Genomic DNA, 57671 nt, shown 5'->3' on the forward strand with positions numbered 1-57671 from the left:
CTCAATCAAGAGATTATTAAAACGGTTGCGAAAAAGCTAGTTGCCTTTGGATTTGGGAATGTGGTGGTTGATCCTGTGATGGTGTCACGAACTGGGGCGCAGTTAATCGATGACGATGCAGTAAAGACAATGCGAGATTTGTTAATTCCCCTTGCGGCGATCGCTACGCCCAATCGCTATGAAGCACAAATTCTCGCCGATATGGATATTCACTCTCTTGAAGATATGCAAACGGCTGCCCAAAACATTTACAAATTAGGAGCGCGATCAGTTTTGGTGAAAGGTGGCGGAATGACGGGCGATCTTAAAGCCGTTGATGTTTGGTTTGATGGCGATCGCCTTGAGGTTTTGCAGACTGAGGTAATTGATACAACCCACACTCATGGTACAGGTTGCACCCTCTCAGCCGCGATCGCTGCCAATCTAGCGCTCGGCAAATCACGGTTTCAAGCAGTACAAGAAGCCAAGAACTATGTGACGGAAGCTTTGAAATATGCCTTAGCGATCGGTAAAGGACAGGGACCAGTTGGACATTTCTTTCCATTGTTAAAGTAGGGGCAATCCCCCCGTGGTTGCCCAGATCCCTAGGGGTAGGCACGGGGGCGCTACCCCTACTGCTTTTAGGCGGCTCAAATTATTTTGCCAAGAATTACTAAACTTTGATCTTTCCCATCTAATTCGGCAACTTTAGGCAAAAATCCCCATTCTGTAAACCCAAAATTTTCAAATAACCTGCGGCTAGTGGCATTGTGAGCAAACACAAAGCCAATGAGCTTAGTAATATCGAGCTTGGGACATTGGTCGATCGCATGACCAAGCAATTTTTTGCCAATACCCTTGCCTTGATATCTAGGAGCTATGTAAACACTGACTTCGGCGGTTCTATGGTAGGCGGGACGACCATAGAACATCTGTAAACTGAGCCAACCTAGAATCTGCTCGTTTTGATCACTTTGAATATCGTGACTACCAATTGCCATTACCCAGACAGGATAGCGATCGCCATGCGATCGAAACCAAGCACGACGACTCTCGACAGAGATGGGTTCAAGATCGGCAGTGGCAAGACGACTGGGAATAGCGGCATTATAAATCTCAATAATTGTGGGTAAATCGGCTTCTACTGCCAACCGAATTTGCATAAAACACATACTCCCTAATGGTTTTGCCAAAACCGTTTTGTGTGTCGTGGTTTTACCGCGTCATACAAAATTGTGTTATTAAAAACCATACATTATCGTAATTTGCAACCAAGTAAAATACAGCATTTTTGTTAAAAGTGTTGCAAAGCAACACTTTTAACAAAAATGCTGGTCTCTATTTCTGTCCAAAATGCGACAAAAGCATTACCTAGTGCTGCTTTTAATTTTGGGGTTTTAGTCTATGATTGGAAAGGTAGTTATCTCCTTTTTATGGAATTATTTGCTGGCTTACTTACGACGGTTTTAGGTTTGGCAGGCTCACCAGGAATTGCAATTGATAAAATTGCGACGGATTTTTTGCGTGGGCAAATTGTACGAGCTGATGTCTTAGAAGTTCGCGTTGATAACGCTCCTAACTATCAAGTTCTTTTAGGTAACGTCGATCGCATCCGTGTAGCGGGTCGTGGTGTTTACATCTTAGAATTTCTGCGGATTGATCAGATTGACCTAGAAACCGATCCGATTAGCATTGATCCCAACGTGTTGCAATCGGGCAAAGTTATTTTGCGTCGTCCATTACAAGCGGCTGTGCGCGTTGTCATGCGCTCTGAAGATATTAATACCGCCCTGCGATCGCCTAATGTACAATCTTCCTTTAAAAATCTCAGCATTGACATTACAGGCAGTAATAAAAATCCCGAAATATTGGATTTGATCGATCCCGAAATAACTTTTTTAGAAGGCGATCGCCTTCGCCTTACCGCTTCACTACAGGCAAAACCTACTCCTGCTAAGCCTAATCCTAGTAAACTTGATGTCTCTATAAATGCAGAACTAAAAACTATCGGTGGCACAAGACTGCAAATTATCAATCCTAAAATTGAATTGTCAGGCACACCAGTACCTGAGCGAATTGCTAAAGCTTTTACTGAGGGATTGAATAAAGTTTTAGATTTGCGTCAGTTGGAAAGCAAAGGCATTACAGCGCGAGTGATCAGACTAGAACTTACGGAAGGAAAAATGCAAGTCATTGGTTTTGCCAAAATGGATTCTCTACCTGAACAATAATCGTAGCTAAAGCGATGTACGCTCTTGAAAAACCTAGAGAAATTTTTTAAAAGCCTGCTTGGCAAGCTTTTAAAAAATTTCTCCGTACTACCTAAAATCTAAACAGACTGTATGAGTCAATGCCTCAATCCTAACTGCAATTATCAAAATCCCGATCCTGCGCTGATTTTTTGTAGTCAATGTGGATCAAAACTGAAGATTGGCGATCGCTATCGGTCGATTAAAATTCTTGGTCAAGGTGGTTTTGGTAGAGCTTTTATCGGTATTGACGAAGCCCTTCCTTCTCATCCACACTGTGTAATTAAACAGTTCTTTCCTGCCGATCTTAGTAGTGCGGTAAAGGCAGCCGAACTGTTTCAACAGGAAGCAATTCGCCTTGATGATTTGGGAAAACATCCGCAAATACCGACCTTATTTGCCCATTTAGAGCATGATGGTCGCCAATATCTAATCCAAGAATTTATTGATGGACAGGATCTATTAAAGGAACTGCAAGAGCAAGGTGCTTTTAGTGAAGCTAAGATTCGGATGCTACTGGGGGATTTACTGCCAGTCTTGCAGTTTATTCATGAACGCAATGTCATTCATCGCGATATCAAACCTGAAAATATTATCCGTCGGCGATCGCTGAGTATATCTGGCTCTTTATCTGGCTCTACGGTAGCTGGGAGTCATGTGTTAGTTGATTTTGGTGCAGCAAAATTTGTGACGACAGCAGCACTAATGGAGACAGGAACTCGCATCGGAAGTGCGGTATATGTTGCACCTGAACAAGTGCGCGGAAAAGCCATATTTGCCAGTGACCTCTATAGTTTGGGTGTGACTTGTATTCATCTACTTACTAATGTTTCCCCATTTGAGCTAATGGATATGGATGGAACGTGGATATGGCGAGATTTTTTAGAAAATACTTCCGTTAGTCCTGTCCTTGGTCAGATTCTTGATCGCATGATCGCTTTGGCTCCCAGTCACCGCTATCAGACGGCTCAAGCAGTTTTAAATGATCTTAAAAATTTAACTGCTCCTTCCCATCAAGCCTATACTCCAAGATTTCAAAGATCTAGTTATGCCAAAGCCTCTGCCAAAACGCAGATTACGCCAATCTCCACACCTAAAGCACAACCAATTAAGGCGATCGCGCCGCCATTATCACAATTTTCCTTTGAGACAGCGATCGTAACAGTGCATCGTTTGGGGATTGGCAAACTCGCTAAACATCAATTGCAAATTAGTACAAGACAAAAAACAGGAAGAATCTATATTGAGACGCTAGGTCATGTCCAAGGCAAACCGATAGGCTTGGACATGGTATTCATTCCCGCAGGGAAATTTCAAATTGGTTCGCCTGTTAGTGAAGTAGAACGTAGCAATGAAGAAACTCCACGCCATATTGTGAACGTTCCTGCTTTCTTTATGTCACGCTTTCCCATTACTCAGAGACAATGGAAAGTATTAATGGATAATAATCCTGCGATGTTTATTGGGAATGGCGATCGCCCAGTGGAAATGGTGTCATGGGAAGATACACAAGTCTTTTGTCAGAAATTAGTGGAGAGAACTGGGAAACCCTATCGATTACCGAGTGAATCGGAATGGGAATATGCTTGTCGAGCGGGAACATTAACAGCTTTTGGCTTTGGCGAAACGATCGCTGCTAATTTGGCTAATTACAATGGTGCGAGTCCTTATAAATACGCGCCACAAGGAATCAGTAACTCGTCAACAACTGAAGTCGGTACTTATCCAGCCAATGCTTTTGGACTACATGATATGCATGGCAATGTGTGGGAATGGTGCGCAGATCATTGGCATGATGACTATGACCTTTTGCCTAGGGACGGTTCGGCATGGACACAGGGAGGTGACCGCAGTTGTCGGGTAGTGCGAGGCGGCTCATGGCGCGATCCTGCCCATTATTGTCGCTCAGCAAAGCGTTTTAAAAATGCAGCCAATCAAGGCGATCGCAGTACAGGCTTTCGCGTCGTTGTCACTTTAGCCACGCAATAATGCCTTCTCTAACTGAGCAAGGTTAATGGGCTTACTGATGCATGTATCAATACCTATAGCAGCATATTGCTCACGATCTTCTGTTGTTACATTCGCGGTCACCGCAATAATGTATGGACGAGAGTCGCGATCCCATTCTGCAACAATTCTTTTGGTGGTTTCGATTCCATCTAGTTCAGGCATGTGGATATCCATCAAAATGACATCGTAATCCTTTTCCCGTAGCTTTGTAAGCACCTCTAAACCATTTTGAGCCATATCAGGTTCATAACCTAATCTTTGTAAGAATTTTTGCAGTAGCAATTGATTATATTTAACATCCTCGGCAACAAGAATACTTAATGACCTTGCTGGTGATGATTTATCGTTATTAACGATCTCGCCAGTTTCAAGGAGATGCTCAATTTGTGTGGATTCGGTTGGATTTTGAGCAGATAGTAAGGCGATCGCTCCCCGTGATGGCATAATCAGCGATTGACCTTGATTTACCTTTAAGTCCAACTCAAAGCTGAAGGTGCTACCCACTCCAAGCTCACTCACCACCTTAATTTCACCACCCATCTTATTGACGATACTTTGGCTAATTGCTAAGCCTAAACCTGCCCCAACGGGCTTTATTTCGGCTTTACCGACCTGCTCAAAGGGTAAAAATATCTTCGTAAACTCTGATTGAGCTAACCCTATACCTGTGTCAGCGATCGCAAATTGAATGAGCTGATTAGAGCCTTTGGTAACTGAAAAAGTAATCGACCCTTCAGGATCGGTAAACTTGATGGCATTACTGAGCAGATTGAGAATGACCTGTCTTAATCTTTTTTCGTCTGCATAAATGGTTTCAGGAAGATCCGATGCAAACTCAGTATTTAAGGTGATGTTTTTCTGTTCAGCTTTAATGGACACCATGCTCATCGTAATATTCAGGAAATTAGATAGAGTCAATATGTTTGGCTCTATCTCCATTTTGTTAGCTTCAATTCTAGAGATATCGAGTAGATCTTCAATTAGCAAAAGCAGATGTTCACTTGACTGACTAATAATTCCCAGATATTCCTGAGACTCTAAATCTAGATGGGGAGTATCTTGGAGGATTTGTGTAAAACCCATAATTGAATTGAGCGGAGTGCGTAGTTCATGACTGATATTGCCCAGAAATACACTCTTAGCCTGATTTGCCCGCTCATAAGCAATCATTGTTTCTGACAAAGTTTGGTTTCTATTAACTAGTTGTTGCTTTTGGAGATTACGCTCAGTGATATCTTCGATCGCAACTAAAATCATCTTTCCAACATTGCCTTGATCAATCTGACAAGCATTTAGTAACATTGTGCGTCTGCCTAAATGAGCAAATTCCTGTGTGATTTCATAGTCTTGGACAGAAATATCTAAAAAGAGAAGATCATTTAAAAGCGATCGCAGTTTGGGAATATCCCAATCTCCATTACCTAACGTAAAAATTGATTGTTGTTCAGTGTGGTGAGGATGTATTTGAAAGATTTGATAAAAAGCTGAATTTGCCGTAATTACTTGCAGATCAGCATTTAGTACTACGAGAGGCTGACGTAAAGTCTCAATGATTGCTGTGGCATAATTGTGGGAAATTTCTAACTCAAGAGCACTGCGCTTAAGCTGATCGATATCAAATAGACTGATCACTACGCCATCAATGCGATTGTCCGTAGTTCGATAGGGTCGGATTCTCATACTAAACCAATGCCCTAAGTGATCCTGCACATCCTGTTCATAGGGAATCAGAGTGTCAATTACCGATGTCACCAAGTCTCTAAGATTCTGTACACTAAGGTTATTCTGAATGTCGCTAAATGGTCGCCCAACATCACTAGAAATCAGATTAAACGCTTGCTCAGCCATTGGTGTAAAGCGTCTAATCCGTAAATCACCTGATAACATCAAGATGGGGATATTCACACTGCTGAGTAAATTTTTCATGTCACTGTTGACTTGATGCAACTGAATATTACGACCACGTAACTCATCATTAATCGTACTTAATTCTTCATTAGTAGCTTGGATTTCCTCTTTAGCTGTTTCTAGTTCCTCATTAGCACTTTGTAATTCCTCATTACTAGACAGGATCTCTTCTCCAGCTACTTTGAGATCTTGATTATTCGCTTCTTGTGTTTCAATGATTGATTGCAAATATTCTTTGGTTTTTTCTAACTCATGGGTGAGCCGCACTACTTCTATATCGGCTCTAGTTGCTTTCTCTTTGCGAGACTTGACAATTGAGTTTGTGCCAGAAGTTAGCCAAATTGGTGTGGGACGGTTCTCAAATAACACCAAAAAATATTTATCGTCATTAGTCTTTAACGGAATTACATCCAGTTTCACAAAAACACCTTGCGATAGCTCAATACCATCTATAGTAATCGGCAAATCTTGCTCTTTGGCGCTATAAATCGCTGATCGCAACTCTAGCCGTAATTCTAAACGCGCCATTTTCAGTAAATTCAGACTAGCTTTACCAGGAGATGGCTCTAAATAAGGGCTAGTCTGTCCCCGAAACTGTAAAATTTCTAGATCAGAGTTGATCAGTACCCCCGCAGGCGCATATCGACTCAATATCACCTGATCGGCTAGCTGTTCTAAGTTTATTTCCGCAGGAATTTCATTGCGTTTTACCAGACTGGTAGACTCGCTCGCCTGTGTACTTTTGACAAAGTTAAAATTGAGCCGTGATGATGCGGATACTTTGCTCTTATAAATGCGATTCTTTTTATCAACGAGTGTAAATAAATCTCCCGCATTGCCAATTCCTTCCGAACTGCCCAACATTAAAAAACCAGTTGCCTTTAGTGCATAGTGCAAAATTGGCATCACCTTTTTTTGAAGCACTGGTTCGAGATAAATCAGTATATTGCGGCAGCTAATCAAATCTAATCTGGAAAATGGTGGATCGCTAGTCAAATTTTGACGCGCAAATATACATAATTCTCTGACGGACTTACCAATCTGATAGCCTCCTTCCACTGGTGTGAAAAAGCGTCGTAACCGCTCTGGTGAAACATCAATCAACAAATTCTGATGGTAAATTCCCAGTCTTGCCTTTTCGATGACATTTTCACTAATATCCGTAGCAAAAATCTGAATAGCGGGTTTGACAGGGTAATCATCTAGATATTCCAATAAACTAATGGCGAGCGAATAAACTTCTTCCCCTGTCGCACAGCCCGCTACCCAGATGCGAATTGGTAAATCCAATGTTTTATTCTGACTAATTACGGGAAATACCAACTTCTGTAAAGCTACGAAAGAATCAGGATCGCGAAAGAAACTAGTTACACTAATCAAAATATCATTGTATAGTCTTTCAACTTCAATAGGATGCTCTTGCAAGTAGGCTGTATATTCTTCTAAATTTTGGAGATTCAGTAAAGCCATTCGCCGCAAAATTCTCCGTCTGATCGTACCTTTCTTATAATTGCTAAAGTCTGTCCCCATCGCATTCTGCAAGAGATGGAAAATCATTGGTAAAGCTTCTTTCCTTTCGGCACTTTCTGTCAAAGTTAATGCAGACTGCTCCTCAGGTTCATAGAGAGTAATGGCAGTACTAACATCGGTTTCACGCCTATTGCCAGTGCTAATATTTACGAGTTCTGCGGCAATCTCTATGGGTGACAACACAAAATCTACATAACCCGATGCGATCGCAATCATTGGCATGGTAGGAAATTCTGCTGAGGCAAGATCTTGAGCGAAGGTAGTTCCACCCGCTGCTTTAATTGCTCTTAAACCTGCTGTGCCATCTTCATTGTTGCCCGATAAAATTACGGCGATCGCCTGATCGCCAAGATCATTCGCCATTGAGCTAAAAAATCCATCAATCACCATGTATTTGCCCTTGACCCGTCGTCGTGGTTCAAGCCTCAAAACACCTTGTTCCAAAGTCATCAAAGTATTCGGCGGAATGACGTAGACGTGATTTGGCAAGATTTTCATGCCTTCTCTAGCTTCATTGACAGGCATCTGCGTGGTATTTCGTAAAATCTCGCTTAACTGGCTATCATGTTGGGGAGCTAAATGCTGAATCAGCACAAAGCCCATACCTGTATTCGTTGGTAAGTTTTGGAGAATCTGGGTGAATACTTCTAACCCCCCCGCCGATGCACCAATTCCAACAATTTTCAAGCATTTCTGGGATGACTGCTCAGAAGGGGGCAATAAATCAGAAAAAAGAGTTTCATCTGGATTTGAGGCGGATTCAGAGTTCACTAGTTTTTATGTGTTTATTGTTCCTGCTAATCTTACCGCAGAAACCTCATAAGCTAAATTTTATCGTAGGCGCAATTCATGAATTACTCCTAAATCTTTTTATCCAAAAGCACAAAATGGATACGCCATTTTGTGCTTTTAAAACCCTTACTGGATTTGATTTTTAATTCGCAAAAGTGTTGTCGTACTTTCGTGAATTGGTATTTATAGATACCGTCGATTGTGTTAGGACAAAAGCAAAACCAAATAAGAGAATGGAGACACTTCGTGCCGCCATTCTCTTATTTGGTTTTATTTTCTCATACACTTGGCGGTAGCTATACTTCTAAAAGGTTCTTAATTTTTAATTTTAATTGATGTTATGTGGATAGAATTCCTACGATCATCTAAGTCTAGGGCTGGCACGGGGGCACAGCCCATACAAAAATCAAATTATTGGAGTAGGGGCAATCCCCCCGTGGTTGACCTGTCGTGCTAGCAATAAGAGATTCATCATCTGAGTTCCACGTAACATCAGTTTCAATTGAATCGATATTAGTGCATCGATAAAACAAGAGCATCTAGTTTTCTGATTCTTTCAACCATGATTTTCATCACGTTAAGTGCGAAGTTAGGAGTTTGTTGTACCAAAAAGGTAAATCGTTTGTGATCAACAGGTACTAGCTTACATTCAGTTTTAGCGATCGCCGTAGCGCTTCTTGGACTGGAGCTAATTAGAGCCATTTCCCCAACGATTCCACCAGCAGCAGTGGTATCTAGTAACTTCCCATCTATCGAAATTTCTACTTCCCCTTCAATGATCGCATACATGTGATCAGCGATTCCACCCTTTTCAAAGATCACTTGCCCTGCGGGGATGATCATAAAGTCTTTGGCGTTATTAAACAAGTCAATTGTAGTCAAGATTAAACTCCACTTTATATAAAAGTAAATCAAACAATAATTAAGAATATGTTCTTTATTGTAATTGCAAAGTGAGAAATTTTAGCCATTAGTTAAAATCTTGAAAATAATCAGCTATATCCTCTAACAAAGAGGATTTTGGGAATCAAATCAAACTTTGTAAATCCAATTTATAATTTAACTAATAAGGTTAAATCTACATTAACTTAAGATTAAATATTTGTAATAACTGTACAGTTAACACTGCGATCGCCGCTCCAATTGTTGTGTTAATACCATTGACGATTTCATTAGTTAGCCAGTCATACTTTTCTTGCAAAGTTGCACCGATCAGGCTTTCGATATTAGTGGCAATGAAAGCAGCGATCGCACACCAAAGCAGATCCCAAGGACTAGTTAGTAAACCCACTGCCCAACCAACTGCGGCGATAAATAGTGAACCAATAACTCCTGCGATCGTCCCTTCGAGACTGACAGCGCCCTCTGTACCTGCGGCAACAGGCTTGAGCGTGGTGATCAAAAATGTGCTTTTGCCATATGCCTTACCGATTTCGCTTGCTGTTGTATCCGCAAGCTTGGTGCTAAGACTAGCAACATAGGCTAATAACCATAGCGGATTGGGAGCGATCGCCTGACCAATCGCACAAACAGCCCCCGTAGCAGCCGATCCCCAAAGATTTTCGGGACCTCTTGCGCCATCTCGTTTCTCGGCAATACCCTTAGCTTCTTTGATGTCCTTGCCGATGCGAGTTACCCCCGAACCAACGATGAGATAGCTTAAAATAACAACATAACCTTGCCATCCCAGACAGCCCCAGACCGTTATCCCTAATGCCCATGCATGGAAAATACCTGCGGTGGTCAAGACTTTGCGAGGTAATAGTAAAGCGATCGCACCAAGAATTGTATTGAGAGTGATCGCGATCAGCCAACCCAGTGAAATTGGGAAACTATTTATCATAGAAGTTAATCTTAGGTAACTTAATCAACATACTACGCAGGAAAAAATAATGGCAGCAGCACTTGAGTTATTTTGGGAAAATCTTGAGCGGTTTATGGCTTGGAATCTTTTCTTAGCAATGATTCCCTGCGTACTTAGTTTTATGTTATTTGCCAAGCGATCGCCAAAGCGATTACCGATTAATCCTCTGTGGTGGTTTGGTCTAACAGTTTTTATATTATTTCTGCCCAATGCGCCCTATGTGATTACTGACATAATTCATTTTGTCAGAGATATGCGAGCCGATGTTTCAGATAATGGCATTATTTTCGTGTTGATTCCCCAATATATCGCCTTTATATTACTGGGCTTCCAATGCTACGTGATTTCTTTAATTAAGCTGGTTCAATATGTAGATTGGCTCAAACTGACTAGAAAAATAACTTTGCTGGAAGTAAGCATAAACTTTATCTGTGCGATCGGCGTGTATTGGGGAAGATTTAATCGCTTAAATAGTTGGGATGTGTTTACCAATCCCCAAAGTGTGCTCCAAGATGCCATTCGCAACTTAGGGAATCCTAATTTTTTCCTAGGTACAATTATATTTTTTATTATCTTTACTAGCCTCTATTACATTTTTAAATGGATTAATATTGCCATGGTTTTCTACTGGCAAAATCACTCTAACCGACTCCCTGTATAGCCTATATGAAAGCTCACCAGCTAAATCTCTCGATCTCGTTTGGTGATTATGCTCATCAAGTGATTCATCAAAATTTCTATAGAGTTATAGATCAAGAAAAATCTGTGCTTCGAGATCAAGAGATTGAATCGTTGCATCAAATGCGAATTGGAATGCGGCGATTACGAACAGCGATTAATGTATTTGACAATGCGATCGCCCTACCCAAAGAAGTTAATAATTCATCGATTGGCAAAATTGCTAGAAGTTTGGGAGAGACGAGAGATCTTGATGTTTTACAAGCAGCTTTGATAGACCGCTATCAGCCTTTATTATCGAAGGCTGAAAAATCTAAATTCGATCAGGTTATCAAACACTTGCACCAACAAAGCGCTCAAAGCTTTCGGAAATTACAGAAAACCCTAAATGGCGATCGCTATCAAACCCTTAAGCAAGAAATCCAAGATTGGCTAGTCCACAACATACAAAGCGCTACTAACGACACCACTTGTCCAACTTCCTACATAGGCGGAAAACACACCCTGCGGATGCGTTTTCCACTATATAATCATCCCCATAGATAGTTCGCATCCTTACCCTAAACTTATGTCTGCTGCCCCTTACGGTTCTTGGAAATCACCAATTAGTTCTGATTTAATCGTTTCTAGTAGTATTCGCCTCGGCGCGATCGCCATTGATGGAGGTAATGTCTATTGGAATGAGGGCAGACCAACAGAAGGGGGCAGAAATGTAATCATGCGCTATGACATAGATGGCAATTATCGTGAGATGACACCTGCCTCTCTCAATGTGCGATCGCTAGTCCATGAGTACGGTGGCGGCGAATATCTAGTAGAAGATGGACGCATTTATTTCTCTAACTTTAGCGATCGCCGCATTTATCGCAAAATCGGCGGTAGTTCATGCAAACCATTAACACCTGAAAGTGCTTATCGTTATGCCGATTTTGTTTGGAATCGTATTTATGGCAAATTGATCTGTGTGCGCGAAGATCATACAGGCGAAGGCGAACCGATTAACACCTTAGTGGCTGTAAATACTAGCAATGGTGAAGATGTTCAGGTATTGGTTACAGGTGCAGATTTTTATGCTTCGCCACGGTTGAATGCCACTGGTGATAAGCTAGCATGGATTAGCTGGAATCATCCAAATATGCCTTGGGATGGAACCGAACTCTGGGTAGCCGATCTGGTGGAATCAGAAACTGGCGTTCTCATGATTCAAAATCCACAACTAGTCGCAGGTGGTGCTGACGAGTCAATATTTCAGCCAGAATGGTCGCCCGATGGCAAGCTCTACTTTGTAAGCGATCGCACAGGTTGGTGGAATCTTTATCGTACTTCCGTAGAAGCTACTGCTATTGAATCGCTCTGTCCCAAATCCGCCGAATTTGGTTTACCTCAGTGGGTATTTGGTATGACTACCTATGACTTTACAGGTGATGGCAAAATCCTCTGCTCCTATACAGAGCATGGCAAATCCCATTTAGCAATTCTCGATCCTGCTAATTTGGGAACAGGTTTACAAGAAATTTCTACTCCCTTTACTTCAATTTCAGGATTACATTGCGAAGGCGATCGCGCCGTGTTTCATGGTGGTTCGGCAACGGAACCAACGGCGATTGTGTTACTAGATTTATCAACGGGAACTTGGCAAAAAATCCGTGTTGCTTCTGATTTGCAACTCGACCCAGACTATATTTCTGCCGCTCAGTCTATAGAATTTCCCACAGAGAATGGGAAAACAGCCTATGGATTATTTTATCCTCCTAAAAATAAGGATTTCCAAGCAGATGAGTCTGAAAAACCACCCTTGCTCGTCAAAAGTCATGGTGGTCCCACAACTTCAACTTCGGGAAGCTTGAGTCTTGGCATTCAATATTGGACAAGTCGCGGCTTTGCGGTGCTAGATGTCAACTACGGCGGCAGCACTGGCTATGGACGCGAATATCGCGATCGCCTCAAAGGCAATTGGGGTATTGTCGATGTTGATGACTGCGCCAATGGTGCGAAATTTCTTGCCAATCAAGGTTTAGTGGATGGCGATCGCTTAGCGATTTCAGGAGGCAGTGCTGGCGGCTACACGACCCTTTGCGCTTTGACGTTTCGTGATGATTTCAAGGCAGGTGCAAGTCATTATGGAATCTGCGATCTCGAAGCTCTTGCTACAGATACCCACAAGTTTGAGTCGCGTTATCTCGATAGCTTGATTGGGAAATATCCCGAACAAAAAGAACTCTATGTTCAGCGATCGCCAATTCATTTCACCGATAAGCTATCCTGTGCGATCGCCTTTTTCCAAGGTTTAGAAGATAAGGTCGTACCGCCGAACCAAGCAGAAATGATGGTGGACGCTTTACTTAAAAAAGGTTTGCCCGTTGCCTACGTTCCCTTTGAAGGTGAACAACATGGCTTCCGTAAAGCCGAAAATCTCAAACGTGCCCTTGATGGTGAGTTCTATTTCTATTCCCAAATTTTTGGATTTAAACCTGCCGATGAGATTGAGGCGATCGCGATCGAGAATAATGCTCGCGCTTTGCATTAATAGAAAGGCGGCGCTTTGCGCCGCCTTTCTATTAAATGACATGATTTAAATCTGATGGGGATAGATGGTCATGAATGATTTGTCCATCACGAAACCAAATAATCCGTCGCGAATTTCGAGCAACATCGGCTTCATGGGTGACCATCACCACCGTAATACCACTCGCATTCAATTCACCAAATAGTTCCATCACTTCCTGAGTAGTATGCGAATCTAGCGCCCCTGTAGGTTCATCGGCTAGCAACATCACAGGATTATTCACGATCGCCCTCGCGATCGCTACCCTTTGCTGCTGTCCACCTGACATTTGGTTAGGGCGATTATTTAAACGATGTCCCATAGCAACCCGTTCAAGAGCCGCCGCAGCTCGTTCTTTTTGTTCTTTAGGACGAATATCTGCATAAGCCATCGGTAACATTACATTCTCGATCGCCGTAAGTTGTGGCAAGAGATGATATTGCTGAAAGATAAAGCCAATTTTGAGATTGCGAACTTTAGCCAGATCTGCTTCCTGCATGTGCGAGACATCTTGTTCATCTAGAAAATATTGCCCTGATGTGCTGCTATCTAGACAGCCAATGATATTCATGCAAGTGGATTTGCCAGACCCAGAAGCCCCCATAATCGCGCAATATTCTCCTTCTTTAATCACAAAACTCACATCATCTAGCGCCTTCACTAGCGTATCGCCCTGTCCATAAAATTTACAGACATTATTCAAGCGGACAATCTCTTTTCTAGAGTCAAATATTTCTGAAGTTATCGCGATCGCGTTGGTAGTAATCATAAATTTATTTTCTAATGAGAGGCAGCGCGAAGCGCTGCCTCTTATACTTTTGCTAAATACTTCTCAAAGCCACAATAGGATCGAGTCTGGATGCTTGTCGGGCGGGGAAGATGCCAAAGAACAAACCAATTCCACCTGAGACACCAACGGCTAGACAAATTGCCCCAATGGATACACCCGCTTTCAACGGTGAAACTGCGGCGATAAATAAAATACCACCAACACCAATACCTGTACCGATCGCTCCTCCTAGTAAGGACAAAATCACTGCCTCGATCGTGAACTGGGTGAGAATATCGCTCGGTGAAGCGCCGATCGCTTTGCGGAGTCCGATTTCGCTGGTGCGCTCGGTGACTGACACCAGCATGATATTCATAATGCCAATGCCACCAACTAGCAGCGAAATCCCTGCGATCGCCGCCAGCATGATCGTCAGTGCGCCTGTAATATTACCGACTATTTCTAGCGCATCCTGTTGGGTACGCACTGTAAATGTATCGTCAGCATTCACATCGGAAGTGCGGTGGCGCAATCGCAATAGGTTAGAAATTTGGAATTGGGCTGCGTCTACATTGTCATTGCTAGTCGCAGACACATTGATTACGGCGACAGCCACACCATAGGGCGAAGTTTTGCCCGTAAGTTGGCTAGTCATCGTCGTAATTGGCAGAAAAATTGTGTCATCTTGGTTTGTACCCAGAAACGCGCCTTTTTCTGACATGATACCGACTACTTCATAGCTAGTGCCTCGGATTCGCACTGTCTGACCGATAGCCGATCCCTGTGGAAATAACTCCTTGGCGATCGCTGCTCCAATCGTGATTACCCTTGCATTTCGCTTAATATCTTCCTCATTAAAAAATCTTCCTGAACTAACTTCCGCATTGCGAACGACCGCGTAGCTTGGTGTTGTGCCGATTAATGTGGCGCGTTTAGTATTGTTGCCAGCGATCGCTAATTCAGAGCCATTAATCTGTGGTGCAACACTGCGAACGGTGGGGACTTGGGTGGCGATCGCGTCGGCATCAGCTAGCACAAGGCGATTGGGCGGAGCGATTACATTTCGCCGTGCATTGTCAGTACCTGTGATCACAAAGATTACATCCGTACCAAGGGCTTGAAACTGCTCTGCGGCGTACTTTTGCGCTCCTTGACCAATCCCCACCATCAAAATTACGGAGGCATTCCCGATAATGATACCGAGCATCGTCAATGTACTACGCAAACGATTAGCCGCAAGGGTTTTGCCTGCCATCCGAAAGCTTTCCCAAGTATCCATCCTTAAAATTTCCTGATGTATCTGACTTTAAACTTTGCAAAATCGATAGTTTCGGTAATGAAGTGACGCACTTTTGTGCAGCACTTCATTACTTCTCTAGGTCTAATGCAAGTCTTAACTCTAGTGTATGGTCAAAACTAAATCCTGACTTCAACCATTGGGCAGTATTTGGGGATAAAAGAGTAATGGCGGCTCTAAGCGCCGCCATTACTCTTTTTGGTTTTGCTAACTTAAGCCTTGCTATATAATCACTGTGTTGAGCATGGTTGATGAAGCAAGAACCATTGCACCCTATAACGAAATTTTATGGCTAAGTATATCTTTGTGACTGGCGGTGTTGTCTCTAGTATCGGGAAGGGCATCGTTGCCGCAAGTTTGGGACGATTACTTAAATCTAGGGACTATTCGATCGCAATTCTCAAACTTGATCCCTATATCAATGTAGACCCTGGTACGATGAGTCCTTTTCAACATGGGGAAGTTTTTGTTACCGAAGATGGCGCAGAGACCGATCTCGATTTGGGACATTACGAGCGCTTTACTGATACTTCCATGTCAAAGCTGAGTAATGTCACCACAGGTGCTATCTATCAAGGTGTCATCAATAAAGAACGGCGTGGTGACTATCAAGGCGGCACTGTTCAAGTGATCCCGCATATCACCAATGAAATTAAAGAACGCATTCATCGTGTAGCGAATAACGGTAATCCCGATCTCGTGATTGTCGAAATTGGCGGTACGGTTGGTGATATTGAATCTTTACCATTTATCGAAGCAATTCGTCAGTTTCGTAAGGATGTGGGTCGGCAAAATGTGGTGTATATGCACGTTACCCTCATGCCTTGGATTGCTTCCGCAGGGGAGATGAAAACCAAGCCCACGCAGCACTCAGTTAAGGAATTGCAATCCGTGGGGATTCAACCTGATATTTTAGTTTGTCGTAGCGATCGCCCTTTGCCTCAAAACATCAAGGATAAAGTCTCTGAGTTTTGTAACGTGCTGCCAGAGTGCGTAATGACAGGGCAAGATGTGAAGAGCATCTATGAAGTGCCGCTAGCGATGGAGCGTGAAGGTTTAGCTGAGCAAGTATTGCGACTCCTCGGTATGCAACAACGTCAACCCGATCTCCGCAGTTGGCAAACCCTTGTCGAGCGTCTCTACCGCTCTGAGCATCAAGTAGAAGTGGCGATCGTGGGTAAGTATGTACGCTTAACCGATGCCTATCTCTCGGTGATCGAAGCCCTTAAACATGGTGCAATCGCTGTTAACAGCAATGTCAACTTACGCTGGATCAATTCAGAAGATATCGAAGCCTATGGCGCAGAGAAATTCCTCAAAGATGTCCATGCGATCGTTGTTCCAGGTGGATTTGGTCATCGTGGCGTTGATGGGAAAGTTGCCGCTGTGAAGTATGCCCGCGATCATCGGATTCCATTTTTAGGATTATGTTTAGGAATGCAATGTGCGGTGATTGATTGGGCAAGAAATGTTGGGCAATTAGGCGATGCCAATAGTGCCGAGTTTGATCCAGAATCCAAAAATCCTGTCATTCACCTCCTACCCGAACAGCAAGATGTGGTTAATCTCGGTGGCACAATGCGTTTAGGTCTCTACGCCTGTCGTCTTGCACCGAACACTCTAGTTGGTGATCTCTATAAAGAGTCAGTAATTTATGAACGTCATCGCCATCGTTACGAGTTTAATAATGCCTATCGATCTCTCTTTCTTGAGTCGGGTTATGTGATTAGCGGTACTTCTCCCGATGGGCGTTTGGTCGAAGCGATCGAGCTTCCTAGTCATCCATACTTTATTGCCACGCAATTCCATCCTGAGTTTCAATCTCGCCCAAGTAGTCCCCATCCACTTTTCCAAGGCTTAATTAAAGCGGCTTTAGATTTGCAAAAACAGCGTCTTGATAATGGTTCTGAGTTAGAAAGTTCTCCAATTCTTGAACAACTTAATGAGCAAAAACAAGAGTTTGCTTCAGCAACATCTGTCTAGAACTTAGATCTGTACCGCAAAATCAGTTCTTGCTTTTTGATGTCGTAGCTTCACCACGACATCAAAAAGCAGTTTCTTGATTAAATTGCAGAACTATTAGAAGTTCAAATCCGAACCAATAAATTTTTTAAAAGTGTGCCGAAGCAGCGCTTTTAAAAAATTTATTATGGATCATGTTAATCTGACTGTCTGAATTTGATTTTGTAGATCGCTATGACTGGATTTGTTGGGCTGCACGTTCATACTGAATATAGTTTGCTCGATGGGGCAAGTCAGATTCCTGATATGGTCAATCGCGCCGTTGAACTGGGAATGCCTGCGATCGCTTTAACTGATCATGGAGTCATGTATGGCGCGATCGAGCTGATCAAGGTCTGCAAATCTAAAGGAATCAAGCCGATCATTGGTAATGAAATGTATGTCCTCAATGGCGACATTACCAAACAAGAAAAAAAGAAGAAATATCACCAATGCGTCCTCGCCAAAGATACACAGGGCTATCGTAATCTCGTTAAACTGACTTCCATTTCTCATTTGCAAGGCTTTCAAGGCAAAGGGATTTTTGCGCGTCCATGTATTAGTAAAGATTATTTATTGCAATATAAAGAAGGATTGATGCTCACTTCGGGATGTTTAGCGGGAGAAGTTCCACAGGCAATTCTCAAAGGCGATCCCACTTTAGCGAGAGAAGTCGTAGCTTGGTATAAAGAACATTTCGGGAATGATTATTATTTAGAAATTCAGGATCATGGATATCCTGAAGATCGGATTGTGAATGTAGAAATCTGCAAAATTGCTAAGGAATTTGATATTAAAGTGATTGCCACCAATGACTCTCACTTTACCTCTTGCTTGGATGTAGAAGCCCATGACGCATTGCTCTGTATTCAAACGGGAAAATTAATCTCCGATGAGAAGCGGCTCCGTTATAGTGGCATGGAATATCTCAAATCCTACGATGAGATGAAGCAACTATTTCGGGATCATTTGGAAGATGATGTGATCGAAGAAGCTCTTGCAAATACCCTTGAAGCAGCCGCGAAAGTTAAGCCCTACGACCTCATGCGCGATCCCCGTGCTGCTGATTATCCTATTCCTGAAGGGCATACTGCGGATACTTATTTTGAAGAAGTGACATGGCAAGGCTTACTACAAAGATTTAATGCAAAGACCCATGCCGAGATTTCACAGGAATATCAAGAGCGCTTGCGTTTTGAATTAGGCATCATTATGCAGATGGGCTTCTCTACTTACTTTTTGGTGGTTTGGGATTACATCAAATATGCCAGAGATAAGCAGATTCCTGTCGGTCCTGGGCGAGGTAGTGCCGCAGGGTCTTTGGTCGCCTATTCTTTAGGAATTACGAATATTGATCCCATTCATCATGGACTTCTCTTTGAAAGATTTCTCAATCCTGAGCGGAAGTCGATGCCTGATATTGATACCGATTTCTGTATCGATCACCGTAGTGAATTGATTGATTATGTAACTCAACGCTATGGACAGGAAAGAGTTGCTCAAATTGTCACATTTAACCGTTTAACCTCTAAAGCAGTTCTCAAAGACGTGGGACGAGTGCTAGATGTGTCCTACAGCGAAGCTGACAAAATGGCGAAGATGATTCCCGTTTCCCGTGGTAAGCCAGCTAAATTAAAGGTAATGATTTCTGAGGAGTCGCCTGCTCCTGAATTTCGAGATCGCTATAAGCAAGATGCGAAAGTATTTGAATGGCTGGATATGGCGATGCGAATTGAGGGGGTGAACAAAAGTTCAGGTGTTCATGCGGCGGGAGTAGTGATTTCGCCTTTCCCATTGGATGAAGTTGTGCCATTACAGCGCAGTAATGAAGGTCAGGTAGTAACGCAATACACGATGGAGGATTTAGAATCCCTTGGTTTGTTGAAAATGGACTTCTTAGGATTGCGAAATCTTACGACTATCGAGCATACGAGTAAGCTAATTCGCAACAATCAAGATCCAAATTTCCATATTGATGCGATCGCTCCCGACATGTCCACTGAGGAAAATCAAAAAACCTATAAGCTTTTGGAAAAAGGTGATCTAGAGGGTATCTTCCAATTAGAATCATCGGGAATGAAGCAGATTGTCAAAGATCTCAAGCCTTCTAATATTGAAGATATTTCTTCGATTCTTGCCCTCTATCGTCCAGGTCCTTTGGATGCAGGACTAATTCCAAAGTTCATTAATCGTAAACATGGCAGAGAAGCGATCGAGTATCAGCACCACACCTTAGAACCAATTCTAAACAATACCTATGGAGTATTATGCTTAGCCAAGGGAACTTTAATTGCGAAACCTGATGGCACAAGTACACCAATTGAGAATATTCGTAAGGGTGATGTAATTCTCTCTTCTGATGGTAAGCGCGTATGGTCAGCAAAGGTCGCAAAGCAATGGCAAAGTGGCATTAAATCTATTGTCAAAATCACGCTATCAACTGGTACAGAGATTTACTGTACGCCAGAACATCGTTTTCTCACGCCACAGGGCGATCAGTTCGCCTATGAGTTAAAACCTTTAGGAAATATCAAAAATGCTCATGTGAATGGTTCAATCATTTATGAAACTTGGCAAATCTCTAAAAATCATAAATGTCTGGACTCCAACGAAGCTTATTTGCTAGGTATGTTAATTGGTGATGGTCACTTAACTTCTAGTTCACCTAATATCGCTTGTTCAAGTGAGGAAACAGCTATTTGGCTAGCTAATCTCATAGTTGCAACGTGGGGTGGTGAGCCAAAACATTATTTCCATACCCGTTGTTGGTATGCCTATGCGAAGTTTAATACACAACCAAAGCCGACACCTCTAACTATTTTTATGGATAAAATTTATGGTGATAGAGGTTGGAAGGTTAATTCTAAAGATAAACATTTACCTTTAGATATAGTTGATTATCAAGAAAGCGATCGCATTGATGTTTTGCGAGGTCTATGGGATAGCGATGGCTCCTACACTCATAATCCTTATTTTCGGAGTATTTCTACTCAACTTCTTAAGCAAGTAGGGCAATTGCTAAGCAGTCTAAAAATCTCTTACTCTCTGCATTCAACCCATGTAATGATTACAGATATTGCTCGGTTTTATCAGCTAATTGGTGAGCCAAGATTGCCAGTAAAACTTACTGGTGAGAAAAAATATAACTTTATTCCTGTTCCATCTTTACGAATGCAGGAAGAATTAGAAGATGCGATTGCTAGAACAGATCGCGAGAGTCGTAAGACAGCTAAACGTTCCCTTCAAGCAGGTGTAATGTTTAAACCTGTCCGATCACAATATGCAACCAAAATCGAAGGCTGGACAGAAATTTATCAAAAGATCTATGCCGAAACATACTTGCAGGATGTTCGTCCCGTATTTGTTGTAGCAGTTGAAGACTGGGGAACTAGCGAATGTTTCGACATTGAAATGGTAGACCAAACCTCTCCCTATTTCTTGGCAAATGGAATTGTTACCCATAATTGCTATCAAGAGCAGATCATGAAAATGGCTCAGGATTTAGCAGGATATTCTCTTGGTGCTGCGGATTTATTGCGTCGGGCGATGGGGAAGAAGAAGCCTGAAGAAATGGAAAAGCAGCGTTCTATTTTCCTTGATGGCTGTGCTAAGAATGGAATTAGATCAGAGATTTCTAATGATCTATTCGATCAGATGGTTATCTTTGCGGAGTATTGCCTCAGTTACGATACTCTAGTGCGAACTGTCGAATATGGTTTGATGCCCATCGGTAAAATCGTAGAGCATCAAATTGAATGTCAAGTTTATAGCGTTGATGAGAATGGCTTTGTCTATACCCAACCCATTGCCCAATGGCACGATCGCGGTAATCAAGAAGTATTTGAATATGAGTTAGAAAATGGCGATCGCATCAGAGCTACTAAGGATCATAAGTTTATGACTACTGAAGGTGAGATGCTAGCGATCGATGAGATTTTTGAGCGTGGATTAGATTTGGCGATCGCAAAACAAACTTGAAATACGTTTAAGTAAAAAACTACGCTACAATCCCCGCTTGAAAAATCTGATTAGCCGTCAAATTCAATTCTGGAAAACTGGGCGAGATCACCCGTTCATCCCCTTTAAATGCTGTTACCTGATACTCGTCTTCAATCAATTCATGCACCAAAATTGTTGGCTGTTTGGGATTACCAATAAATCTTCGCCCACCAATTCCTAAATAATCTACAGTCCAATATTCGGGAATCCCAATCTCTTCATAATCTTTCACCTTAGTCAAATAATCAACCCGCCAATTTGTGCTTACCACCTCGATCGCAATGATAATGGAGGCTCCCTGAGTTACTGTAGATTGTTTCTCCCACAATGGCTCATTTATTAAATTAGACTGCTTCAAGATTAAAATGTCTGGCAAATAAGCCGATTCTGCATCATTTACTTTAACAAACGCTTGACTAGGTAAAAAGTAAGGTAGATTTAATCGCCTATATGCAAATACCAACTCTGTACACAAAAAGCCTTTAACTTCTTCGTGCTTTCCTAGAGGCTGGGGCATTTCAATAATTACTCCATTATGTAATTCATAAAGTCTATTCTCTGGCTTCCATTGGGCAAATTCTGCAAAAGATACCAATTCAGTCTTAGCTAAACTTTGAACCATTTTGAGTTACCTACTTTCCTACCAATCAGCGCAATTATAACAAATCTTGTTAGGACATCAAACCTAAGCAAATGAAGGCGTTACTCTGCACTGCCTTCATTTGTTTAGAATAAAATATTTGGCTTTACTTCAATGCTTTACGCTGTAAAATTTGCCATAGGATTAGCCCTGCCAGCCAAGATAAACTTGCTGCCAACGGAACAAATAGAATTCCTCCCACAATTTCTAGAGGGGCAATCGCGCGTAGCACCCAGACATGGACTAGATAAGTAGTAAAACTTGCCTTAGAGAATGTCTTAATCTGTGGTTGAATTGCTTGCCAAACTCCAAAAGTGAGAGGTGGTAAAAAATTTTGGCTCTCTCTTTTGATTTTGGGATTTTGCCAAGAAATCGACCATAGTAAGAAAGAGAAAGTCAAGAAAAGCACAGTTGGACGAGTATAGTGACCGACGGCTTCAGCCGAGTTCTTAAGTATGGCTGTCCAATAGAATTCGCTTAATTCGATAGTTGCAACGATCGCAAATAAATATCCCCATGAATGCGATCGCCAATTTGTCACAAATAGACTAGTCCAACCGTGATCTTTAGCTAACCAAATTCCTATTTGAAAGTAGGATAGCCAATAGATTACATGATCGCCATTAGGCAAAAAATTTGTCATATTTGGCAGCCATCCAAAGATCGCCGATCCCCATCGTAAACTCACCAGAGCAAAAGTAATGAGAACTAATCCAATCAGTCTTTGCAAAGAAAAGTTAAATCGCCGTAGTAATGGATAAACTATATAGCATTGGAAGATAATTCCGAGGAAATAGAGGTGATAGTCACCCATGCCCGTAGAGATGGCTTGCCAAAACTGTTTTCCTCTCTCTAGCCAATCTGCTGTAAGAAACTGCGATCGCCCAACGATGTTGAGCAAAGTAAATAGAAAATAGGGCGGTACAATCCGCCAGAGGCGGCGTTGGATAAATATTTTTAGATTAAATGGGCGATTATCTTCCGATTTAGCTAGGGCAAAACCTGACAAAATCACAAATAACGGTACGGTAAAGCGACCTACTTGATTAATGATTGTATCAATAAAGATTTCAGGAGTGATAGTAGTTACATCCTTTACCCCAAACCACCAGTGATGAGAAGCATGAATACCAATCACAATAGTGGTGGCGATCACCCTTAGTAGATCAGAGAGTTCCCAAGTCATGAATAAACCTAGATGATAGAAGCAATGCTTCGTGCTGCTTCTATCATTTAACATGATTGGGGATGCGTAGTAAAATCAGGAACTAAGTTTTTGAGACTTGGTTTCGCTACGCCACAAAAACTTGGTTCTTGATTAAATCTCAAAACCCTTAGATCATATAGATCTTCGGGGTTTTTAAATCTCCATTTTCAAGGCTTCTCAAAAGATTCTCTATACCTTCTTTTCCACCTACTTGCACTGTTCGCAAGATCAGCAAACTATCTTCCAATAAAGTTTCCACATCAATGGATTGATAATCAGGAAGGTAGGACGGTAATCGACTTGTCCCTTCACCTAAGAGAATTGCCGCACCATGCCAGTTTTGATTTTTGAGATGATATAGTCCAACGGCAATTTGCAGAATGCCCTGATAAAAAGCCCGATCGCTTTGCCAAGCATCATTCCAAATTGCCTCTAAGGTGTCATGACAAGCATAATAATCACCACTATTAAACTGAGCGATCGCTTCTTCAAAGGTCGTCATATTCTCAATGCTTTTGATGTTATGTCTATAGCCTGAAAATTAAGTGATAGTTGCAGCGCTAAGCACTGAAACTATCACTTAAAGTAGAAAAGGGGCGCTTAGCGCCCCTTTTCTACTTTAAGTGATGTGGTCTAAGCAATGATTAGGTAAAAATGCTGTCCAGCCATTGTCTAATTTGACACGACAGCTAACACTAATTACTTGCTCAACCACACCTTTATGATTGGCATACTGTTGACGATTAGCATTTACAACCACAAGGTCACCTACTTTAAAAGTTTTGCTTAGCGATTTATGATCTGCACCTTGTTTTTTATCACTAACATTAGGAATCGCTGCTTTTTTGAGAGTTGGGGCAGAATGAAAAGTCAAGGAAGCAGCTTGCTGTCCATTTACTTGATAGTTGTAGCCACGACCTTGGATAAGCTGCAAGCTCCCAATCTGAACATTTGATAAATACTGCACAAAGCGATCAACAGATATTTCCATTACTTCAGCAAGGTCTTCAAACATGACTGGATAACTCCAATAGTTTTCGCCCACTTGCAAGTCAGCTAGCTCTTTCCATGCATCAAATAGTTTTTGTCCAAACTGTAGTTCTAGATCATTGTCGCGATCGCTATTTGACTTAGCAACAGAACTTGTAGTGCTGCTAGATATCAGACTTTCAAGTGCTTTGAGCAAGTTTTCCGCAACGCGATCGCTCGCTTCAGTCCTTGCTCGAAGGTATTCGAGAATCTGCTCAAACAAAGATTCGCTAACATTGACAGCCATAAAACTACCCGCACTAATCGCCTTTGATTAACCTATTTGAAAACTGCTTGTTGGACTCTGAAGTATTGGAACAATTCAGCTTTTAGACTTTTTACAACGTTTGGCAATCAAACCCAAATCAAGAGATTTTTGGAAAGTGTTGCTTTGCAACACTTTCCAAAAATCTCTTGTGGTTTGTTTGATCAGTAATTGCTGTAAATATTCTCTAAGTTAACATCAATCAGTTAACACCGAAAATGTTTAAGATCAAAACCCAAAAAGTAACGACCTTAAAAAGCCCCACTTTTGTGATCAGGGTTTTAGGGGCAGTGTAAAGTAACGCTCTTGCTATCTTGAGCAATGTCTTAACTTGGGAAACCACCCAGTCCAGCTTGCCAATTTTTGGGTAATGGTTCATTACAAAACTGATGAATTTCGGTAATGCGCTCAAACAGCCAAGGATAACTTTGCCGATAAGCAGGAATTAAACCTAATGGCGACAATAAAGCTGCCGCAGTCAAGTCGGCAACACTAAAGCAATCGCCTACCAAATAGCCATCTTGCCAAAATTCGCTGAGCATGGCGATCGCATCGGCAATTTTTTGAGCAGCAATCTTCGCGGAATTAGCATTAATGCCATACTGCGATCGGACAGTTGCAATCACAATTTGACTCATCCAAGAAGGATCAATCTGTTTGCCCTCATTAGCTCGAAACTGATAGTAAACAAACCGAGCCGCTGTACCAATAAATTCATCAAAATAATCTTCCAAGCGCAAGGCTTCCTTTTGTTGCAAACTATCTTCCAAATACAGTGGTGGGTCAGGTTGATAGGTTTCCAGAAACCGAATAATTTCGGTGGAGTCAGCAACTACGGCAGGACAGTTTTTTTGTTGAGGCAATAGTACAGGCACAGTATGTGAGCCTGAAAGAGGTTTAACTCGTAAAATATGTAAGGCAGGAGTGAGATTTTCAACTTGATAGGTAATTTGCTTATAGCCAAGAGCCAGCCTAGCTTTACGGCAATAGTGAGAAGTACTGAATTGTAATAAAAGCATGGCTTTAAAGCTTTAAAATTGGCAAACTAAACAAATTGGGCTACTAAAATCCAAAACAAAGTTGGCGAGATTATCTCGCCAACTTTGTTTTGGATTAGCAATTCTCATTATAAAAATCATTTTTTTAAAAGCACGACAATGGCGTGCTTTTAAAAACGATTTTGTTGTTTCCAGCCGTTGGTGATGGAAACAACAAAATCGTTTTCAAAATGAGAACTACTGATTTTGGATTTTAATTCAAAAAAGTAGCAAATCATATGGTATAGTCTCGACTAAATTTTTACGGTCTACGGTGCTGTCGCCTATGCAAGCCAATCCAGTCTTTAAACCTACAACTTCTCACTCTGGTTATCAGACCTCTCAATCTGGTTATCAGGCCTCAGTACCTGTGACTGTGTATCGAGAACTGGCTGCGGAGTTGCAATCTACTCAAGCAAAGTTATCTTTTTTTCAGTTGCAAAATGAGCAACTAACTAAGCAAAACCAAATGCTTTTGCAAGAGTTTGAAGCGATCGCCCAAGCCACAGATCGAGTACAAGCAATTCTCACACAGTCTAATTTACCTGACTCAAAGCTAACTGATGTGTTAGCAGGTATCCGTGCTTCTTCACAAATTAATCCTGCCCCATCAAGAAGTAATCCTCAACCTCAAGGTCGTCCTCCCGTAGCTAAGCCTCGCCCTACGGAGAAGCCCACACAGGTCAGTCCCCGTAAAGTTGCTGTACAGCAGACAACCAACGCTATCCAAGAAGCAATTTCTAGGGCGAGACAACTTGCCACTGAGCCAGTACAACCCATTGATAGCGATTCAATGGCTAGTGAAGCTCTATATTACGATAGCTCTTTTGCAGCCTTTGAAGCCCCTGCTCCTACATCGACCCCAAAAACAAAAGTTTTGCCTAAGCTAGAGATTCGTGAAGAAATATCTTCTCGACCTCTTCGTACTGAGTCGATGGAAGAGGCGAATGAGTCTACAGGCTTAAGTGGTTGGGTCTTAACTGCAACGATCATAGCGATCGTGCTGACTTCTTTTGGTGCTGGTTATTTGCTAATGCGTCCATTTGTAAAGTAAAAATTCAGCAATTAAAAAAGGAGCAAATCTCCTTTTTTAATTGTTTATAAGTCAAAGCGGCGCAAAGCGCCGCTTTATTTTTGTAACTTTAAAATCAAACCCAGCAATGATTTCAAAAACACAAAATGGCTACGCCGTTTTGTGTTTTGTTATTAATGGGCTATAGGTATAAAATTAGGTCATGGATAGACGTAAGTTTTTAGTTTTAAGTGGGGCGGCGATCGCCACTCTTGGGGGATGTCAATTATCAAATCCTTTTGATCAGCGCGATCGCTTACGGATTATAGGTTTGTTAGGAGCCTTACCCAGTAAAGTTATCAATCAATTTGAATCTGCTTCCAAGACAAAGGTTGAATTTAAAGCTGAAAATGCCCCCTCAAAACTTTGGCAAGAACTACAAAATTATCCTAATGTCGCTAAAGAAAAATCACCACATCTCATCAGTATTGGTGATAGTTGGCTAGATCAAGCGATCACTAATTCTTTAATCCAACCTATTACTCCCAATCTACTAGAAAAAATTCCGAAGTGGCAAAAACTATCCCCCCTTTGGCAACAGAGTGTTACGCGCAATAATCAAGTGTGGGGCATTCCCTATCGCTGGGGAGCAACAGCGATCGCTTACCGTAGCGACAAACTAAAATTTAATATTACTCAATGGTCTGACCTGTGGAGACCAGAATTAAAACTAAAGCTATCACTACCAGACGATGCCCGTGAAGTAATCGGTCTAGTTCTTAAAAAAATGGGTCAATCCTATCAACTAGAAAACTTAGTTGAACGGCAAGATATTTTCGCTACACTGACCCAAGAACTAAAAAGCCTTAATGCACAAGTTTTAACCTACTCTTCTGATAATTACTTGCAGTCTCTATTAGCAGACGATACATTTGCAGCAGTAGGTTGGACAAGTGATATGCACAAAGCCCAAAAGCAAAACCCCAATCTCAAAGTGGTGATTCCCCAAAATGGCACAGCACTCTGGAGCGATATTTGGGTAATTCCTAAAGGAGAAGTGGCGTTCGCCGCGACTGAATGGATAAATTTTTGTCTCACACCTGAGATAGCTGCCCAAATTACATCTTTGACTGAGGCAGTTAGTACATCAAGTGAATTAGATCAAGTTCCTGCTAGCGTCAAAGCTGATTCGCTCAAGTTTTTCTCACAGGATATTCTCACTAAAAGTGAATTGATCGCACCTTTGTCTCCGTCAACGCTTACACAATATAAAGACCTTTGGACTAAGCTGCGATCGGGAACTATATAAGGGCTTTGCCGTCAAATCAAGAAATATTTTTGATGGCATGACTTCGTTGCACTATCCAAAATGTGGCTCTTAATTATCCTAAACACTTATCTAAGTAATTCGGCGTAATTAAGCAATAAACTTAAAACCTGTATAGCTTACTTATGAGGCTGTATAGGTTCTTGAGGTTTATATTTAACTGTGACTACTCACCTAGACAGAAGTTTTAAATTGGTATAATTTGCCAATAGTAGTTAGTAAGTAGCTAATCATAATTACAAACCAAATCCAAACTCTGTCCCACCCATGCAGCAGACAGTTTTAAGTTTACTTATGCCTAGTTACTTAAATGATGAATATTTACTATTAGGGAATAAGTAAAGATGAAACTTTACCTTTGGCAAACTCTATTCCAATACCCTACCCAATCTTCTAAATTAGTCTTAGTGACAGTATTCCTTGGCACAATTAGTTGGTGTGGACAAGTTGTAGGACAATCAAAAAGCAATAGTTCTTATGGCTTAGGCGTAGTCCAAAATCAATCTTATGTAGGACAGGTTAGATGTGCAGATTTAGCTAATCTCGTCTCTATCGATCTCCTTGCTCCAGACGACGGAGCAAGAACACTTTCAGAGCGTCCAACTTTTTATTGGTATATCGAGCATAAATTATTACCATCAAAAAATTCAACGCAAGTAAGTTATAGCAATAATTTTTATGTAGATTTTTTTGTGCGAGATGGCTTTGCTCGTAATGCAAAATCAATTTTTCGTTCTCGGTCAGAAGTAACTCCTAAAGTCAAGTCTGGTCTATATCGCTTTGAGCTTCCAGCAAATGCACCTTCTCTTGAAGTAAATAAAACCTATAGTTGGCATATTCGTTATATCCAACCTAGTGGTCAAGACAATAACGATATTACTAATCAAATAGACATTAGAGCAATTATTAAGCGAGAAAGTAATCCTTCAGTCATGGAGAAAGTGCAATCTGCTTCTACGCATTTAGAAAAAGCGAGAATATTTGCGGAAAATCTGTATTGGTATGATGCTCTCGATGCATATACCAAATGGATTGATGTAAATCCTAATGACAGAGAAGCCTTACGTGAGCGTTTAGCAATGTTGGATCAAGTAATTGAAAGTTATCCTAAGAAGAAATGTATTGGCAAATATAACGTAAACAATTCAAGCTTAATTAATTCCAAGCAATCAATACCTCAGATCATGAAATATAGTCCATCAAGATAATTGTGGTGATACCCCACTAAGGGAGTGAAGCATCACCCTATGTAACGTGAGTTCTGGATAAGCTAAAAAATTTTAAAAACCAAAACAGTAAAAGCCTCGCTAAGCGAGGCTTTTACTGTTTTTCTAGAGAGGGTTTGCGCCGCGAACCCTCTCTAGAAAAACAGTTTGAAGTTAGCTAGACCTTGAGTTATAGCCATTTGCGTCGTGCGAAGCACGACGCAAATGGCGGAAAATGGTAAGACTTAGCTATTCTTACCATTTTCCGCTTCGTCGAACTGATGTTAACCTGAACTGAGGTTATGTGGAATATGGATAGTTGTAATCACTGCGTTTACGCCATTCCATTTCATTGTTAACTACTTTATGTAAACATTCTTCAACAATAAATGGAGCATTGCGCCAATTAATATCATCACGTTGCAAAATCCAACTCACTTGCTCCAGTGATTCTTCCAGTTCTGCCTCAAAACGTGCTAGAGGTAGAGGTTTTTTCTCTAAATTTGGAGACTCTACACAAACAGCGATCGCCTCTTTAAGAACTGCAACAACTTCTTTGCCGTATACTTCTCTCGCCCTAAGCCTCAGTGCTTTATAACCTTTTTCTGAAGTTGCATACATTGGCGGCAATCGATTTAATACGTAAGCAGTTGCCTCTCCTAGATCGACTGTTTCAGCGATCGCAGGGTGTAATTTCTGAACTTGATGATAGGCAAGCGACAATACTAATTTTTCTAGTACATTACTAAATTGATAATTGACATCCACCATGTAGGTTTGAAAATCTCTAGCTTGTCGCTCATCCTGACTAGGATTGACAGATGTTTTAATTTGTCTACCCTTCCAAGATATTTCTGGGGATTTGCGCCCCAAAGCAGTCTCATCTCGACCAGCAATTGCGTCACGTTTACCTATAACTGTATAGGTGTTGCTCACTGCACTTTTGAGTTTAACTGTCATCAAGGCATTCTCTAGAGCCGTAGGAATATCTTTCCAAGAGGCATTTTCTGCACCTAAAATTTGTTGGAGTGCAGCAAGCGATCGCGCATGACTAGCAACCTCCTGTGATGGTAGGGGTCTTGCGTCTCTAAGTGCGTCAGGCTTAACACTTACGAGCGCCCGACGCACTGCGGATTCAATTTGCGATCGCATTTCGGTGGCAACTTTTTTGCGTTGCCTCAACCATCCTACTTTTGATGTGGCATACATCGGTGGTAGGCGATTAAGCGCATAGGCTGCGACTTCACTTAAATTAATCTGATCGCGTCGGTATTGCGGTAAGTGAGAGATTTGTAAATCAATTTCTGCAATTACCATCTCCTCTATTGCATTTTTGCAACTTTGCATATCAAGCCGTCCCAAACCCAATATGAAATTGAAATGTTTCTAAAATGGAAAAGTATTAGTTTAGACTAATTGCAAATTTTTTGGAAATTGCAAAGAAATCAAAATTAAAATCATTCAGCCATTATAGCAATTGACATAATACTTACAAAAAAGTTCAGATTTATTGCAGCAATTCTCATAGTAAAAATTATTTTTTTTGAAAACCTGCTAAAGAGAGACTTTCAAAAAAATAATTTTGGAGTTTTCAGCACATTTGATACTGGAAATATCAAAATTCTTTTCATAGTAAGAATTGCTGAATTCATTGAGAAGAGATGTTGCTGAGTAACGTATCTTTCTCTTTTTATATACAGGCTAATTTCATTTTCTACTGCGATCAATGCGGTATAGCCATAGCATCAAAGCTAATACTCCAACCTGTAGTCCAAAGCTACCTAAATTAGCTTCTAGCTCTCCATTGCCTGCAATTAATCTTGCAAAAAAGATAACCGCGCCAATAAATCCCGATCCTGCAAAAGCGATGTAGATAAATATGCGGAGACCTCGATAGGGAGATTTGGCTTCACGCCTGAGACGCTCGTACTGTTCAGAATTGAGTTTAGGCACAATTTTTAGTTAGCTGTTATAAAGTTGAGTGCTTCGCACTCACTTTTTATATTATTGGTAATTATTTAATGTCAGTTCAGCAAAGACACAAAATAGTAAGAATTGCAAAGCAATTCTTACTATTTTGTGTCTTTGCGCTGTGCTTTGCACGCCACAAATGGCTATATCAAACTCACATTTATTTAGATTTCATGGCTGTGCGATCGCATAGCCAAATAGTATTACCAGTAATCAACCGTGATGGATATTGGTTGACATCCCCTTGAGGCGCTAACACTGCAGTTAACGCTTTTGCCTTGGCAGCACCTTCAATCATGAAAATAATCTCTTTCGCCTGATTAATCAAAGGTACAGTCATGGTGATTCGAGGTTGTCCATCTTTTTCACCCACGGTTACAAGGCGATCGCTAACTTTAAGAGCCTTGGTATGTGGAAATAGCGAGGCTGTATGCCCGTCGTCCCCCATTCCCAACAAAATTAGATCGAATTTAGGAAATTCTCCTTTATTGACACCAAAAAATTCTTGAATATGCTGTTCATACTTTGCGGCAGCGATCACAGGATCATGAGCATCAGTTGGCACTGCATGAATATTTGACTCAGGAATAGCTACATGACTAAGCCATGCTTGGCGAGTCATCCCTTCATTACTTTGTGGATCGCTGACAGGTACATATCGCTCATCCCCCCAAAAAACATGTACATTTGACCAGTCCCATCCTTTACTTGCTAAGAGTTCATACAAAACACGAGGTGTACTACCACCTGCGGCAACGATGGTAAAACGTTCATTTTTAGAGATTGCTTCATCATAGGCAAGTTGACATAATAACAATGCTCTTGAGGCGATTTCAGCGCGATCATTCCAAATTTCTACTTGTCTAGCCATAAAAAATACCTCTGTAGCGAAGAAATGGTGGGTAATGAAATGAATGATGCATTTTGTATTTTTTGATAAATTGTATTTTTTGATCAATTTGACTGATCAAGATGGTCAACTTTTATCAATTTTTATCAATCAATCTTAAGAGAGGTGTCTTTTATTTCATTTTGTGTGATTTTTGACAGTACTAACGAGCAAATGTATTAACCTATAAAATGTTAGAACAATATTAAGGTTAAGGTAAATTGTCATGACACCTGCTATCATACGCCTCTTCTGGGACTCAGTTAACCAAGCGCAGCCAAATCTACTTTTAAATCTGGATGATGATGGACTGATGAGCTGGCTGGTTGACCAAGTCCAACAGCGCTCTTCGCTCGATTCCCATCAACAAAATGATCTCAGTAACTACATCAGCAATCGTCTACCCTTAATTCGAGAAATGGCGTATCAGAGCTAGTTGCTCGAATACGATTGATTAGAACTTATTTAATTCTAAGGTTTTTTAAGATAGCGTATTTACTTCTCAAGTACTACCTTTCGATTAGGCAAAGAGCCTGACTACATAATATTTAGGAATATTTAGGGGATTTTTCTAAAGGGGAACATCTTAAATTTCTGACAGTACCATACGCCAAAATGTTAGGATACTTGCCTGAGCTATGCGATCGCTGGTTTCATTCCTCTGCAAATTACTCACAGTTGTTTCTAGCAATTATTTCTAGCGTATGTCATCTGCAAGAATCATCGACTTATTACGTAGCGGTCTAACTAGTCAGTCCTATATTGTCCGTGGTTGGGTGCGGACAAAGCGCGAAGGTAAGGAAATTACTTTTTTAGAACTAAATGATGGTTCATCACTACATGGGTTGCAAATAGTTTTACCGCAGACGATTGATAACTACACAACGCTAATCAAGCAAATAACTACAGGCACGTCCGTAGAGGTATCTGGCACTTTAGTTGAGTCCATGGGCAAAGGGCAAAGGGTAGAAATGCAAGCCTCTGTGATCGCTATTTTTGGTATAGCTGATCCTGAGACTTATCCTTTACAGAAAAAACGTCACTCAATCGAATTTCTTCGCACCATCGCCCATTTGCGCCCACGCACAAATATGTTTGGTGCTGTGTTTCGTGTTAGAAATGCTTGTGCCTTTGCAATTCATAAGTTTTTTCAAGAACGTGGTTTTTTATGGGTACATACACCAATCATTACCGCTAGTGATTGCGAAGGTGCTGGCGAGATGTTTGGTGTAACTACTTTTGACTTAAATAAAGTGGCTGCGGCAGGTAAGTCCGTTGATTTTGCACAGGACTTTTTTGGGAAGCCAGCCTTTTTGACAGTCAGCGGTCAACTAGAAGCAGAAATTATGGCAACTGCTTTTTCTAACGTCTATACTTTTGGTCCCACTTTTAGGGCTGAGAACTCGAATACTTCGCGCCACCTTGCCGAGTTTTGGATGATTGAACCAGAGATGGCTTTTTGCGATCTCGAAGGAGATGCAGATCTAGCCGAAGATTTTCTCAAATATATTTTCAATTATGTTTTGGAAACTTGTCCTGAAGATATGGAGTTTTTCCAAGAACGGGTAAATGCTCAAGTAATGACCAATGCACGCAAAATTGTTGATGAGAAATTTGAGCGAATTACCTATACAGAAGCGATCGCCATTCTCGAAAAGAGCAATAAAACCTTTGAGTTTCCTGTGTCATGGGGATTAGATCTCCAATCTGAACATGAGCGATTTTTAGCAGAAGAACATTTCCAAAAGCCCGTGATCGTGATGGATTATCCATTGGGAATCAAAGCATTTTATATGCGGGTGAATGAGGATACTGCAAGTGATCGCCAAACTGTAAGAGCAATGGATATTCTCGCTCCAGGTGTAGGTGAAATTATTGGCGGTTCGCAGCGTGAAGAGCGTCTCGATATCTTGGAATCCAGAATTCGTAGTGTCGGTTTAAATCCTGAAGACTATTGGTGGTATCTCGATCTACGTCGCTATGGAACCGTACCTCATGCTGGCTTTGGACTAGGCTTTGAACGTTTAGTCCAGTTCATCACTGGCATGGGAAATATTCGGGATGTAATTCCATTTCCTCGATGTCCTCAGAGTGCTGAGTTTTAACTTAAGTTTAGCCATTTGCGGCGTGCTTTGCACGCCGCAAATGGCGGAAAATGGTAAGAATCACTTAGCGATTCTTACCATTTTCCGATTTCGTCGAACTGATGCAGGTTTAGGCAGAATGAAGAGTGCATTGCGCCCTTCAACCTGCATGAGCTAATTCACCCATAATGTAAGTTGCCGAGATCGCTCGATCATCACCCATAATGATCGTCGCAAATAGTTGATCGGAGATTTCATCAAGTGTGGTTGCCATCTCTTCTGAAGATTGATTTCTTAATGCCATAATTGGTGTTGAGCGCAAATTTAGTACTACAAAATCGGCTTCTTTGCCAATTTCAAAATTGCCCAATTTATCCTCAAGACATAATGCTCTTGCTCCCCCCAAAGTCGCCAAAAATAATGCTTGAAATGCTGATAATTTTTGCGATCGTAACTGTGCAACTTGATAGGCAGCACTAGCTGTTTTCAAGATTGAAAAACTGGTTCCCGCACCTATATCGGTTCCTAATCCGACTTTTACAGGTGTTTCTGAAGATTTTGCTTTCTCTAATTTGAATAGTCCGCTCCCCAAAAATAGATTGGAAGTTGGGCAAAAGGCGATTGCCGCTTTTGCTTCAGATAATCTTGCAAATTCGCGATCAGTAAGTTGGACTCCATGAGCAAATACAGATCTTTCAGCTACTAAACCAGCTTGATCATAGACATCAAGATAACCATCACTTTCAGGAAACTCAGCAATAACCGCATCTACTTCTTTCACATTTTCTGAAAGATGTGTATGTAAATAAACATCAGGAAATTCCTGCAAAAGTTTACCGATATTAGTTAGTTGATCTGGTGTCGATGTAAGTGCAAATCTCGGCGTGACTGCGTAAAGTAAGCGATCGCACTTGTGCCACTTCTCAATTAGCTGCTTAGTTTCTAGATAAGAAGATAATGCTGTGTCTCTCAAAAATTCTGGAGCATTACGATCCATCATTACTTTGCCAGCAATCATCCGCAAATTACGACGCTGCGCTTCTTCAAAAAATGCATCCGTAGATTGTGGAAATACTGCGGTAAATACCAAGGCGGTTGTAGTTCCATTTCGCAGTAGCTCATTAAGAAAGATAGAGGCTATCTTTGAGGCATAATTGCGATCAGCAAATTTCCGTTCTGTGGGGAATGTATAGGTACTTAGCCATTCTAATAACTGCTCGCCATAGGAAGCAATCATTTCTGTCTGTGGAAAATGAATATGTGTATCAATGAATCCTGAGACAATTAGGCGATCGCGATACTCTGTAATCGGAATATCTTTATATTTAGCTTGCAGATCTTGATAGTCACCTAAATCTTTGACTTTTCCATTTTCAACTATCAGCAAACCATCGGTAAAGTAACGAATACAATCAGCTTCTGGGGCATAGAATGGATCGGCGATCACATCTAGAAAACTGGCTCGAAATCCTTTAATCGGTTGATGTTGCATAGTTAAAAAATAGTAATCGAGCAAAAAATGCTTAGTTTAATGAGTTTGGTTTAATGAACCTATTTTTCGCATTTTTTAGTTTTAACTGTAGTCGCAAAAAGTACAATAAATTTACATGAGATAGACATTGCATAGACATTACTAGGTACTGATTAATTAGCCAAAATGAGAGGCAATAAAAGCTCAGCAATAGTAATACTCCAACACAAAATAGCTATGTCATTTTGTGTTGTATAGCTACAGTTACTTCTTAAGAAAAATCAAAAAACAATAATTGATTGGCAGTACATAGCGCTACCAATCAATTATTAAACTTTACAAATATTGTGTGCGCGGTTATTAGCTATAAAAAAGCCCCCTCTAAAAATAAAGAGGAGGCTTTTTTATCTAGCTATTTCAAAGAATCAATCTCGAAGATTAACCATTGATAGAAGGAGCGCTCATAGCAACAGGAGCAACATCAACAGCAGCCAAATCGAGAGGGAAGTTGTGAGCATTGCGCTCGTGCATTACTTCCATACCCAAGTTTGCGCGGTTGATTACGTCTGCCCAAGATGGTACTACACGTCCTTGGCTGTCAGAAATCGATTGGTTGAAGTTGAATCCATTCAAGTTGAATGCCATCGTGCTTACGCCCAATGCGGTGAACCAGATGCCAACTACTGGCCATAGTGCCAAGAAGAAGTGCAAGCTGCGGCTGTTGTTGAAGCTGGCATATTGGAAAATCAAGCGTCCGAAGTAGCCGTGAGCTGCAACGATGTTGTAGGTTTCTTCTTCTTGTCCGAACTTGTAGCCTGCGTTTTGGCTTTCGTTTTCGGTGGTTTCACGAATCAAGCTGCTGGTTACCAATGAACCGTGCATTGCACTGAACAAGGAACCGCCGAACACGCCTGCTACGCCCAACATGTGGAAGGGGTGCATCAAGATGTTGTGCTCTGCTTGGAATACGATCATGAAGTTGAATGTACCACTGATTCCCAAAGGCATACCGTCAGAGAAGCTTCCTTGTCCGATTGGGTAGATCAAGAATACTGCGGTTGCTGCTGCTACGGGGGCAGAGTATGCTACGGCGATCCATGGACGCATACCGAGGCGGTATGACAATTCCCATTCACGTCCCATGTAGCAGAAAATTCCGAGCAAGAAGTGGAAAATTACCAATTGGTAAGGACCACCGTTGTATAGCCATTCGTCGAGGCTATCTGCTTCCCAAATGGGGTAAAAGTGCAGGCCAATCGCGTTGGAGGATGGTACGACTGCGCCGGAAATCATGTTGTTGCCGAATAGCAAGGAGCCTGCTACTGGTTCACGGATACCGTCAATATCGACAGGTGGTGCTGCGATGAAGGCGATTACGAAGCAAATGGTCGCTGCGAGTAAGCAAGGGATCATGATTACGCCGAACCAGCCTACATAGAGGCGGTTGTCGGTGCTGGTGATCCAGTTGCAAAATTGATCCCACAGTGACGCACTTTCGCGTCTTTGTACTGCTGTTGTCATGATTGCAAATAATCCTTGTTGGGAATGAATAGGTTATGAAAATTTATATATAAGCTTACGCCTATATAAATAGGTTAGTGGATGTATTGAGTAATGTAAATAGTTAAATCTTAAATCTATCTATAGATAAATGCGAGCGCTAACAAGCCCCAAACATTTAGAAATGACCGATCATTTTGACTTCGGTTTCCAGTACCACACCATAGCGATCGCTAATCACTGTTTTAATGTGTTCTATGAGACTGAAAATATCGTTAGCCTTTGCACTGCCAAGATTAACGATGAAATTAGCGTGTAGTTCTGAGACTTGAGCATTACCAATTTGATAGCCTTTCAGTCCAGCATCTTGGATAAGGCGTGCTGCAAATTGGGGTAAAGGATTACGAAAAACACTACCGCAGTTAGGCAAGTGATAGGGCTGCGTAGTATGCCTGACTTTGAGCTTTGCCTCAGTGTCGGCAGCGATCGCCTCTGGATCACCACCAATCTGCAATTTGAAAGTTGCCTCTGTGACTAGTTGCGATGATGCTTGTAAAGCCGATGTGCGATAACTGAAATCTAAGTCTTGGGGATAAATTAGCTTAGATTCACCAGTCAAGCTAACAGTCTGTACTGATACCACACAATCAGCCGCACAGCCACCCTGTGCTCCCGCATTCATTACTACTAATCCACCCACAGTTCCAGGGATGCCAACCGCCCATTCAAAACCTGACCAACCACGACTAGCCGCTTGCATGGCTAAACGTGCTACAGGTTCACCTGAAGCGGCTGTGACCTGTCCAGATTGCTCATCAAACTCAATCCCGCGTAGATGACGTGTGCAGATCACTAAACCCGCTAAACCATGATCGCTAATTAAGAGATTGCTCCCTGCGCCAATAATCGTGATCGGTAAGTGGCGATCGCTTGCCCATGTCAGACTATCGGCTAGTTCTGTAGATGTGCGAGGCGAAATAAAGTATTCAGATGCGCCACCGACACGCATCGAAGTTAGCCCTGCCAGAGGTACATTTGAGCGAATTGGAATTTGGGTTTGGAGATCGAGTGACATCAGCTTGGGAGTAAAACTAATTAGTAGAGGAATTGATTTGCGATTCCTCCATTTCTTTCATTGTTGGTGCGATCGCCTGATTGAGATTGCCAGCACCGAGAAATACGGCAAGATCTCCAGATTGCAGTTTTTTGACTAAAAATGCTTGGACATCTTTGAGGGTTGGCAAATAATGCACTTGATCGCGCACAGCAGCGATCGCCTCGGCAACTTGTGCGCCAGTAATCTTGCCATCGTTAACTTCACTGGCAGCATAGATATCGGTGACAATCACCATGTCTGCATCGGTAAAGGATTGGCTAAATTCTGATAAAAATCGATGGGTACGGCTGTAACGATGGGGCTGAAAGATGGCAACTACCCGACTAGTAGTATTTTGTTGTCTGGCTGAGGCAAGCGTGGCAATAATTTCACTGGGATGATGGGCATAGTCATCGACAAAAGTAATCCCGTTCTGCACGCCTTTGCTCTCAAAGCGGCGGCTAGCACCGACAAAATCAGGTAAAGCCTCAGCGATCGCTTGCCATTCAACGCCCACATAACGTGCCACAGCAATCGCGGCTAGCGCATTACTGAGGTTATGTTTACCGAGAAGCCCTAATGAAATTTGCCCCAAAGGTTTGCCCCGTTCAACCACCAAGGCTTGTGTATCTGATGGCGAGTACTGCACCTCAGTTACCGTATAGTCTGCCAAAGGATCAGTCAAACTATAGGTTATATCCAAACTAATATGCTCTTTTACCGTTGGGCAATCAATAGAGCCAACGACAACTTCACAACGTTTTGCAAAAGTCTGAAAAATTTCAATGACCTGTTCAAGGTTGTGGTAATGATCAGGATGGTCTAACTCAATATTGGTAATAATGCCAATGTGAGATAAAAATTTCACTAAGGTGCCATCGGATTCATCAGCCTCTGCAACTAGGTATTTACCATTGCCTAAACGGGCATTTCCTTGCCAAGCACTAACTTCGCCGCCAATGATAATACTTGGATCGATTCCGCCTTTGAGCAGTAAAAATCCTACTAAGCTACTGGTCGTCGTTTTGCCATGTGTGCCTGCAACTGAAATTGCCTGAAATTGTTCGATCAAAGCGGCTAATAAATCAGAACGATGCAAAATTGGCAAGCCATTAGCTAGAGCTACCTGAAACTCGGGGTTTTGCTGATTGATTGCAGTCGAACAGACAACTTGGGGAGCATTTGCTAGATCGATGTTGTCTGCATGATGCCCTTGAAAAGTTTTTACACCAAGATCCTGTAGCTTTTGAGTGATGCGATTGCTACTAAGATCTGAGCCAGACACCGTAAATCCTTGCTTCGCTAAGATATAGGCGATCGCCGACATACCGATCCCGCCAATACCCACAAAATGAAAAGGTCTACCGCTGAAATCAACTGGATTCAGCATTTATACTTCTTACCTACCAAATAACGAGCCTAATAATAACAGATCAAAAGGTGCTGATTCGCGTCACATTTTGATTTAAACCATTTGATTTAAACCATCAGGGCTTCTAATCCTTCAGGGTTGAGGATACACAACACATCGCGATCAGGAATACGCTGAATCAAATTTTTGCGTTCTAGTTTGCCCAATACACGGGTTACTGTCTCTCTGGCTAAACCACTGAGACTACTAAGTTCCCGATGGGGCAAATTGGGTATTTCTAAGCCACCACTGACTTTTGTCCCTTGTCCTTCAGCTAGAAAAAGCAAGACATCAGCAACACGAGAAGTACTATCTGCCTCGCGTAAGCGTAAACGTCGATTAACTTGACGTAGGCGCTTTGCCATCAGTCTTGCTAAATGTATTCCTGCGGTTGGCTCTGTTTCAATCAAATGTACAAAATCTGAAGCTGGCAGGCTGCCGATAGTTGTGGGCGTGAGTGTAATCACGTCAGTTGATCGCGGGACTTGATCGAGTGGAGCCATTTCGCCAAACATCTCGCCAAATCCGAGAATATTTAGGGTGATTTCTTTCCCATCGAGATTATAGGTGCGAATTTTTGCCCAGCCTTCCAAGATGAAATAAACCGAGTTGCCCCAGTCATTTTCTAGCAAAATTACCTGATCGGCTGGATGACTGCGCGTGACCATGTGGGCTGTTGCCCGAATTACGGCTTCATCAGGTAACCCCACAAAGAATGGGGCAGACATAATTTTTTGCTGAAGATCAGTTCCATCCCGCATAGTGGCTGCTCGTAGCTCTTAAAAGATTTGCTGTAAGTAATCACTCTATCCGAGTTTGTAACGATAGGTATTGCAGATCAGCACAATGACTTAGTTATTTTAATTAATTTAGAAGCCAAATCTAAAGCAATTTATGAATAAGTAACCCATAAAATACTTGTTAAAAGGTTTTTATTAAACACTTTTAACAAATATAGCTATAGCCACTTGTCTCAGGACAAATCAAAACCCAAGAATTGATTGGCAGCGCTCTGCGCCGTCAATCAATTCTTGGGTTTTACACTTGGCGACAGCTATATGCTGTTTGCTCAGAGCATTAGTGCAAGAAGTGTAAGGATCTATAAATTAGGACAACAGTATCTATCCAAGTGGGACTTACCTAAATTAATTTGCGTTCCCAAGTAATTTGTGTAGCCTTGAAGCAAGAGATTTAATAATTCCGTTGGGGTGAGTTTCTTCAGTAGGAGCGATCGAGGCTTCAATGTCAGCAACAACTTCTGGTGGGAGGTCTAAGATCCTAACTAATCTTTGATAAGCTGCTGCTTCATCAAGGTTGATCATGGGTTCATCAGGACTGCGCCGACTCGATTGGATCACTTGGTAGCCAAGTCTGAGAGTCATTTTCCGATCTTCGATACTTTTGATGTTTGGGATGACTTCTTCTAGAGGAATATTTTGACCTAAGTAATCTTTAAGACGAGTTTTGAGATTGCTACGGTCTGTTTCAGTTTTGGCAAATAACATTGCAAATTCATCAAGCATCAGCCGAATTTCATCAGGCTCAAGTTTGCCATCAGCCCAAGCCATTGCTGCTACAGCCCGAAGCATATCCATCTGACGAGGACTAATCGGAGGTGGGAGTTCTTGAGGTGTCATAGATTTACCCTTAGCCAAGTTTGTTTGCCAAATATGCACAAATCATAGGCTAGATTTTATAAAAACATGTCTTACTTTATTAATGTTTATAGGGTTGCCATGTGGAAGCATCTAGACAAAGATTTTGAATCTTGATCTACCTTTTAGTAAATTTCATTTACAGCTGTCGCCATTCTTGTTAGCACATAATACCAAAACCCAAACGCAAAGATTGTGAGGCGGCGCGAAGCGCTGCCTCACAATCTTTGCGTTTGGGTTTACAGGTGGCTATAGCTATAGATTCTTAATTATTTCAAGATGAAAGTTTTTGTTTAAGTAAATCGACATTCACGGCGCTTAAAGCAATTTGAATTTCTAAGCGTTGTTTTTCGTCACGAAATAGTAATACTGCGTCACCATTAGGTTGAATGATGCTACCAAACTGTGGATCGGTGACTTGAATTTTTTGATAGACGATTTTAGGTAGGGTGATGCGGAGTTGGTAGCTACGACCTGAAGATGGCAGGATGTCTAGCTGTTGATTAAATAAATCGAGTTGGAGATAGCCGACGGAGATGTTGCGTTCGTCGGGGCTATTGGGCTTATACCAATAGAGAGTGATACCTCGTAAGCTTGGTGTTTGAATTGCAAAGGTTTCGTCGAGAGATTGTTTGTTCCAGTCGATCGCATTGCGATCGCTATTTTCAGTTAAGGGGCGTTGTTGCCAGATAATTTCTTGACCTGCAAGAGATGTCCACCATTGGGCAATGCGGGCAAGATTGGCTTCAGCATCAGGATCAGTGCTGCCAAGTGTCCAAGTAATGGTTGAGTCCATTAGTTTTTAGCTACGTTTATTTGACATTTGCGTGCAGAATAAAAGCATAGCAGATGCATTTGAGGAGATCTAAGAGAAATGTTTGGAATTGGCTGGCCAGAGGTAATTGTGATTTCGCTTGTGGGTGTGGCAATTTTTGGGGCAAAGCGTATCCCTGAAATTGGTCGCAGTGTGGGACAAGCTTTGCGTGGGTTTCAAGATGAAGTGAAGGGTAGTGGTGAAGCTGCTGATAGGTCAGACTCCCCAGATAAAGACTAATAATTACCAGTGCCATAGGCACTGATAATTATTAAAATCGGACTTGGCTCAGCATTTCAACATATGGTGAACCTTGAGCGATCAGTTGAATTAAGCGTTCTTCGGGTAAAGACTCCAGAAATTCTTCGTCTTCGTGTAGAGATGGCTCAAGTTTGGGGGATTGTTTCTCAGGAGATTGCTTTGGTATTGAGAGATTAATCTTAAGATGCTTGGGTGGGATGGTAAGCAGTTTACTAGCCCATTCGATCGCTACTACGCCAAGGGGAAAGTCCTCACCTCGCCAATATTCTTCTAAATGCAGGCTGGGAACTTGAGGAGGCTCTAGTCGATAAAGATCAATGTGATAAAGTGGCAGGCGACCTTCAGTATATTCATCAATTAGAGTAAATGTTGGACTCGTGATTGTAGTGCTAATGCCAAGTGCGCGACCAAAGGCTTGCATAAAAGTGGTTTTGCCACTGCCGAGATTGCCTTCGAGCAGAATAATTGTTCCTGCGGCAACAATTTGCGCTAGTTTAGTGGCGATCACTTGAGTTTCATCAAGATTATTGGCATAAAGCTCAATCTTTACAGTCTCAGTCATAATTCGGGTAAACTTTTGTATTGTAGAGGTTTTCATTTTGCCAACGGCTAAACGAAAACACAAACCCTTACTGTAGTTGTTTTTTGTTTTACGAATAAGTACGCACGCATTCGTAAAACACTCTAGGAATAGGAGAAGAGTCTAGTTACGTCTAAATGGTTAGCAATGACTAGTCATAATTAAACTCTTCGCAGCCTTGTTTTTTATATTATTGAGCTAATTTCGGCAAAGTTTTTATGGATACGGATATTCTTCAGTCACTCGCTCATCTTGATCAAAGTGGTAATGCTCAGATGGTGGATGTGACTCATAAACCGCAAACGGTAAGACGGGCAATCGCTGTTTGCGAAATATCTATGAAAACAACAACATTGGACGCGATCCAAGCAGGGAATGTAAAAAAGGGAGATGTGTTAGGTACAGCAAAACTAGCAGGAATTATGGCTGCGAAACAAACAGCGAGTTTGATCCCCATGTGTCATCCTGTGAATCTAACTAGTGTGGATGTCAAAATCCTACTAGATGAAAATATTCCTGGTTATCAGATTGAGGCTGAGGTCAAAACTAAGGCGGAAACTGGTGTAGAAATGGAAGCGATGACTGCTGCCACGATCGCGGCTCTAACCCTTTACGATATGGCAAAGTCTCTCGAAAAGACAATGATTATCTCAAATACAAGGTTGATACATAAGAGTGGGGGTAAGTCAGGGGATTTTAACGCCCCCAAAGGTGAATATTGCGATCTTTAAAAGTAGAAGCCGTGATTTTCACGGCTTCTACTTTTAAGCTACTTTATGACCTGCGATCACGATTAGTTCTCGGATTTTGACTTCAGTTAATTGACTTTCTACATCTAAAGACTTAGTTGTAGAGTCACCTGTAACTATTGCCGATGCGTCAACAGCTTGGATTGCTTTGGTAATAGTTTCAATACAACTAGCGCAACCGATGGAAGGAACGGAAAGCGTTAAATTCATAAATAATTAATATAAAGGTATAGCGATCGCAATTATAGTTGAGCCATGAAGCCTGAACTATAGTCTCTATGTTTTATACCAATTCATAAAAGTGTAACTACACTTTTATGAATTAAAAATCAGGTTCAGTAAGGGTTTTTAAAACACAGAATAGCTAAGCTACTTTGTGTTTAGGTATTAGGTTAGTAGCTCGCAGTTTTTAACTGTCTTTTGGCGACGTTGCAAGGCTTCGTCGTCCCCCCAAAGAGTTTTTGCAGAAACCTTAACGGTAAGTTAAACGATAAGTTAATAGTTGTGATATTTGGTCAATGGCAACTATGCAAAATATCCTAGATTATGTTCAATGCGGTATTTTTATTTTGACTATTGAGTCAAATGAGTCAAACTTGCAGACTTCAGATGTCAATGATCAAGATCATGCAGCGTTTATATTACGGTTTGCAAGCGCCAATCTTATCTTTGGTCATCTTGTTTTTGGGGAGCGTAGTATCGACCAAACAGTCGATCTAGTTGGCTTGCAGCCAAAAGAATGTTTACCATTAGAATTTGCTCAGTTATTGAATGAGCATGTTAGTCAGTGCTTAGAAACGCAGCAAGTTGTTGTGTTTGAGACAAAACTTGATTTGGTGACCAATCGACTATTATCAATTTCCCTATCCCTCAAGATTGATGGAAATGATCATTCAAAACAGATTGTTGGTACTTGCCAAGATATTACTACCGTAGAATTATCTAAATCACAAGTTAAAGAGTTTAATCAAAAAAAATTCGGTCATTTAGTAAGCGAAGTGTCTGATGCCTTTGTAGTAGTTGATCATGAGGGTATTGTCCGCTACGTCAATCAATCAGCAGAGAACCTATTTGGTTGCAAATCTGATGATATTATCGGCGAGACTTTTGGGCTACCTGTAGTTGCAGGAGAAAGCACAGATATCGATATTCTCAACCGAGGTAGTACTACCTCGGCAGAAATGCGTGTGTCTGAGGCTATGGATGAAGATCGTAGAGTCTATGTGGTTGCCTCATTGCGAGATGTTTCAGAACGGAAGCGGGTAGAAGAATCACTACAATTACGCGAACGGGCGATCGCTGCAAGCTCTAACGGAATCGTAATTACCGATGCGACTCAGCCCAATAATCCGATGATTTATGTGAATCCTAGTTTTGAGAGGATTACAGGTTACAGTGCAGCTGAAGTGCTAGGACGTGACTGTCGCTTTTTGCAAGGAGGCGATCGCAATCAAATCGGACTTTTAGATTTACGCAAAGCAATTCAAGAAAAGCGAGAATGTCATGCCGTCTTACTTAACTACCGTAAAGACGGCACACCATTTTGGAATGATTTGTATATTGCGCCAGTATTTAACGATCATGGCGAACTGACTAACTACATTGGCATTCAAACTGACATTACCGATCAGGTCAAATCAACTCAAAGATTACTCGAAAGCGAAGAGCGGTTGCGGACAGTCCTAACATCGATCAAAGAAGGGATTACCTTTAGTGATGATTCAGGCTACTTCGCAATTTTCAATGCTGGGATGGAAATCCTTACAGGATATACCTTTGCAGAAGCAAATGCCAGCCATGATTTTACAACTTTCCTGTATCCTGATCGTGCTGAACATGACAAAGCTTTGCAACGATTGCAGCACTTACAAGAAACTGGGCAAGCAATGACGGTCGAAACGCGCATTTGTCATCGTGATGGCACATTTAAAGATGTTTTAGTTTCTACAAGATTAATGGCATATAAAGGCAAACGGATGTATTTGAGTAGCTATTACGATATTACTGAGCGTAAAAAAGTTGAGACCCAACTACGCTATCAAGGTGAAAGAGAACGCTTATTAAATGCAATTCTACTTAAAATTCAATGCGAGTTAAATCTCGATCAAATCCTAGCAATTACTGTTAAAGAAGCTCAAGAATTACTACGTATTGATCGAGTGGTTATTTATCAGTTTCAAGAGGATTGGAGTGGTGCATTTGTTGTTGAAGCCATTAATGCGCCAGTATTATCCATTCTTGGAAAAATGATTAATGATTCATGCTTTAATCAAGATTATGTACGGAAATATCAAAATCGATCAATCTCAAGTATAAATGATGTAGATCTTGCTGATTTAAGTCCTTGTCACAAAGATCTGCTGCAATGTTTTCAAGTAAAAGCAAATATTGTAGTTCCTATTTCTTTTGGTGACACATTATGGGGCTTATTAATTGCCCATCAATGCTTTGCGCCGCGCCAATGGGAAGAATTTGAAATTGATTTACTAAGGCAGTTGGCTAACCATGTAGCGATCGCCATTCAACAGGTAAAACTCTTTGATAGAGTCCAAGATCTCAACAAAAATCTAGAACGGCAAGTTGCAGATCGCACTCAGCAACTCGAACAAAGTCTTAGCCAACTGGAAAGAGCTTTGCTTAAGGAGAAAGAGTTAAACGAACTCAAATCCCAATTTATCTCTAGAGCGTCCCATGAATTTCGCACACCACTAGCTACGATCCAGACTGCAAGTGATTTATTGCGAAACTATGGGCATAAAATGTCAGATGAGAAAAAACTAGAGAGAATTGATAAAATTCAACGTGAAGTTAAAGGCATGACTAACCTTTTAGAAGAGGTATTAATCATTGGCAAAACTGAATCAGGAAGATTTGAGTTGCAGTTAGAAGAGATTAATCTTGAAGATTTCTGTCTGGAAATTATTGAGCAAACTAAGTTGCTAGGAAATGGTAAACATCAAGTTATTTTTAAAAATATAAATGTTCCTTCAAAAGTAACAATTGACCCTAAATTCTTTAGGCAAATCATTTCCAATTTATTGTCAAATGCAATTAAGTATTCACCTAATGCCAGTGAAGTCAAGTTTACTATTTCATTAACTAGCGATCACGTACCAAAACTTCTGTTAGAGTTTCAAGATCAAGGAATCGGTATCCCTCTAATTGATCAAGAAAAGATTTTTGAACATTTTTATCGTGCTCATAATGTTGGTATGATCATAGGCACTGGATTGGGGATGGCAATTATCAAAAATTCAGTGGATATTCTTGGGGGAACAATTCAACTTAATAGTGTTGAAAACAAGGGAACAACAGTAAAGGTAAAACTGCCTTACCTAAAGGAATAGATGCAATTATGACCACAATTCTAGTCATCGAAGATGTAGAAGCTTTGCGCGAAGAAATCATGGAGACTCTCTCCTATGAAGGTTTTGATGTACTGGGGGCAGAGAATGGAGTTGTTGGTGTCCAAATCGCCAAAACCTATTTGCCAAATTTGATTATCTGTGACATAGCTATGCCAGAACTAGATGGCTATGGAACCCTGGTTGCACTGCGAAAAGAGCCAAAAACGTCAATGATTCCGTTTATATTTCTGACGGCGATGACCGAAAAAGCGGATATGCGTCAAGCGATGCAACTAGGAGCAGATGACTATCTTACTAAGCCGTTTACCTCTACGGAATTGTTAGGTGCGATCGCCTCACGATTGCAAAAGTACAACTCTGTTAGAGAGCATTACTATGATGAAATCAAAGCCGTGGGAGAAAGATTTGAATATTTATCTCATCACGATGGTTTGACTCAACTACCAAATCGCATTCTTTTTCATGAATCACTGAGCCAAGCTGTATTACACGCCAAGATTAATAACAAATCTCTAGCTTTGTTGTTTCTGGATATGGACAACTTTAATATCATTAACAACACGCTTGGCAATGATATCGGCGATCAATTATTTAAAGCGATCGCCGAACGACTAAAGCGCTATACAGCTCCATGCGATATGGTGGCGAGAATACAGGGAGACGAATTTGCACTGATCATTTCTGATATCAAAGATCCGACTAGTATCAAAATGGAAACCCAAAAAATATTAGATTTATTAAGTCGCCCTTACAATCTATATGGACATGAGGTTTTTATTACTAGTAGTATTGGCATCACTATTTTTCCTGAAGATCATCAAGAGGTAGAAGGATTAATCAAAAATGCTGAATTAGCAATGTATTACGCCAAAAATCATGGCAGGAATAGCTATAAACTCTACAGTTCAGACCTGAATGCACAATCTTCAGAATATATGGCGTTAGCCAATAGCCTGCATCGCGCCATTGATCGCAATGAACTGCGGGTTTTTTATCAGCCTCTAGTGGATCTCCAATCTGGGCAAATTGTCGGTGCAGAAGCCTTAGCCAGATGGCAACATCCAGATTTAGGGATTATTATGCCAAGCAAGTTTATCCCCGTTGCTGAACAAACAGGACTAATTCTCCGTTTGAGTGAGGTAATCCTCTATTCAGTATGTGAACAAATGCGATTATGGCGCAATTCTGGCATAAATTACGGATTTGTGGCAGTTAATCTATCTGGTCAACATTTTCGACCAGACAACAATCTAATTGAACTAATCAGTAAGGTTTTACAAGAAACTGGGACTGAACCAGAGCATTTAGAACTTGAGCTTACTGAAAGTATCATTATGCAAAATGCCGAGTTTACAATTCAGGTGCTCTCTCAATTACAGGCGATTGGCGTAAAAATAGCGATCGATGATTTTGGCACAGGCTATTCTTCTCTAAGCTACCTTAAACACTTTCCCGTCAATACTCTGAAGATTGATCGCTGTTTTATTCAAGACATCACCACAGATCGGCATGATGCGACGATTTCCCTAGCTATCATTGATCTTGCTCATAGTTTGTCATTGCAAGTTATCGCTGAAGGTGTCGAGACTGCCGAGCAGATTCAGTTGTTAAAAGATAATAGTTGCGATCAGGTACAAGGTTATTTCTTTAGTCCACCATTACCTGCACCTGAGTTTGAGAAAATGTTGATTGATGGTAAATGCTTATAGAAGAAAACACTCTACGCCCTCATTTTTTGTTGATTTATTAATGCTATAAACTTTTACTTGAGTCCTTTTAACCCACACGTCATGAGTAAATCTAAACGCGCCTTAATTACAGGTATTACTGGTCAAGATGGATCTTATCTATCAGAACTTCTACTAGCTAAAGGATATGAAGTCCACGGCATCATTCGTCGATCCTCGACGATTAATACTGATCGCCTCGATCATATGTATCAAGACCCACATCTACCAGAAACTAAATTATTCCTGCACTATGGCGATTTGACTGACGGTACAACTTTGGGACGGATTTTAGAAGCAGTTCGACCTCATGAAGTATTTAATCTTGGTGCTCAGTCCCATGTGCGCGTTAGTTTTGACTCACCTGAATATACGGTTGATGCAGTGGGGATGGGAACTTTACGTTTACTAGAAGCATTGCGTGACTATCAACAACGCAACACTCGTGAAATTCGTTTTTATCAAGCAGGCTCATCGGAGATGTATGGCTTGGTGCAAGCAGTACCCCAAAATGAAGATACGCCTTTCTATCCGCGTAGTCCCTATGCCTGTGCCAAGGTCTATGCTCATTGGCAAACGATTAATTACCGCGAATCCTATGGGCTATTTGCTTGTAATGGCATTTTGTTTAATCATGAGTCACCTCGTCGTGGCGAAACCTTTGTGACCAGAAAGATTACAAGGGCGATCGCTCGCATTGTTGCTAATCAGCAAAAAAAACTGTACTTAGGTAATCTGGACTCTAAACGGGATTGGGGCTACGCCAAAGACTATGTAGAGGCGATGTGGTTAATGTTGCAACAGGAAAAGCCTGATGACTATGTGATCTCCACGGGGGAAACACATTCAGTGCGCGAGTTTTTAGAAGAGGCTTTTGCATACGTCAATCTCAAGTGGGAAGACTATGTAGAGATTGATCCACGCTATTTTCGTCCTGCTGAAGTGGATTTGTTATTAGGCGACTCGACTAAGGCAAAACAAAAGCTAGGTTGGGAGCCTAAAGTTACCTTCAAGGCTTTAGTTGAGCTAATGGTAGATGCAGATTTAGAAGCATTGGGTTTGCCTAACCCTAAAGGCACTCAGTCTCAGGATATTGCTACATTGAGAAATATTGGACAAGGATCGACTTGGTAGATTAAAAGCCCTGCAACGCAGGGCTTTTAATCTACTCGTACTTTACTGAAGAAATTTTTATGACAGACAATCAATCAAAACTACAATTCAAAGATCAAAAGATTCTAGTAACTGGTGGTGCTGGCTTTTTAGGAAAGCAGGTGATTGCCCAATTGATCGCTGCAGGTGCGAGCAAAGATTTGATCACTGTACCCAGATCAAAAGATGATGATTTGCGATCGCTTGCTGTCTGTGAAAAAGTTGTTCAAGACCAAGATCTAATTATTCATCTTGCCGCACATGTTGGGGGCATTGGGCTCAATCGTGAAAAACCTGCCGAACTTTTTTATGACAATTTGATGATGGGTGTGCAGTTAATCCATGCTGCTTATCAAGCTAAAGTTCAAAAATTTGTTTGTGTTGGCACAATTTGCGCCTATCCCAACTTTACACCCGTACCATTTAAAGAGGAAGATCTCTGGAATGGCTATCCTGAAGTTACCAATGCGCCCTATGGTGTCGCCAAAAAAGCCTTGCTAGTGCAGCTACAGTCCTATCGTCAACAGTATGGGTTTAATGGTATTTACCTGCTGCCAGTTAATCTCTATGGACCAGAAGATAATTTTGATCCACGTAGCTCCCATGTAATTCCTGCACTAATTCGTAAGGTTTATGAGGCTCAGCAAAAAGGAGATCGCCACATTTCGGTATGGGGTGACGGTACACCAACTAGAGAATTTGTCTATTCTGAAGATGCCGCCAGAGGAATCGTTATGGCATCAGCGACTTATAACGAGTCAGATCCTGTAAATATTGGTACTGGCTCGGAGATTTCCATCAAGGACTTGATCCATTTGATTTGTGAATTAATGGGATACGATGGCGAAATTGTCTGGGAAACTGACAAACCCAATGGACAGCCTCGCCGTTGCCTTGATGTGGAAAGGGCTAAACAAGCTTTTGGGTTTACTGCACAGGTAGGTTTTCGTGAAGGGTTAAATCAAACGATTGATTGGTATCGTCAAAATGCCGTCTAAATAGCTATTCAAAAAGAGCGGTGCTTCGTGCCGCTCTTTTTGAATAGAAACAAAAAAATTTGATTTTTCGTACTTTCAAGTCTTGCATATGTACCAAGCTTTGGTATGATTAAAATCCGCACGACGAAATAAACAACTTCGCAAAAAATTTTGCGATTGCCTTTGTTGAGTTAAGCGAGGAGAGATGGCCGAGTGGTTGAAGGCGCAGCACTGGAAATGCTGTTTAGGGGTAACTTTAACGAGGGTTCGAATCCCTCTCTCTCCGTACACAAAATAGAGATAGCGCTTTGCGCTATCTCTATTTTGTTTTGATGGCGATTGCTATAGTAAAGCGTAAAGCAACACAGCTAAGGACTTGATTTTTATATGCTTTATACACCACCTTGGCATCTCACCAATGGGCTGCTGATGACCCTTTATACTGCTTTGCGGGTAAGTCGAAAATGGGAAGACTTCACAGTTGAACCAGAACCTATTTACCAAGAGCATATTTTTACAGGTGCAAATGGTGTGCCGATCTTTGGTAAATATGCAATTCCACAAAATGCGAAAGGAACAATAGTGGGAACCTATGGCATTACTGGAGATTTGGATAATCAGTGGTTTCTCAAAATTCTAGGGCGTAAGGCGATCGCTAAAGGATATGCCGTTGTTTTGTTTGATTGGCGAGCGCATGGCAAAACAGCAGAGCTTTCCCCAGCATTGACATCTGATGGACTATATGAAGGCGAAGATTTTATTAGGATTGCCAATACCGCTAAACAATTAGGATGTCCTGCTCCCTTTTGGCTAACGGGATATTCCCTTGGTGGTCAGTTAGCTTTATGGGGGATCAAGGCTGGAGAGACGATCGCCAGTTGGGGGAGCGATTTAAAAATTACATCTGCTGATATTGCAGGCGGAGCCGTAATTTGTCCTAGCGTTGACTCCAATCGATCGCTTACTTATTTAGTCAAAGATGAACTGGGTAGATTTCTGGAAAAGGCGATCGCTCGAGAATTAAAGAAACTAGGACGGAGCATAGCAAAAATGCATCCTGAAGCAATCAATCGTGATGCCGTAGAACGTGCTAATAGCATTTGGGGGTTTGACAATGAATTGACGATCGCCAAATTAGGCTTTGACTCTGTAGAGGAATATTACGATGCAAGTTGTCCGTTATATTTCATGCCGCTTTTGCAAAAGCCAACCTTAATTCTTTATGCTGCTGATGATCCAATGTTTGATCCGTCAATCATTCCAGATTTAGAAAAAATTGCCGAAGATAATCCTGCAATTAAACTTATGGTCACACAGTATGGAGGGCATGTTGGTTATGTTAGTAGCAAAAAAAGCCAAAACCAATATGGCGATCGCGATCGTTGGTGGGCATGGAATCGCGTTTTTGAATGGATAGAATCTCAATCATAACAACAAGCCCTAAAAGTTTAGAGTTTTAGTCGTGTCCTCTTGCTCAAGCCGTTCAAAATGCTCAACTGATTTATGCTCTAAATCGACAAACCTCTTTAACTGCGAAAACACCCGATAGTTGTCTAAATTGATATCGGCTAGATCATTCTCAACATTTTTCATTTTAATTAAGCTATAGTCTGTATCCTCATCAAAAATAGCAAGTGTGACATTTAAAACATCAAGAAAATTAATAAAAGAACGACATTCTGTTTCATCATATACGCTATAAAACTTGAGTAATTCAGCAATATAGCTTTCCAAATAAAAGCGAATATGCGGCAAAATTAGAACAATTTTTAGTAATAAAATTATCGGATTCAGAAAGTTGTCATATTCTAGTGATAACTTTAAAAATTCAGAGGGCTTACGGCGTTCATTTAACAGCAGATATTGCAAAACCCGATTACAAGTTGCGTAAAGTAAACTAATAGGCATTATTTCTTCATCGCGATGTTCTTGAAAATGTTTTAATTTCTCAACAACTGTCAAACGTAATACCTCAGAAACCTCTAAATCATTCTGCGATATACCTAGGTAATCAAGTAGTCTGACTTTGAATTCTAAGAAAGTTATATTCTGAATTTGTTCATAAAAGTTTTTGGCAGCTTTGCGATAGTTGTCATTGCCCTGCTTATTCAATACTCTTTTAATTAAAAGTAGTACCCCATCACCCAAATTGGTTGGATTTGGACGTTGAGGATGTGCGCCTAATCTGGAATCAATACGCGCCGTATACATTGCTAAATCAAACTTAAATTGTTTCTTGATCTTTCGAGATAAATTTGCGGCATATTGACGTTGTTCTAAAGGCTTTCTTGGATCAGCATATTCCGAGATGAGTAGATATGAGGAAAAACGCTCACTCCAGTTATGATAGCTCTTGCTTATACCAGCTCTGCCTGAGAGCGATCGCAGCGTATTATATTCTTCAGATTGAACAAACTTTTGGAGCCAATATCTTAACTTCTTGAGCTTATGAATTTTGGTGGGAATGCCAATAGTATCTGATAAGAAAAGATCAACTAACTTTTGGCAAGCACTGATATTTCCATTAATTGCCCAGTTGTTATTGAGAATATAGCAACAGCGTAAAAGAGCATACTTGAACTCACTTTCTTTATTGTGAAAAATAATTTCACCTAGAGCATAATAAGCATTAACATTATCAATCTCTTCATATCTGATGAATAATTTGTCAAACTGATTTAAAATTACTTCAGCATCATAATGTTTGATAATTCCTAAAAAGAAGTTATAAATATGTTGCTGAGCCTTCTCTATGCTACCAGCCGTTATATCGGTTACTGGTTCAGAGAATCGATTAAATTGATTTTGATTATAAAACTGTGTCATATTAATATTTTCTTTAACAACAGCAAAAAATCTTGAATTTTAGACTTGACTATAACAACTCTAAATCGCTTATAACTTGATAAGTTTGCGAGAGAGCATACCCTTCAGGTTAAGTCTTCCACAAATTATTTAGGATTGCTATACATTATACTAATCAACAAAAAAATTCATCTAAACTTATCTCATTCAAATAACTTATTGTTTTGGGATAGAGTTCTAATAATTCGCCGTTAAAGCTATTTATCAGAAAATTTAGGTTTTAGAATGATTTAGATTTGTTTCTTTGGATTAATTCAATATAGTAAAAATGCTGTATAAGTACGTAGTAATTTTTATTGTGAATTCTAAACTTGTAATGACAGAGATATTAATAAGCCTAAAATCACGATTTCTGCGATTTTGCTTATGACAGACTCTGCTCAAAATTGATTCATATCATGAGAATTACTAAGTAGCTAAGCGGAATCAAATATAAAATTCAAAACCTGTGAATTACGCTATACGTGTATCACAGGTTTTGACGCTGATTTTTAATTATGCCTAGATACTTAATAAATAAATTTTACCTAAGGGAAATTTACTCTTACACACATTATATAATTTATGTAAAGTTGAGTCATGCTACTAAACGCTTATTTTTAAGGTATAGACTTTGCCGTAAGATAAGTAGCCGATTTTTGAAGTCATGGAGAATCGTGCCATCAAAAATTGAGTTATTGATTAAATTGCTGAATTCCACGTATTAATTTATTGATAAATATAGATTTTGGGATTTGTAGGAGCAAGCCCTGAAGATTGTCACCCAATCGAATTAAAAACAAGTCCTAGTCAATTATTTAGAGGTCCCAAACAGGGTTGCTATTCTGGTAATGGTTATTTATTGCTATAGCCACCTGTATCAGGACAAATCAAAACCCAAATAATGTGAGGCGGCGCTTTGCGCCGCCTCACATTATTTGGGTTTTACGTCCTAACAAGAATGGCGACAGCTATAGTAGCTATTTTCAGGGTAATGCTGAAATACAAAATGGCTCAGCCATTTTATACTTTTAAAACTCTTACTGGGTTTAGTTTTTAATTCATAACAGTATCGTCACACTTTTGTGAATTGGTATAAAAGTAGTTGTCCAATTTTGCTAAGTTTGACAAATAGGTTGTATAAAACCTTTATAAACCCAAGAGCTACTCGCAAAAATATAACCGACTAAATTAAGATGCCAGCTTTTAAAATTTTTGATAACGATATTGATTTTGAAACTCTTCAAGAATATCTTGGCTGTGAGGTGATCGCCATTGATACTGAAACTATGGGGTTGATTCCCAGACGCGATCGCCTATGTTTAATTCAAATTTGCAATGATGATGAGACTGTAAGTTTGGTAAGAATCGCACAGGGCATTAAAAGTGCGCCCAACCTCAAGTATTTATTTGAAGCCCCTGAAGTTAATAAGGTTTTTCATTTTGCTAGGTTTGATGTAGCAATGTTGGAAGCTCATCTTGGTATTGCCACTCATCCAATTTTCTGCACTAAAATTGCTAGCAAACTGGCGAGGACATATACCGACAAGCATGGTTTAAAGGAATTGGTTCGCGAACTTGAAAAAATTGAACTAGATAAAACTTCGCAATCTTCAGACTGGGGAAATGTCCAAGTTCTATCAGAAGCGCAACTACAGTATGCAGCTAATGACGTTCGATACTTATTATCTGTTTATCGCAAACTGATTGAGATGCTGATTCGAGAAAATCGTTATGATTTAGCGAAAGCCTGTTTTGCTCATATTCCGACACTTGTTTATTTAGATTTACTAGGATATGCAGATGTTTTTGCTCATTAATGAAACACTGTTGACTTATCGCACGTAAGGAAATAGTCAAGGAAGGTATGAGATATGAAATATATAGCTGTCGCCATTCTTGTTAGGACATAAAACCCAAATAATGTGAGGCGGCGCAAAGCGCCGCCTCACATTATTTGGGTTTTGATTTGTCCTGATACAGGTGGCTATAGCTATAGATGCTTTCCAAAATATTAAGACAAAAAAGAGAAGCATTGCACTGTATGGAATGCTTCTCTTAATAAAGAATAAGTGGCGGCGCTTAGCGCCGCCACTTATTCTTTTGTTTTTTAATCCTAAGCAAAACTTCTACTGTTGTGCCAATTCACAAAAGTGTGATCACACTTTTGTGAATTGAAACCCAAAACCAATAATTAGGTAGTGCGAGCGATTCGCCGCACTACCTAATTATTGGAGAGGAAGTATATAAGAGAGGTCTCATAGCAAAAGATCAGAGTTCAAGGTTACAGCTAAGTCAGTATTAGGATTGACAGAAGCAAGAGTTACACTGTCACGCCCTAAAAACAGACCAAGCAATGTACCAATTCCAGCACCTCCGAGAATTTCTTCGGTAGCGATCGCGCGATCGCCTGTTACCGCAGAGATGGCAGCAGCAGCAGCAGCACCGAGTGCAGCATTTTGGAGCAGTCCACCAATACTAACGCCCTTATCAACTCTCTCAGTCTTGGTTACAACTTTAGAAGTAGCATTGATAGCCCTTCTCTGACCATTGGCGAACACAAGTTCACTAGCAAAGAACTGAGCACCACCTGATACAGTTCGCAATTCACCCACAACTTGAGTACCAGCAGGTATCAAAATTGTGCCTTGAGAGTTGGCAATATTTTGCGCCACATTTAATACAAGAGGAACTTTTTCGTCAGGTCCAAGCAAAATCTTATCTTTGGAATACTGAACTGTGATCGTATTTCCTGCGGGAATTCTGACCTGATTTTGAACAGGGGGAGTGGTTGTGGTCTGTCCCACAATATAAGGTGAGGCGATCGCATTTGCCTGACCTGAACGTACTAACGATTGATAGATAAATGCGGCAACCTCGGCTCTAGTTGCAGTTTGATTAGGATTTAAGAACTGAACATTGGGATAATTAACCACCAAGCGGTTCTCAGTTGCTGCTGCTACACTATTTCTTGCATAGTTAGGAATGCCAGAAGCATCAGCATAAGTTTGTAAAATTGTTTCAGGTGCTTGACTCACTGAATAATTTAAACCATTAGCAAGAGCCACTAAAACTTGTACACGAGGAATATTTTGAGCGGGTTCAAAAACGTTGCCTGGATAGCCAGACATAAAACCTGTTGTGTATGCAGTCTGAATTGCTGAAGCTGCCCAATAACTTGAATTAACATCAACAAAGGTAACCCCACCACGGATAGGCGCTTTGTTTACAGCTTTACTAAGCATCGCGGCAAATTGTGCTCTAGTTACTGGATCATTTGGACGAAATCCCCCGTCAGGAAAGCCTTTAATAATGTCCCTTGAAGCTAACTCTTGAATAAAAGTCTGCGCCCAATATCCTGTGGGCACATCATTAAACGTAGTCTGAGCAAAAGCAGAGGTTGCGCTGATCAAAGGAATTGCACAGCTACTAATAAAACTAACAGCAACAAGTAATGCAGTGCTAGAACGTTTAGTTTGATTTGTCATTTTGAGTTTTTCTCCTATACACATTTATGCATATGTGATAGACGACTGTATATCTAAACTAAATGTTCCTAAAAGATTTTTAAATCTAATTCTGAAATGATCACAAGTCCTTGATTATTTCTGTTTTCTAATTCAATAAGTCAACCAACTCAAACATTAAGGCTCGGTAAATATAGGTTTGATTCATCAAGTTAATTAAGCAAATCAACCAAATCAAACATTTTATTAGGCAAACTTTTAAAGCATCAAATAAAAAACTTATAGCGCTTATCAGTCTAGTGAAGTACGGGT

At 40.9% G+C, this 57671-nt stretch carries 46 protein-coding genes and 1 tRNA gene (1 of these 47 running past the window's edge); 22 read left to right on the forward strand and 25 right to left on the reverse strand.

What is annotated here, in order from left to right:
- A protein-coding gene (gene thiD, locus ABM313_RS01900; RefSeq protein ID WP_434688328.1) for a bifunctional hydroxymethylpyrimidine kinase/phosphomethylpyrimidine kinase crosses the window boundary here: on the forward strand, positions 1–555 show its 3' portion. Its footprint begins 261 nt before the window's first position; the window shows 555 of its 816 coding nt (coding positions 262–816); the start codon falls outside the window, past its left edge; the stop codon is at positions 553–555.
- A 74-nt stretch (positions 556–629) separates the two neighbouring features.
- Here the strand turns inward: thiD and ABM313_RS01905 are convergent, their stop codons facing one another.
- The gene (locus tag ABM313_RS01905; protein ID WP_434686011.1) at positions 630–1142 is read right to left on the reverse strand and encodes a GNAT family N-acetyltransferase; all 513 of its coding nucleotides are present in this window, start codon (positions 1140–1142) and stop codon (positions 630–632) included.
- A 165-nt stretch (positions 1143–1307) separates the two neighbouring features.
- Between ABM313_RS01905 and ABM313_RS01910 the strand changes: the two genes are divergently transcribed.
- Together ABM313_RS01910 and ABM313_RS01915 are read left to right on the forward strand one after the other, a co-directional pair.
- Positions 1308–2210 carry an LmeA family phospholipid-binding protein gene (locus tag ABM313_RS01910; protein ID WP_434686012.1) on the forward strand — a complete coding sequence of 301 codons (903 nt, stop codon included), beginning with the start codon at positions 1308–1310 and terminating at the stop codon, positions 2208–2210.
- 111 nt (positions 2211–2321) lie between these two features.
- A complete protein-coding gene (locus ABM313_RS01915; protein ID WP_434686014.1) occupies positions 2322–4217 on the forward strand; it encodes an SUMF1/EgtB/PvdO family nonheme iron enzyme in 1896 nt (631 codons plus the stop codon).
- On the opposite strand, the gene ABM313_RS01920 is transcribed toward ABM313_RS01915, so the two are convergent.
- From ABM313_RS01920 to ABM313_RS01930, 3 genes are all read right to left on the reverse strand, one after another.
- Positions 4203–8447 carry a chemotaxis protein CheB gene (locus ABM313_RS01920; protein WP_434686015.1) on the reverse strand — a complete coding sequence of 1415 codons (4245 nt, stop codon included), beginning with the start codon at positions 8445–8447 and terminating at the stop codon, positions 4203–4205. The two genes, ABM313_RS01915 and ABM313_RS01920, sit on opposite strands and share 15 nt — an antisense overlap.
- Before the next feature lie 534 nt (positions 8448–8981).
- Complete coding sequence (locus ABM313_RS01925) at positions 8982–9350, reverse strand: cyclic nucleotide-binding domain-containing protein (protein ID WP_434686016.1); 369 nt, start codon at positions 9348–9350, stop codon at positions 8982–8984.
- A gap of 196 nt (positions 9351–9546) precedes the next feature.
- Complete coding sequence (locus tag ABM313_RS01930; RefSeq protein ID WP_434686017.1) at positions 9547–10311, reverse strand: TIGR00297 family protein; 765 nt, start codon at positions 10309–10311, stop codon at positions 9547–9549.
- Positions 10312–10360: 49 nt separating this feature from the next.
- Between ABM313_RS01930 and ABM313_RS01935 the strand changes: the two genes are divergently transcribed.
- The 3 genes from ABM313_RS01935 to ABM313_RS01945 are packed head-to-tail and all read left to right on the forward strand — an operon-like array spanning position 10361 to position 13537.
- Positions 10361–10993 (forward strand): DUF1361 domain-containing protein, encoded by a 633-nt coding sequence (locus ABM313_RS01935; protein WP_434686018.1) that lies wholly within the window; start codon positions 10361–10363, stop codon positions 10991–10993.
- Positions 10994–10998: 5 nt separating this feature from the next.
- Positions 10999–11556, forward strand: coding sequence for a CHAD domain-containing protein (locus ABM313_RS01940; RefSeq protein ID WP_434686019.1), 558 nt, complete (start codon positions 10999–11001; stop codon positions 11554–11556).
- Positions 11557–11578: 22 nt separating this feature from the next.
- Entirely contained in the window at positions 11579–13537 is a 1959-nt protein-coding gene (locus ABM313_RS01945; RefSeq protein ID WP_434686020.1) for a S9 family peptidase, read from the forward strand.
- A gap of 31 nt (positions 13538–13568) precedes the next feature.
- Here the strand turns inward: ABM313_RS01945 and ABM313_RS01950 are convergent, their stop codons facing one another.
- Together ABM313_RS01950 and ABM313_RS01955 are read right to left on the reverse strand one after the other, a co-directional pair.
- A complete protein-coding gene (locus tag ABM313_RS01950; protein ID WP_434686021.1) occupies positions 13569–14324 on the reverse strand; it encodes an ABC transporter ATP-binding protein in 756 nt (251 codons plus the stop codon).
- Between the two features lie 52 nt (positions 14325–14376).
- Positions 14377–15603 (reverse strand): ABC transporter permease, encoded by a 1227-nt coding sequence (locus tag ABM313_RS01955; protein ID WP_434686022.1) that lies wholly within the window; start codon positions 15601–15603, stop codon positions 14377–14379.
- 306 nt (positions 15604–15909) lie between these two features.
- Here ABM313_RS01955 and ABM313_RS01960 point away from each other — a divergent pair, with 306 nt between their 5' ends.
- Both ABM313_RS01960 and dnaE read left to right on the forward strand, forming a co-directional pair.
- Complete coding sequence (locus tag ABM313_RS01960) at positions 15910–17604, forward strand: CTP synthase (protein WP_434686024.1); 1695 nt, start codon at positions 15910–15912, stop codon at positions 17602–17604.
- A 213-nt stretch (positions 17605–17817) separates the two neighbouring features.
- Complete coding sequence (dnaE, locus tag ABM313_RS01965; RefSeq protein WP_434686026.1) at positions 17818–21600, forward strand: DNA polymerase III subunit alpha; 3783 nt, start codon at positions 17818–17820, stop codon at positions 21598–21600.
- A 19-nt stretch (positions 21601–21619) separates the two neighbouring features.
- Here dnaE and ABM313_RS01970 read toward each other — a convergent pair whose 3' ends face one another.
- The 5 genes from ABM313_RS01970 to ABM313_RS01990 all read right to left on the reverse strand — a co-directional run bounded on the left by ABM313_RS01970 (position 21620) and on the right by ABM313_RS01990 (position 25781).
- Positions 21620–22243 carry a Uma2 family endonuclease gene (locus ABM313_RS01970; RefSeq protein ID WP_434686027.1) on the reverse strand — a complete coding sequence of 208 codons (624 nt, stop codon included), beginning with the start codon at positions 22241–22243 and terminating at the stop codon, positions 21620–21622.
- Positions 22244–22367: 124 nt separating this feature from the next.
- A complete protein-coding gene (locus ABM313_RS01975) occupies positions 22368–23447 on the reverse strand; it encodes an acyltransferase (RefSeq protein WP_434686028.1) in 1080 nt (359 codons plus the stop codon).
- Positions 23448–23595: 148 nt separating this feature from the next.
- On the reverse strand, positions 23596–23970 hold the full coding sequence (locus ABM313_RS01980) for a DUF309 domain-containing protein (RefSeq protein WP_434686029.1): 375 nt from the start codon (positions 23968–23970) through the stop codon (positions 23596–23598).
- A gap of 117 nt (positions 23971–24087) precedes the next feature.
- Complete coding sequence (locus ABM313_RS01985; RefSeq protein ID WP_434686030.1) at positions 24088–24744, reverse strand: hypothetical protein; 657 nt, start codon at positions 24742–24744, stop codon at positions 24088–24090.
- A gap of 344 nt (positions 24745–25088) precedes the next feature.
- Positions 25089–25781: a glutathione S-transferase family protein gene (locus tag ABM313_RS01990; protein WP_434686031.1), complete on the reverse strand. Its 693-nt coding sequence runs from the start codon at positions 25779–25781 to the stop codon at positions 25089–25091.
- Positions 25782–26085: 304 nt separating this feature from the next.
- Between ABM313_RS01990 and ABM313_RS01995 the strand changes: the two genes are divergently transcribed.
- From ABM313_RS01995 to ABM313_RS02005, 3 genes are all read left to right on the forward strand, one after another.
- Positions 26086–26853 carry a hypothetical protein gene (locus tag ABM313_RS01995; RefSeq protein ID WP_434686032.1) on the forward strand — a complete coding sequence of 256 codons (768 nt, stop codon included), beginning with the start codon at positions 26086–26088 and terminating at the stop codon, positions 26851–26853.
- Positions 26854–27034: 181 nt separating this feature from the next.
- Positions 27035–28120: an extracellular solute-binding protein gene (locus tag ABM313_RS02000; protein ID WP_434686033.1), complete on the forward strand. Its 1086-nt coding sequence runs from the start codon at positions 27035–27037 to the stop codon at positions 28118–28120.
- A 362-nt stretch (positions 28121–28482) separates the two neighbouring features.
- Positions 28483–29346, forward strand: a complete 864-nt coding sequence (locus ABM313_RS02005; RefSeq protein WP_434686034.1) for a DUF928 domain-containing protein — start codon at positions 28483–28485, stop codon at positions 29344–29346.
- Between the two features lie 297 nt (positions 29347–29643).
- Here the strand turns inward: ABM313_RS02005 and ABM313_RS02010 are convergent, their stop codons facing one another.
- From ABM313_RS02010 to pgl, 3 genes are all read right to left on the reverse strand, one after another.
- Entirely contained in the window at positions 29644–30690 is a 1047-nt protein-coding gene (locus ABM313_RS02010) for a late competence development ComFB family protein (protein WP_434686035.1), read from the reverse strand.
- 360 nt (positions 30691–31050) lie between these two features.
- Positions 31051–31296 carry a DUF3493 domain-containing protein gene (locus tag ABM313_RS02015; RefSeq protein ID WP_434686036.1) on the reverse strand — a complete coding sequence of 82 codons (246 nt, stop codon included), beginning with the start codon at positions 31294–31296 and terminating at the stop codon, positions 31051–31053.
- Positions 31297–31474: 178 nt separating this feature from the next.
- Complete coding sequence (gene pgl / locus ABM313_RS02020) at positions 31475–32185, reverse strand: 6-phosphogluconolactonase (protein WP_434686037.1); 711 nt, start codon at positions 32183–32185, stop codon at positions 31475–31477.
- Positions 32186–32429: 244 nt separating this feature from the next.
- Here pgl and ABM313_RS02025 point away from each other — a divergent pair, with 244 nt between their 5' ends.
- Entirely contained in the window at positions 32430–32639 is a 210-nt protein-coding gene (locus tag ABM313_RS02025) for a hypothetical protein (RefSeq protein ID WP_434686038.1), read from the forward strand.
- Positions 32640–32907: 268 nt separating this feature from the next.
- A complete protein-coding gene (gene asnS / locus ABM313_RS02030; protein WP_434686039.1) occupies positions 32908–34308 on the forward strand; it encodes an asparagine--tRNA ligase in 1401 nt (466 codons plus the stop codon).
- Between the two features lie 139 nt (positions 34309–34447).
- Here the strand turns inward: asnS and guaD are convergent, their stop codons facing one another.
- The 7 genes from guaD to ABM313_RS02065 form a co-directional block, all read right to left on the reverse strand.
- A complete protein-coding gene (gene guaD / locus ABM313_RS02035) occupies positions 34448–35779 on the reverse strand; it encodes a guanine deaminase (RefSeq protein ID WP_434686040.1) in 1332 nt (443 codons plus the stop codon).
- A 417-nt stretch (positions 35780–36196) separates the two neighbouring features.
- The gene (gene psbA / locus ABM313_RS02040) at positions 36197–37279 is read right to left on the reverse strand and encodes a photosystem II q(b) protein (protein WP_434686041.1); all 1083 of its coding nucleotides are present in this window, start codon (positions 37277–37279) and stop codon (positions 36197–36199) included.
- Between the two features lie 157 nt (positions 37280–37436).
- A complete protein-coding gene (murB, locus tag ABM313_RS02045) occupies positions 37437–38333 on the reverse strand; it encodes a UDP-N-acetylmuramate dehydrogenase (RefSeq protein WP_434686042.1) in 897 nt (298 codons plus the stop codon).
- Positions 38334–38349: 16 nt separating this feature from the next.
- Complete coding sequence (gene murC / locus ABM313_RS02050; RefSeq protein WP_434686043.1) at positions 38350–39744, reverse strand: UDP-N-acetylmuramate--L-alanine ligase; 1395 nt, start codon at positions 39742–39744, stop codon at positions 38350–38352.
- Between the two features lie 89 nt (positions 39745–39833).
- Complete coding sequence (locus tag ABM313_RS02055; protein ID WP_434686044.1) at positions 39834–40493, reverse strand: Crp/Fnr family transcriptional regulator; 660 nt, start codon at positions 40491–40493, stop codon at positions 39834–39836.
- Between the two features lie 417 nt (positions 40494–40910).
- Positions 40911–41402: a TerB family tellurite resistance protein gene (locus tag ABM313_RS02060; protein WP_434686045.1), complete on the reverse strand. Its 492-nt coding sequence runs from the start codon at positions 41400–41402 to the stop codon at positions 40911–40913.
- Positions 41403–41694: 292 nt separating this feature from the next.
- Entirely contained in the window at positions 41695–42216 is a 522-nt protein-coding gene (locus ABM313_RS02065) for a hypothetical protein (RefSeq protein WP_434686046.1), read from the reverse strand.
- A gap of 78 nt (positions 42217–42294) precedes the next feature.
- On the opposite strand from ABM313_RS02065, the gene tatA reads away from it, so the two are divergent.
- A complete protein-coding gene (gene tatA, locus ABM313_RS02070) occupies positions 42295–42474 on the forward strand; it encodes a twin-arginine translocase TatA/TatE family subunit (protein WP_434686047.1) in 180 nt (59 codons plus the stop codon).
- 31 nt (positions 42475–42505) lie between these two features.
- Here tatA and tsaE read toward each other — a convergent pair whose 3' ends face one another.
- Positions 42506–43057: a tRNA (adenosine(37)-N6)-threonylcarbamoyltransferase complex ATPase subunit type 1 TsaE gene (gene tsaE, locus ABM313_RS02075; protein ID WP_434686048.1), complete on the reverse strand. Its 552-nt coding sequence runs from the start codon at positions 43055–43057 to the stop codon at positions 42506–42508.
- A gap of 236 nt (positions 43058–43293) precedes the next feature.
- On the opposite strand from tsaE, the gene moaC reads away from it, so the two are divergent.
- The gene (gene moaC / locus ABM313_RS02080) at positions 43294–43806 is read left to right on the forward strand and encodes a cyclic pyranopterin monophosphate synthase MoaC (protein ID WP_434686049.1); all 513 of its coding nucleotides are present in this window, start codon (positions 43294–43296) and stop codon (positions 43804–43806) included.
- Positions 43807–43839: 33 nt separating this feature from the next.
- Here moaC and ABM313_RS02085 read toward each other — a convergent pair whose 3' ends face one another.
- Positions 43840–44034 (reverse strand): heavy-metal-associated domain-containing protein, encoded by a 195-nt coding sequence (locus tag ABM313_RS02085; RefSeq protein WP_434686050.1) that lies wholly within the window; start codon positions 44032–44034, stop codon positions 43840–43842.
- 317 nt (positions 44035–44351) lie between these two features.
- On the opposite strand from ABM313_RS02085, the gene ABM313_RS02090 reads away from it, so the two are divergent.
- From ABM313_RS02090 to ABM313_RS02115, 6 genes are all read left to right on the forward strand, one after another.
- Positions 44352–47171, forward strand: coding sequence for a PAS domain S-box protein (locus ABM313_RS02090; protein WP_434686051.1), 2820 nt, complete (start codon positions 44352–44354; stop codon positions 47169–47171).
- Positions 47172–47179: 8 nt separating this feature from the next.
- Positions 47180–48901 carry an EAL domain-containing response regulator gene (locus tag ABM313_RS02095; protein ID WP_434686052.1) on the forward strand — a complete coding sequence of 574 codons (1722 nt, stop codon included), beginning with the start codon at positions 47180–47182 and terminating at the stop codon, positions 48899–48901.
- 81 nt (positions 48902–48982) lie between these two features.
- Positions 48983–50053, forward strand: coding sequence for a GDP-mannose 4,6-dehydratase (gene gmd / locus ABM313_RS02100; RefSeq protein ID WP_434686053.1), 1071 nt, complete (start codon positions 48983–48985; stop codon positions 50051–50053).
- Positions 50054–50112: 59 nt separating this feature from the next.
- Positions 50113–51069: a GDP-L-fucose synthase family protein gene (locus ABM313_RS02105; RefSeq protein WP_434686054.1), complete on the forward strand. Its 957-nt coding sequence runs from the start codon at positions 50113–50115 to the stop codon at positions 51067–51069.
- 178 nt (positions 51070–51247) lie between these two features.
- Positions 51248–51334 (forward strand) — tRNA-Ser (locus ABM313_RS02110).
- 101 nt (positions 51335–51435) lie between these two features.
- Positions 51436–52479 carry a YheT family hydrolase gene (locus tag ABM313_RS02115; protein WP_434686055.1) on the forward strand — a complete coding sequence of 348 codons (1044 nt, stop codon included), beginning with the start codon at positions 51436–51438 and terminating at the stop codon, positions 52477–52479.
- A 9-nt stretch (positions 52480–52488) separates the two neighbouring features.
- On the opposite strand, the gene ABM313_RS02120 is transcribed toward ABM313_RS02115, so the two are convergent.
- Complete coding sequence (locus ABM313_RS02120) at positions 52489–53874, reverse strand: hypothetical protein (protein ID WP_434686056.1); 1386 nt, start codon at positions 53872–53874, stop codon at positions 52489–52491.
- A gap of 1208 nt (positions 53875–55082) precedes the next feature.
- Between ABM313_RS02120 and ABM313_RS02125 the strand changes: the two genes are divergently transcribed.
- Entirely contained in the window at positions 55083–55712 is a 630-nt protein-coding gene (locus ABM313_RS02125) for a ribonuclease D (RefSeq protein ID WP_434688330.1), read from the forward strand.
- A 438-nt stretch (positions 55713–56150) separates the two neighbouring features.
- Here the strand turns inward: ABM313_RS02125 and ABM313_RS02130 are convergent, their stop codons facing one another.
- Positions 56151–57380: an S-layer homology domain-containing protein gene (locus ABM313_RS02130; RefSeq protein ID WP_434686057.1), complete on the reverse strand. Its 1230-nt coding sequence runs from the start codon at positions 57378–57380 to the stop codon at positions 56151–56153.
- Between the last annotated feature and the right edge of the window lie 291 nt (positions 57381–57671).

Origin of the sequence: Pseudanabaena minima str. Chao 2107 (genome assembly GCF_051131155.1) — a bacterium.
Taxonomy (GTDB): Bacteria; Cyanobacteriota; Cyanobacteriia; order Pseudanabaenales; family Pseudanabaenaceae; genus Pseudanabaena; species Pseudanabaena minima.

Excerpts from the sequence above, each read along its gene's own strand:
- ABM313_RS01995 (WP_434686032.1), top strand. The coding sequence starts at position 26,086 with ATGCAAGCCAATCCAGTCTTTAAACCTACAACTTCTCACTCTGGTTAT.
- ABM313_RS02010 (WP_434686035.1), bottom strand. The coding sequence starts at position 30,690 with ATGCAAAGTTGCAAAAATGCAATAGAGGAGATGGTAATTGCAGAAATT.
- ABM313_RS01915 (WP_434686014.1), top strand. The coding sequence starts at position 2,322 with ATGAGTCAATGCCTCAATCCTAACTGCAATTATCAAAATCCCGATCCT.
- ABM313_RS01990 (WP_434686031.1), bottom strand. The coding sequence starts at position 25,781 with ATGCTTTTATTACAATTCAGTACTTCTCACTATTGCCGTAAAGCTAGG.
- dnaE (WP_434686026.1), top strand. The coding sequence starts at position 17,818 with ATGACTGGATTTGTTGGGCTGCACGTTCATACTGAATATAGTTTGCTC.
- ABM313_RS02025 (WP_434686038.1), top strand. The coding sequence starts at position 32,430 with ATGACACCTGCTATCATACGCCTCTTCTGGGACTCAGTTAACCAAGCG.
- ABM313_RS01905 (WP_434686011.1), bottom strand. The coding sequence starts at position 1,142 with ATGCAAATTCGGTTGGCAGTAGAAGCCGATTTACCCACAATTATTGAG.
- gmd (WP_434686053.1), top strand. The coding sequence starts at position 48,983 with ATGAGTAAATCTAAACGCGCCTTAATTACAGGTATTACTGGTCAAGAT.
- murC (WP_434686043.1), bottom strand. The coding sequence starts at position 39,744 with ATGCTGAATCCAGTTGATTTCAGCGGTAGACCTTTTCATTTTGTGGGT.
- ABM313_RS02105 (WP_434686054.1), top strand. The coding sequence starts at position 50,113 with ATGACAGACAATCAATCAAAACTACAATTCAAAGATCAAAAGATTCTA.
- ABM313_RS02095 (WP_434686052.1), top strand. The coding sequence starts at position 47,180 with ATGACCACAATTCTAGTCATCGAAGATGTAGAAGCTTTGCGCGAAGAA.
- ABM313_RS01940 (WP_434686019.1), top strand. The coding sequence starts at position 10,999 with ATGAAAGCTCACCAGCTAAATCTCTCGATCTCGTTTGGTGATTATGCT.
- ABM313_RS02090 (WP_434686051.1), top strand. The coding sequence starts at position 44,352 with ATGCAAAATATCCTAGATTATGTTCAATGCGGTATTTTTATTTTGACT.
- ABM313_RS01945 (WP_434686020.1), top strand. The coding sequence starts at position 11,579 with ATGTCTGCTGCCCCTTACGGTTCTTGGAAATCACCAATTAGTTCTGAT.
- ABM313_RS01955 (WP_434686022.1), bottom strand. The coding sequence starts at position 15,603 with ATGGATACTTGGGAAAGCTTTCGGATGGCAGGCAAAACCCTTGCGGCT.
- ABM313_RS02085 (WP_434686050.1), bottom strand. The coding sequence starts at position 44,034 with ATGAATTTAACGCTTTCCGTTCCTTCCATCGGTTGCGCTAGTTGTATT.
- ABM313_RS02000 (WP_434686033.1), top strand. The coding sequence starts at position 27,035 with ATGGATAGACGTAAGTTTTTAGTTTTAAGTGGGGCGGCGATCGCCACT.
- moaC (WP_434686049.1), top strand. The coding sequence starts at position 43,294 with ATGGATACGGATATTCTTCAGTCACTCGCTCATCTTGATCAAAGTGGT.
- ABM313_RS02005 (WP_434686034.1), top strand. The coding sequence starts at position 28,483 with ATGAAACTTTACCTTTGGCAAACTCTATTCCAATACCCTACCCAATCT.
- pgl (WP_434686037.1), bottom strand. The coding sequence starts at position 32,185 with ATGGCTAGACAAGTAGAAATTTGGAATGATCGCGCTGAAATCGCCTCA.
- ABM313_RS02055 (WP_434686044.1), bottom strand. The coding sequence starts at position 40,493 with ATGTCTGCCCCATTCTTTGTGGGGTTACCTGATGAAGCCGTAATTCGG.
- ABM313_RS01975 (WP_434686028.1), bottom strand. The coding sequence starts at position 23,447 with ATGACTTGGGAACTCTCTGATCTACTAAGGGTGATCGCCACCACTATT.
- ABM313_RS02065 (WP_434686046.1), bottom strand. The coding sequence starts at position 42,216 with ATGGACTCAACCATTACTTGGACACTTGGCAGCACTGATCCTGATGCT.
- tsaE (WP_434686048.1), bottom strand. The coding sequence starts at position 43,057 with ATGACTGAGACTGTAAAGATTGAGCTTTATGCCAATAATCTTGATGAA.
- ABM313_RS01950 (WP_434686021.1), bottom strand. The coding sequence starts at position 14,324 with ATGATTACTACCAACGCGATCGCGATAACTTCAGAAATATTTGACTCT.
- psbA (WP_434686041.1), bottom strand. The coding sequence starts at position 37,279 with ATGACAACAGCAGTACAAAGACGCGAAAGTGCGTCACTGTGGGATCAA.
- ABM313_RS01935 (WP_434686018.1), top strand. The coding sequence starts at position 10,361 with ATGGCAGCAGCACTTGAGTTATTTTGGGAAAATCTTGAGCGGTTTATG.
- ABM313_RS02120 (WP_434686056.1), bottom strand. The coding sequence starts at position 53,874 with ATGACACAGTTTTATAATCAAAATCAATTTAATCGATTCTCTGAACCA.
- ABM313_RS01910 (WP_434686012.1), top strand. The coding sequence starts at position 1,308 with ATGCTGGTCTCTATTTCTGTCCAAAATGCGACAAAAGCATTACCTAGT.
- ABM313_RS02060 (WP_434686045.1), bottom strand. The coding sequence starts at position 41,402 with ATGACACCTCAAGAACTCCCACCTCCGATTAGTCCTCGTCAGATGGAT.
- guaD (WP_434686040.1), bottom strand. The coding sequence starts at position 35,779 with ATGCAACATCAACCGATTAAAGGATTTCGAGCCAGTTTTCTAGATGTG.
- ABM313_RS01930 (WP_434686017.1), bottom strand. The coding sequence starts at position 10,311 with ATGATAAATAGTTTCCCAATTTCACTGGGTTGGCTGATCGCGATCACT.
- ABM313_RS02115 (WP_434686055.1), top strand. The coding sequence starts at position 51,436 with ATGCTTTATACACCACCTTGGCATCTCACCAATGGGCTGCTGATGACC.
- ABM313_RS02130 (WP_434686057.1), bottom strand. The coding sequence starts at position 57,380 with ATGACAAATCAAACTAAACGTTCTAGCACTGCATTACTTGTTGCTGTT.
- ABM313_RS01970 (WP_434686027.1), bottom strand. The coding sequence starts at position 22,243 with ATGGTTCAAAGTTTAGCTAAGACTGAATTGGTATCTTTTGCAGAATTT.
- ABM313_RS01960 (WP_434686024.1), top strand. The coding sequence starts at position 15,910 with ATGGCTAAGTATATCTTTGTGACTGGCGGTGTTGTCTCTAGTATCGGG.
- murB (WP_434686042.1), bottom strand. The coding sequence starts at position 38,333 with ATGTCACTCGATCTCCAAACCCAAATTCCAATTCGCTCAAATGTACCT.
- ABM313_RS01980 (WP_434686029.1), bottom strand. The coding sequence starts at position 23,970 with ATGACGACCTTTGAAGAAGCGATCGCTCAGTTTAATAGTGGTGATTAT.
- ABM313_RS01985 (WP_434686030.1), bottom strand. The coding sequence starts at position 24,744 with ATGGCTGTCAATGTTAGCGAATCTTTGTTTGAGCAGATTCTCGAATAC.
- asnS (WP_434686039.1), top strand. The coding sequence starts at position 32,908 with ATGTCATCTGCAAGAATCATCGACTTATTACGTAGCGGTCTAACTAGT.
- tatA (WP_434686047.1), top strand. The coding sequence starts at position 42,295 with ATGTTTGGAATTGGCTGGCCAGAGGTAATTGTGATTTCGCTTGTGGGT.